Source organism: Actinomycetota bacterium (assembly GCA_030776625.1).
Taxonomy (GTDB): domain Bacteria; phylum Actinomycetota; class CADDZG01; order CADDZG01; family WHSQ01; genus MB1-2.
This window is the reverse complement of the sequence record JALYHL010000002.1, coordinates 1-54311: the sequence shown is the minus strand read 5'-3', so window position 1 is coordinate 54311 and position 54311 is coordinate 1. Positions and strand designations below refer to the sequence as shown.

65 protein-coding genes and 1 pseudogene (1 of these 66 running past the window's edge) are annotated in these 54311 nt (G+C 66.5%); 39 read left to right on the top strand and 27 right to left on the bottom strand.

The window, feature by feature from the left end:
- The 6 genes in view from M3N53_04395 to M3N53_04370 are tightly spaced (at most 34 nt apart) and all read right to left on the bottom strand, a layout consistent with a single transcriptional unit that may run on beyond the window.
- On the bottom strand, window positions 1–614 hold the start of the coding sequence (locus M3N53_04395; GenBank protein MDP9067579.1) for a thymidine phosphorylase. 658 nt of this gene lie to the left of the window's left edge; 614 of the gene's 1272 nt are visible here — the first part of the coding sequence; the start codon lies at window positions 612–614; its stop codon lies beyond the left edge, outside the window.
- A complete protein-coding gene (locus M3N53_04390) occupies window positions 614–1021 on the bottom strand; it encodes a cytidine deaminase (GenBank protein ID MDP9067578.1) in 408 nt (135 codons plus the stop codon). The genes M3N53_04395 and M3N53_04390 overlap by 1 nt, the downstream gene beginning before the upstream one ends.
- Window positions 1022–1055: 34 nt before the next feature.
- The gene (locus M3N53_04385; GenBank protein ID MDP9067577.1) at window positions 1056–2000 is read right to left on the bottom strand and encodes an ABC transporter permease; all 945 of its coding nucleotides are present in this window, start codon (window positions 1998–2000) and stop codon (window positions 1056–1058) included.
- Window positions 1987–3180: an ABC transporter permease gene (locus M3N53_04380; protein ID MDP9067576.1), complete on the bottom strand. Its 1194-nt coding sequence runs from the start codon at window positions 3178–3180 to the stop codon at window positions 1987–1989. Before M3N53_04380 ends, M3N53_04385 begins: the two co-directional genes overlap by 14 nt.
- Window positions 3180–4736 carry an ABC transporter ATP-binding protein gene (locus M3N53_04375; protein MDP9067575.1) on the bottom strand — a complete coding sequence of 519 codons (1557 nt, stop codon included), beginning with the start codon at window positions 4734–4736 and terminating at the stop codon, window positions 3180–3182. Before M3N53_04375 ends, M3N53_04380 begins: the two co-directional genes overlap by 1 nt.
- 8 nt (window positions 4737–4744) lie before the next feature.
- Window positions 4745–5824 (bottom strand): BMP family ABC transporter substrate-binding protein, encoded by a 1080-nt coding sequence (locus M3N53_04370; GenBank protein MDP9067574.1) that lies wholly within the window; start codon window positions 5822–5824, stop codon window positions 4745–4747.
- Between the two features lie 124 nt (window positions 5825–5948).
- Between M3N53_04370 and M3N53_04365 the strand changes: the two genes are divergently transcribed.
- The 3 genes from M3N53_04365 to M3N53_04355 are packed head-to-tail and all read left to right on the top strand — an operon-like array spanning window position 5949 to window position 7388.
- A complete protein-coding gene (locus tag M3N53_04365; protein MDP9067573.1) occupies window positions 5949–6509 on the top strand; it encodes a cob(I)yrinic acid a,c-diamide adenosyltransferase in 561 nt (186 codons plus the stop codon).
- Window positions 6506–7030 carry an NUDIX domain-containing protein gene (locus M3N53_04360; GenBank protein ID MDP9067572.1) on the top strand — a complete coding sequence of 175 codons (525 nt, stop codon included), beginning with the start codon at window positions 6506–6508 and terminating at the stop codon, window positions 7028–7030. Before M3N53_04365 ends, M3N53_04360 begins: the two co-directional genes overlap by 4 nt.
- On the top strand, window positions 7017–7388 hold the full coding sequence (locus M3N53_04355; GenBank protein ID MDP9067571.1) for a hypothetical protein: 372 nt from the start codon (window positions 7017–7019) through the stop codon (window positions 7386–7388). Before M3N53_04360 ends, M3N53_04355 begins: the two co-directional genes overlap by 14 nt.
- A gap of 155 nt (window positions 7389–7543) precedes the next feature.
- Here the strand turns inward: M3N53_04355 and M3N53_04350 are convergent, their stop codons facing one another.
- Together M3N53_04350 and M3N53_04345 are read right to left on the bottom strand one after the other, a co-directional pair.
- A complete protein-coding gene (locus M3N53_04350) occupies window positions 7544–8020 on the bottom strand; it encodes an FABP family protein (protein MDP9067570.1) in 477 nt (158 codons plus the stop codon).
- 77 nt (window positions 8021–8097) lie between these two features.
- Window positions 8098–9210, bottom strand: a complete 1113-nt coding sequence (locus tag M3N53_04345) for an HNH endonuclease (protein MDP9067569.1) — start codon at window positions 9208–9210, stop codon at window positions 8098–8100.
- Window positions 9211–9410: 200 nt separating this feature from the next.
- Here M3N53_04345 and M3N53_04340 point away from each other — a divergent pair, with 200 nt between their 5' ends.
- On the top strand, window positions 9411–9872 hold the full coding sequence (locus M3N53_04340; protein MDP9067568.1) for an META domain-containing protein: 462 nt from the start codon (window positions 9411–9413) through the stop codon (window positions 9870–9872).
- Window positions 9779–10246 carry an META domain-containing protein gene (locus M3N53_04335; protein MDP9067567.1) on the top strand — a complete coding sequence of 156 codons (468 nt, stop codon included), beginning with the start codon at window positions 9779–9781 and terminating at the stop codon, window positions 10244–10246. The genes M3N53_04340 and M3N53_04335 overlap by 94 nt, the downstream gene beginning before the upstream one ends.
- Window positions 10247–10289: 43 nt before the next feature.
- On the opposite strand, the gene M3N53_04330 is transcribed toward M3N53_04335, so the two are convergent.
- Window positions 10290–10826 (bottom strand): TlpA family protein disulfide reductase, encoded by a 537-nt coding sequence (locus M3N53_04330; GenBank protein ID MDP9067566.1) that lies wholly within the window; start codon window positions 10824–10826, stop codon window positions 10290–10292.
- A 68-nt stretch (window positions 10827–10894) separates the two neighbouring features.
- Between M3N53_04330 and M3N53_04325 the strand changes: the two genes are divergently transcribed.
- Together M3N53_04325 and M3N53_04320 are read left to right on the top strand one after the other, a co-directional pair.
- Window positions 10895–12040 carry an acyl-CoA dehydrogenase family protein gene (locus tag M3N53_04325; GenBank protein ID MDP9067565.1) on the top strand — a complete coding sequence of 382 codons (1146 nt, stop codon included), beginning with the start codon at window positions 10895–10897 and terminating at the stop codon, window positions 12038–12040.
- Window positions 12037–13176 (top strand): acyl-CoA dehydrogenase family protein, encoded by a 1140-nt coding sequence (locus tag M3N53_04320; GenBank protein MDP9067564.1) that lies wholly within the window; start codon window positions 12037–12039, stop codon window positions 13174–13176. Before M3N53_04325 ends, M3N53_04320 begins: the two co-directional genes overlap by 4 nt.
- A gap of 8 nt (window positions 13177–13184) precedes the next feature.
- On the opposite strand, the gene M3N53_04315 is transcribed toward M3N53_04320, so the two are convergent.
- Window positions 13185–13826: a metal-dependent transcriptional regulator gene (locus tag M3N53_04315; GenBank protein MDP9067563.1), complete on the bottom strand. Its 642-nt coding sequence runs from the start codon at window positions 13824–13826 to the stop codon at window positions 13185–13187.
- Window positions 13827–13954: 128 nt separating this feature from the next.
- Here M3N53_04315 and M3N53_04310 point away from each other — a divergent pair, with 128 nt between their 5' ends.
- Genes M3N53_04310 through M3N53_04300 form a run of 3 tightly spaced genes read left to right on the top strand, consistent with a single transcriptional unit; the run spans window position 13955 to window position 16369 of the window.
- A complete protein-coding gene (locus M3N53_04310; GenBank protein MDP9067562.1) occupies window positions 13955–14974 on the top strand; it encodes a peptidoglycan DD-metalloendopeptidase family protein in 1020 nt (339 codons plus the stop codon).
- A gap of 13 nt (window positions 14975–14987) precedes the next feature.
- Window positions 14988–15800 carry a 3-keto-5-aminohexanoate cleavage protein gene (locus M3N53_04305; protein MDP9067561.1) on the top strand — a complete coding sequence of 271 codons (813 nt, stop codon included), beginning with the start codon at window positions 14988–14990 and terminating at the stop codon, window positions 15798–15800.
- A gap of 23 nt (window positions 15801–15823) precedes the next feature.
- Window positions 15824–16369 carry a hypothetical protein gene (locus tag M3N53_04300; GenBank protein ID MDP9067560.1) on the top strand — a complete coding sequence of 182 codons (546 nt, stop codon included), beginning with the start codon at window positions 15824–15826 and terminating at the stop codon, window positions 16367–16369.
- Between the two features lie 27 nt (window positions 16370–16396).
- On the opposite strand, the gene M3N53_04295 is transcribed toward M3N53_04300, so the two are convergent.
- The gene (locus tag M3N53_04295) at window positions 16397–17245 is read right to left on the bottom strand and encodes a hypothetical protein (protein MDP9067559.1); all 849 of its coding nucleotides are present in this window, start codon (window positions 17243–17245) and stop codon (window positions 16397–16399) included.
- 200 nt (window positions 17246–17445) lie between these two features.
- Here M3N53_04295 and M3N53_04290 point away from each other — a divergent pair, with 200 nt between their 5' ends.
- The 4 genes from M3N53_04290 (at window position 17446) to M3N53_04275 (ending at window position 20690) form a co-directional block, all read left to right on the top strand.
- Complete coding sequence (locus M3N53_04290) at window positions 17446–17841, top strand: helix-turn-helix domain-containing protein (GenBank protein MDP9067558.1); 396 nt, start codon at window positions 17446–17448, stop codon at window positions 17839–17841.
- A 144-nt stretch (window positions 17842–17985) separates the two neighbouring features.
- Window positions 17986–18291, top strand: coding sequence for a hypothetical protein (locus tag M3N53_04285; GenBank protein ID MDP9067557.1), 306 nt, complete (start codon window positions 17986–17988; stop codon window positions 18289–18291).
- A 141-nt stretch (window positions 18292–18432) separates the two neighbouring features.
- Window positions 18433–19452 carry a GNAT family N-acetyltransferase gene (locus M3N53_04280; GenBank protein ID MDP9067556.1) on the top strand — a complete coding sequence of 340 codons (1020 nt, stop codon included), beginning with the start codon at window positions 18433–18435 and terminating at the stop codon, window positions 19450–19452.
- A complete protein-coding gene (locus M3N53_04275; GenBank protein ID MDP9067555.1) occupies window positions 19452–20690 on the top strand; it encodes a glycosyltransferase in 1239 nt (412 codons plus the stop codon). The genes M3N53_04280 and M3N53_04275 overlap by 1 nt, the downstream gene beginning before the upstream one ends.
- Before the next feature lie 285 nt (window positions 20691–20975).
- Here the strand turns inward: M3N53_04275 and M3N53_04270 are convergent, their stop codons facing one another.
- Window positions 20976–21890, bottom strand: coding sequence for a proline dehydrogenase family protein (locus tag M3N53_04270; protein MDP9067554.1), 915 nt, complete (start codon window positions 21888–21890; stop codon window positions 20976–20978).
- Window positions 21891–21931: 41 nt separating this feature from the next.
- On the opposite strand from M3N53_04270, the gene proC reads away from it, so the two are divergent.
- The 4 genes from proC to M3N53_04250 are packed head-to-tail and all read left to right on the top strand — an operon-like array spanning window position 21932 to window position 25499.
- Window positions 21932–22759 (top strand): pyrroline-5-carboxylate reductase, encoded by an 828-nt coding sequence (proC, locus tag M3N53_04265; GenBank protein MDP9067553.1) that lies wholly within the window; start codon window positions 21932–21934, stop codon window positions 22757–22759.
- Entirely contained in the window at window positions 22756–23877 is a 1122-nt protein-coding gene (locus M3N53_04260) for an acetoin utilization protein AcuC (GenBank protein ID MDP9067552.1), read from the top strand. The genes proC and M3N53_04260 overlap by 4 nt, the downstream gene beginning before the upstream one ends.
- Before the next feature lie 23 nt (window positions 23878–23900).
- Window positions 23901–24290, top strand: coding sequence for a hypothetical protein (locus tag M3N53_04255; GenBank protein ID MDP9067551.1), 390 nt, complete (start codon window positions 23901–23903; stop codon window positions 24288–24290).
- A 21-nt stretch (window positions 24291–24311) separates the two neighbouring features.
- On the top strand, window positions 24312–25499 hold the full coding sequence (locus M3N53_04250; GenBank protein MDP9067550.1) for a MarP family serine protease: 1188 nt from the start codon (window positions 24312–24314) through the stop codon (window positions 25497–25499).
- Here the strand turns inward: M3N53_04250 and M3N53_04245 are convergent.
- Window positions 25496–26257, bottom strand: coding sequence for an SDR family oxidoreductase (locus M3N53_04245; GenBank protein MDP9067549.1), 762 nt, complete (start codon window positions 26255–26257; stop codon window positions 25496–25498). The two genes, M3N53_04250 and M3N53_04245, sit on opposite strands and share 4 nt — an antisense overlap.
- Window positions 26258–26298: 41 nt before the next feature.
- Here M3N53_04245 and M3N53_04240 point away from each other — a divergent pair, with 41 nt between their 5' ends.
- The 5 genes from M3N53_04240 to M3N53_04220 all read left to right on the top strand — a co-directional run bounded on the left by M3N53_04240 (window position 26299) and on the right by M3N53_04220 (window position 29500).
- Window positions 26299–27090: a phosphatase gene (locus M3N53_04240; GenBank protein MDP9067548.1), complete on the top strand. Its 792-nt coding sequence runs from the start codon at window positions 26299–26301 to the stop codon at window positions 27088–27090.
- Window positions 27087–28028 carry an aminopeptidase gene (locus M3N53_04235; protein MDP9067547.1) on the top strand — a complete coding sequence of 314 codons (942 nt, stop codon included), beginning with the start codon at window positions 27087–27089 and terminating at the stop codon, window positions 28026–28028. Before M3N53_04240 ends, M3N53_04235 begins: the two co-directional genes overlap by 4 nt.
- Window positions 28029–28123: 95 nt before the next feature.
- Window positions 28124–28342: a helix-turn-helix domain-containing protein gene (locus tag M3N53_04230; protein ID MDP9067546.1), complete on the top strand. Its 219-nt coding sequence runs from the start codon at window positions 28124–28126 to the stop codon at window positions 28340–28342.
- A 136-nt stretch (window positions 28343–28478) separates the two neighbouring features.
- Complete coding sequence (locus M3N53_04225; protein MDP9067545.1) at window positions 28479–29375, top strand: hypothetical protein; 897 nt, start codon at window positions 28479–28481, stop codon at window positions 29373–29375.
- Window positions 29376–29398: 23 nt separating this feature from the next.
- Entirely contained in the window at window positions 29399–29500 is a 102-nt protein-coding gene (locus M3N53_04220; protein MDP9067544.1) for an AURKAIP1/COX24 domain-containing protein, read from the top strand.
- Window positions 29501–29513: 13 nt separating this feature from the next.
- Here the strand turns inward: M3N53_04220 and M3N53_04215 are convergent, their stop codons facing one another.
- A complete protein-coding gene (locus M3N53_04215; GenBank protein ID MDP9067543.1) occupies window positions 29514–29795 on the bottom strand; it encodes a WhiB family transcriptional regulator in 282 nt (93 codons plus the stop codon).
- Window positions 29796–29917: 122 nt separating this feature from the next.
- On the opposite strand from M3N53_04215, the gene M3N53_04210 reads away from it, so the two are divergent.
- Genes M3N53_04210 through M3N53_04200 form a run of 3 tightly spaced genes read left to right on the top strand, consistent with a single transcriptional unit; the run spans window position 29918 to window position 32897 of the window.
- Entirely contained in the window at window positions 29918–30745 is an 828-nt protein-coding gene (locus tag M3N53_04210; protein ID MDP9067542.1) for an SAM-dependent chlorinase/fluorinase, read from the top strand.
- Between the two features lie 29 nt (window positions 30746–30774).
- Window positions 30775–31818, top strand: a complete 1044-nt coding sequence (locus M3N53_04205; GenBank protein MDP9067541.1) for an NAD-dependent epimerase/dehydratase family protein — start codon at window positions 30775–30777, stop codon at window positions 31816–31818.
- 11 nt (window positions 31819–31829) lie between these two features.
- The gene (locus tag M3N53_04200) at window positions 31830–32897 is read left to right on the top strand and encodes an acyltransferase family protein (GenBank protein ID MDP9067540.1); all 1068 of its coding nucleotides are present in this window, start codon (window positions 31830–31832) and stop codon (window positions 32895–32897) included.
- Between the two features lie 230 nt (window positions 32898–33127).
- On the opposite strand, the gene M3N53_04195 is transcribed toward M3N53_04200, so the two are convergent.
- The 5 genes and pseudogenes from M3N53_04195 to M3N53_04175 all read right to left on the bottom strand — a co-directional run bounded on the left by M3N53_04195 (window position 33128) and on the right by M3N53_04175 (window position 36997).
- Window positions 33128–33271: a hypothetical protein gene (locus M3N53_04195; GenBank protein MDP9067539.1), complete on the bottom strand. Its 144-nt coding sequence runs from the start codon at window positions 33269–33271 to the stop codon at window positions 33128–33130.
- Window positions 33268–34011 carry a phosphoadenylyl-sulfate reductase gene (locus tag M3N53_04190; GenBank protein MDP9067538.1) on the bottom strand — a complete coding sequence of 248 codons (744 nt, stop codon included), beginning with the start codon at window positions 34009–34011 and terminating at the stop codon, window positions 33268–33270. Before M3N53_04190 ends, M3N53_04195 begins: the two co-directional genes overlap by 4 nt.
- Before the next feature lie 101 nt (window positions 34012–34112).
- Window positions 34113–35729: pseudogene (locus M3N53_04185) on the bottom strand (nitrite/sulfite reductase).
- A 47-nt stretch (window positions 35730–35776) separates the two neighbouring features.
- Entirely contained in the window at window positions 35777–36139 is a 363-nt protein-coding gene (locus tag M3N53_04180) for a response regulator transcription factor (GenBank protein ID MDP9067537.1), read from the bottom strand.
- Between the two features lie 27 nt (window positions 36140–36166).
- The gene (locus M3N53_04175; protein ID MDP9067536.1) at window positions 36167–36997 is read right to left on the bottom strand and encodes a sugar phosphate isomerase/epimerase; all 831 of its coding nucleotides are present in this window, start codon (window positions 36995–36997) and stop codon (window positions 36167–36169) included.
- A gap of 288 nt (window positions 36998–37285) precedes the next feature.
- On the opposite strand from M3N53_04175, the gene M3N53_04170 reads away from it, so the two are divergent.
- A complete protein-coding gene (locus M3N53_04170) occupies window positions 37286–38767 on the top strand; it encodes a long-chain fatty acid--CoA ligase (GenBank protein MDP9067535.1) in 1482 nt (493 codons plus the stop codon).
- Here M3N53_04170 and M3N53_04165 read toward each other — a convergent pair.
- Entirely contained in the window at window positions 38697–39425 is a 729-nt protein-coding gene (locus tag M3N53_04165; protein MDP9067534.1) for a Crp/Fnr family transcriptional regulator, read from the bottom strand. The genes M3N53_04170 and M3N53_04165 overlap by 71 nt on opposite strands.
- A 134-nt stretch (window positions 39426–39559) precedes the next feature.
- Between M3N53_04165 and M3N53_04160 the strand changes: the two genes are divergently transcribed.
- Both M3N53_04160 and M3N53_04155 read left to right on the top strand, forming a co-directional pair.
- Window positions 39560–40114 (top strand): TlpA family protein disulfide reductase, encoded by a 555-nt coding sequence (locus M3N53_04160; GenBank protein ID MDP9067533.1) that lies wholly within the window; start codon window positions 39560–39562, stop codon window positions 40112–40114.
- Window positions 40115–40861 (top strand): cytochrome c biogenesis protein CcdA, encoded by a 747-nt coding sequence (locus M3N53_04155; GenBank protein MDP9067532.1) that lies wholly within the window; start codon window positions 40115–40117, stop codon window positions 40859–40861.
- A 53-nt stretch (window positions 40862–40914) separates the two neighbouring features.
- Here M3N53_04155 and M3N53_04150 read toward each other — a convergent pair whose 3' ends face one another.
- Both M3N53_04150 and M3N53_04145 read right to left on the bottom strand, forming a co-directional pair.
- Entirely contained in the window at window positions 40915–41379 is a 465-nt protein-coding gene (locus tag M3N53_04150; GenBank protein ID MDP9067531.1) for a hypothetical protein, read from the bottom strand.
- A complete protein-coding gene (locus M3N53_04145; GenBank protein MDP9067530.1) occupies window positions 41379–42581 on the bottom strand; it encodes a hypothetical protein in 1203 nt (400 codons plus the stop codon). Before M3N53_04145 ends, M3N53_04150 begins: the two co-directional genes overlap by 1 nt.
- 319 nt (window positions 42582–42900) lie before the next feature.
- On the opposite strand from M3N53_04145, the gene M3N53_04140 reads away from it, so the two are divergent.
- The 10 genes from M3N53_04140 to M3N53_04095 all read left to right on the top strand — a co-directional run bounded on the left by M3N53_04140 (window position 42901) and on the right by M3N53_04095 (window position 50853).
- Window positions 42901–43059, top strand: a complete 159-nt coding sequence (locus M3N53_04140; GenBank protein ID MDP9067529.1) for a hypothetical protein — start codon at window positions 42901–42903, stop codon at window positions 43057–43059.
- 53 nt (window positions 43060–43112) lie between these two features.
- Window positions 43113–43418, top strand: a complete 306-nt coding sequence (locus M3N53_04135) for a hypothetical protein (protein ID MDP9067528.1) — start codon at window positions 43113–43115, stop codon at window positions 43416–43418.
- Window positions 43419–43579: 161 nt separating this feature from the next.
- Window positions 43580–44266 carry a redox-sensing transcriptional repressor Rex gene (locus M3N53_04130; GenBank protein MDP9067527.1) on the top strand — a complete coding sequence of 229 codons (687 nt, stop codon included), beginning with the start codon at window positions 43580–43582 and terminating at the stop codon, window positions 44264–44266.
- 18 nt (window positions 44267–44284) lie between these two features.
- A complete protein-coding gene (locus M3N53_04125) occupies window positions 44285–45565 on the top strand; it encodes a glutamyl-tRNA reductase (protein MDP9067526.1) in 1281 nt (426 codons plus the stop codon).
- Window positions 45566–45620: 55 nt separating this feature from the next.
- Window positions 45621–46514: a hydroxymethylbilane synthase gene (gene hemC / locus M3N53_04120; GenBank protein MDP9067525.1), complete on the top strand. Its 894-nt coding sequence runs from the start codon at window positions 45621–45623 to the stop codon at window positions 46512–46514.
- Window positions 46515–46518: 4 nt separating this feature from the next.
- Window positions 46519–48039: a uroporphyrinogen-III C-methyltransferase gene (gene cobA, locus M3N53_04115; protein ID MDP9067524.1), complete on the top strand. Its 1521-nt coding sequence runs from the start codon at window positions 46519–46521 to the stop codon at window positions 48037–48039.
- Window positions 48036–48341 carry a hypothetical protein gene (locus tag M3N53_04110; GenBank protein MDP9067523.1) on the top strand — a complete coding sequence of 102 codons (306 nt, stop codon included), beginning with the start codon at window positions 48036–48038 and terminating at the stop codon, window positions 48339–48341. The genes cobA and M3N53_04110 overlap by 4 nt, the downstream gene beginning before the upstream one ends.
- A 1-nt stretch (window position 48342) precedes the next feature.
- Window positions 48343–49320, top strand: a complete 978-nt coding sequence (hemB, locus tag M3N53_04105) for a porphobilinogen synthase (GenBank protein ID MDP9067522.1) — start codon at window positions 48343–48345, stop codon at window positions 49318–49320.
- Between the two features lie 53 nt (window positions 49321–49373).
- Window positions 49374–50612: a glutamate-1-semialdehyde 2,1-aminomutase gene (hemL, locus tag M3N53_04100; protein MDP9067521.1), complete on the top strand. Its 1239-nt coding sequence runs from the start codon at window positions 49374–49376 to the stop codon at window positions 50610–50612.
- A gap of 37 nt (window positions 50613–50649) precedes the next feature.
- Complete coding sequence (locus tag M3N53_04095) at window positions 50650–50853, top strand: hypothetical protein (protein ID MDP9067520.1); 204 nt, start codon at window positions 50650–50652, stop codon at window positions 50851–50853.
- Here the strand turns inward: M3N53_04095 and M3N53_04090 are convergent, their stop codons facing one another.
- From M3N53_04090 to M3N53_04070, 5 genes are all read right to left on the bottom strand, one after another.
- Window positions 50854–51042 carry a hypothetical protein gene (locus M3N53_04090; GenBank protein ID MDP9067519.1) on the bottom strand — a complete coding sequence of 63 codons (189 nt, stop codon included), beginning with the start codon at window positions 51040–51042 and terminating at the stop codon, window positions 50854–50856. It abuts the gene before it with no gap.
- A gap of 16 nt (window positions 51043–51058) precedes the next feature.
- Window positions 51059–51727, bottom strand: coding sequence for a hypothetical protein (locus tag M3N53_04085; GenBank protein ID MDP9067518.1), 669 nt, complete (start codon window positions 51725–51727; stop codon window positions 51059–51061).
- Window positions 51728–51737: 10 nt separating this feature from the next.
- Entirely contained in the window at window positions 51738–52817 is a 1080-nt protein-coding gene (locus M3N53_04080; GenBank protein MDP9067517.1) for a c-type cytochrome, read from the bottom strand.
- A gap of 20 nt (window positions 52818–52837) precedes the next feature.
- Complete coding sequence (locus M3N53_04075; protein ID MDP9067516.1) at window positions 52838–53665, bottom strand: Rieske 2Fe-2S domain-containing protein; 828 nt, start codon at window positions 53663–53665, stop codon at window positions 52838–52840.
- Between the two features lie 16 nt (window positions 53666–53681).
- Window positions 53682–54311 (bottom strand): menaquinol-cytochrome c reductase cytochrome b subunit (locus M3N53_04070; protein MDP9067515.1); only part of this gene is annotated, 630 nt, incomplete at its 5' end.

Below are 54311 nucleotides of genomic sequence, written 5' to 3'. Positions count from 1 at the left end.
CCCGAGCCGACCTTGACGTCCAACACCAGCGCGTCGGTTCCCTCGGCGATCTTCTTCGACATGATCGACGACGCGATCAGCGGGATCGACTCGACGGTGCCTGTTACGTCCCGCAGCGCATACAGCTTCTTGTCGGCGGGCGCCAGCGAGCCGCCGGCGGCGCAGATGACGCAGCCGACGTCGCGAAGGATCCGCAGCATCTCGTCCCGTTCCAGATCCGCCCGCCACCCGGGGATCGCCTCCAGCTTGTCGAGCGTGCCGCCGGTGTGACCGAGTCCACGGCCCGACAGCATCGGGTCGGCGATCGCACAAGCTGCAGCCAGGGGGGCCAGGATCAGCGACACCTTGTCGCCGACACCTCCGGTCGAGTGCTTGTCGGCGGTGGGGCGGCCGACAGACGAGAGGTCGAGCCTCTCACCCGACGTCAGCATCGCGTCGGTCCAAACTTTCAACTCGGCTGGATCCATTCCGCGCCACACGATCGCCATCAACAGTGCCGAAGCCTGCTCCGGTGCGACCGCGTCCTGCGTGTAAGCGTCGATGAACCAGCGGATCTGCTCCTCCGATAGGACACCGCCATCTCGCTTCGTACGGATGACGTCGATCACGTCCATCAACGAGTCTCGTCGCGGGATTCGAGGTCATCGACCGAGAACGAGTCCGGTAGCAACTCCGATAGCGGCCGCGGCCCGGATGCACCGTCCACCATCAGGTCGCTGCCGCCGGCCTCCAGCAGGAGCTGCCTGCAGCGGCCACAGGGGGCGAGGATGGTGCCGTCCGCATGCATCGCGCTCACCGCGACGAGGCGCCCACCGCCGGAGTTGTGCAGCTGCGAGACGACCCCGCATTCGGCGCACAGCGATATCCCATACGAGGCGTTCTCCACGTTGCAGCCGGTTATGAGGCGGCCGTCGTCGACGAGCGCGGCCGCACCGACGCGGAACTTCGAGTAGGGGGCGTACGAGCGTTCGGTCGCGGCATGTGCAGCTTTCCGCAGTTCGTCCCAGTCGATCGTGCTCATGTTCCTCCGTTCTTGCGACAAGCCTGCGCGCCGCTTAGAGCCTTCCTCCGCCCCCCTCGTAGGCGCGCCCGGCGGCCGCGGGAGGCTGGACTCGTCCGACGAATCCTGCGATCGCGATCATCGTCACTACGTAAGGGATCATCCGGATGAACTGCTCCGGCATGAGCGAGATGACCGGCGCATCGCTCAACCGGAGCGGGACGGCCTGTGCGAAACCGAACAAAAGCGCGCCGAACATCAGCGACACCGGTCTCCAGTTCCCCAGGATCAGCGCCGCGATCGCGATGAACCCGAGTCCTTGCGTCTGGCCCTCGTGGTACAGCTGGTTGACCTCGATCGCGAGGAACGCGCCCGACAACCCGCCGAGCACGCCCGAGAGGCCCACGCCCGCGTACCGGAGCGGCGCCACGCGGACGCCGACGCTGCGGGTTGCGTCCGGGTTCTCACCTGCAGAACGAAGCCGCAAGCCGAAGCGCGTGCGGTTCAAGACGAATAGGACGGGGATCGTGAGCAGGAACGCCAGCGGGACGATCGGTGACATCTCCTGGAAGGCGCGCCCGAGCCCGAGCGGCAGGGAGGACAGGAGCGGAACGTCGAACTTCTCGAAGTCAGGGATGCTCGGCTCCGACTGCGTCGCTTGCCCGAAGAAGGTCTGCGCGAAGAAGCGGCCCATCCCGACCGCCACGACGTTGATCACCACGCCGGAGACGATCTGGTCGACGCGGAAAGTGACCGTCGCCAGAGCGTGCACGAGAGACAGTGCCAGTCCACTCGCTGCCCCGATCAGGAGTCCGGCAACGGGCCCCCACTCCAGCGTTCCCCACGCGCCCATGACGGCGCCGATGATCATGATCCCCTCGAGCCCGATGTTCACGATGCCGGAGCGCTCGCTGAACAGTCCGCCCAGGCCGGCGAGATAGATGATCGTGAAGTAGCGGAAGCCGATCGCGATCGCGACTCCGAGGTCAAGAAGCGGCATGCTCGCCTGCCTTTGCCGCGGTCTCGAGCGACTTCTCCTCCGCGCGCACCGCGCGCTGCCGCCTCCGCGCTATGCCCCTCCGCACCAGCTCGTACGCCACAACCACCGACAGGATCAAGATGCCCTCGAGGATGATGAGAGTCTCGGTGGGGAGCTCGAAGCTGACCGCGATGCCGTCCTGACCGCGCGCGAGAAGTCCCAGAAGCGTTCCCGCCAGCGCGATGCCGACGGGATGGTTGCGGCCGAGAAACGCGACGGTGATCCCGGCGAAGCCGAGACCGATCTCGTAGTTGTGCGCGAGGTAGCCGCGGTCACCGAGGAGGCCGTTCAGCCCGACGAGCCCCGCGAGCGCGCCCGAGATCACGAACGCCTTCACCTGCAATGCCTGGATCGAGATTCCACCGGCCTCGGCCGACCCACCCGAGGAACCGATGGCGCGGATCTCGTAGCCGAGGCGCGTCCTGAACAACAGGAACCAGACGATGACGCAGGCAAGGAGCGCCACCGGGAACAGCCAGGTGAGGTGGACCGACCCCGGGATCTGGTCCTCCAGCCCGAGCGCAGCCGAGAGTCGCGGCACCAGAGCCTTCGGCGTGAAGATGTCCGTTCTCAGGTCCACCAGGCCCTCATCCGCGCTGCGCAGTGGGTTGAGCAGCGCCCACGCGACGAGGCTGACGGCGATCCCGTTCATCATGATCGTGGTCACCACTTCGTGTGCGCCGGTCTTCACCTTCAGGACGCCCGGAATCGCCGCCCATACGACGCCGGCGAGCATCGCTGCAACGATGACGACGGGTAGCAGGATCACGCCCGGCAGTGCGTCCAGTGAAACCGCGGCCGCGGCTGCCGCCATCATCGCCACGATGTACTGGCCTTCTACGCCGATGTTGAACAGGCCCGCTTTGAACGCGACCGCCACCGCGAGGCCCGAGAAGATCAGCGGCGTCGCGTTGGCGAACACACGGGCTACGTCCGATACCTCAGAGGTGCCGTAGACCCAGATGATCCGGTACACCTCCAGCGGGTCCACGCCGTAGGCCCTGATGATCGCGGCGCCCACGAGGCCGGCGAAGAGGAACGCGCCGGCGAGGGCCAGCAGTTGTCCGGCCAGGAACTCGATCCACGGAGACCGCACGCGTGGCGGGGCAGCGACCGCGGATGAAGCGCTCGACGCAGCCATCAGCCCGCCCTCTCCTCACGGCGGCCGTCGCGGCGCCCGCCGGTCATGCCGAGCCCGATCTCGTCCGGCGGCGCGTCGGGTGGGTACTCGCCGGTGATCCGGCCCTCGTAAAGCGTCATGATCCGATCAGACAGCTCGTAGATCTCGTCGAGCTCCGCCGAGATCAGCAACACGGCGCGCCCGGCCGCTTTCTGCTCGAGGATCTGTGCCCAGACGAACTCGATGGCGCCGACGTCCAGGCCGCGGGTCGGCTGGTGCGCGACCAATAGCACTGGATCGTCCTCGAGCTCGCGCGCCAGGATCAGCTTCTGCTGGTTTCCTCCGGACAACGTGGCCGCCTCGACGCTGATGCTGCGCGCACGCACGTCGAACTCCTTGATCAGGCGCGTGGCGAGCGACTTGATCTTCTTGATCGCCAGAACGCCGAGTTTCCCTGCGTACTCCTTCTTGTCTTGGCGCCCGAGCACCGAGTTCTCCCACAGGCTCATGTCGAGCACGAGGCCGCGCCCGTGGCGGTCCTCCGGCACGTACGCGACGCCGTGACGCCTTACCTCCGCAACCGAGCGACCGGTGACGTCGACACCGCCGACGATCACGCGACCGGCATCGGCATGTCGCAGCCCCAGCACCGCTTCGGCCAGCTCGCGCTGCCCGTTGCCCTCGACTCCGGCGACGCCGACGATCTCTCCCGCGCGGACCTCCAGGTCGATCCCGTTGACCTGCCCCGCCACCTCTAAACCTTCCAACGTCAACAGGGGCTCGCCGAGCGCGACGTCGGGCTTCTTCAACCGGAACAGCACGGGGCGCCCGACCATCATCTCGGCGAGCTTCTCCTTGGACGTGCTGGCCGGTGACGTCTCGCCCACGACCCTGCCCCTGCGCAGCACCGTGATCCGGTCGGCGATCTCGAGCACCTCATCCAGCTTGTGACTGATGAAGATGATCGACTTCCCGTCGGCCTTCAGGCTCCTCAGGTTGTCGAACAGGTCTTCTGCTTCGCTGGGGGTGAGCACCGCCGTGGGCTCGTCGAGGATCAAGACGTCGATGCCGCGATACAGCGCCTTCAAGATCTCGACGCGTTGCTGCTGACCGACCGAGAGATCCTCTACCCGTGCCCGGGGATCTACGGCGAAGCCATACGAGGTGGCGAGCTCCCGCACGCGTTTCTCGGCGCTCGCGTAGTCGACGACGGCCGCCCCCTCGCCCCCCAGCACCACGTTCTCGGTGACGGTGAAACGCTCTACGAGCACGAAGTGCTGGTGCACCATGCCGATCCCGAGGGCGATGGCGTGTCTCGGTGACGAGATCTTGACCTCGCTGCCCCGGACCTCGATCCGGCCCTCGTCCGGCGGATAGAGGCCGTAGAGCACGCGCATCAGCGTCGACTTGCCCGCGCCGTTCTCGCCCACCAGCGCGTGGACCTCGCCGGCGCGGAGCGACAGATCGACGTTCTCGTTAGCGACGATCCCCGGGAACCGCTTGGTGACGCCGACCAGAGAGATGAGCGGAGGGCCCTCAGGGCCCTCCGATGATGCGTCCGATGCGGTGGTGGTCACTGCGCCGGCTACGGCTTCTCCGGAACGCTGATCTCGCCGTCGATTATCTGTTGCTTGAACTCGTCCAGCTTGGCCTGGATCTCGGCCGACAGGAGCTGGTCGTTGTCGTTGAACTCGTTCACCGCGTAGTCGACGCCCTCATCTTCGAGCCCGAACACCTGCGTCCCAGACTTGAAGCTCCCCTCCACGACCTGCGTGATGGCGTCGTACACCGCGGTGTCGACCCGCTTCAGCATCGAGGTCAAGATCAGCTCCTGCTCGGCGGGGCTCGCGGTTAGGGACTGGTCCGAGTCGACGCCGATGGCGAGCTTGTCTGCCTCGACCGCGGCCTTGAACAGCCCGAGGCCCGACTGGCCGGAGGCGTGATAGATGACGTCGGCGCCTGCGTCGTACATCTTCTGCGACAGGGCCTCGCCTTTCGTGGGATCGACGAACGCCTGGACCGAGTCGCCGATGTATTCCGACAGGACCTTGATGTTCGGGTCGACGGCCTCTGCTCCGGCGATGTAACCGGCCTCGAACTTCTCGATCAGGCCTGTGCCTTCCTGGCCGCCGAGGAAGCCGATCGTGCCGGTCTCGGACTTCATCGCTGCCGCCGCGCCTACGAGGAAGGAGCCTTCGTGTTCCTTGAATGTCAGGTTGGCGACGTTGTCCGCCTCGGCCGCGAACCCATCGATCACCCCGAAGAACTGATCCGGGTAGTCGCCCGCGATCTTGTCGATCCCGGGCGAGAAGGAGAAACCGATCCCGAGGATCAAGTCATACCCGCTGTCGGCCAGGTTCACGACGTTGTTGTCGCGGTTCGACCCGGTCTGGTTCGTCTCGATCAGCTTCGTGTTCTCCTCCGCGATCAGACCCTCGTCGATCGCCTGCTGCAGACCGCGGTTGGCGGCGTCGTTGAAGGACTTGTCTCCGAGCCCACCGACATCTAGCGCGAGGCCGACCTTGATGTCGCTCTGAGCCTCGGCGGCCGCACCGGCGTCTCCCCCAGCATCGGTCGGCGTGGTGGCCTTTTCTCCTCCGCACGCCGCCGCCAGCAGCATCAGCGCGAACGCTCCCGCGATCCAGCTCGATCTCTTCAAACTCAACGGACCTCCCCTCGTCCGAGCGTCATCTCGGGTCTTTCTTGCGAGCATATCGACGGGCCTTCGTGCGCGGAATCCAGTTCAAGAGATCGCGGCTTCGATGGGCCGCGGGGATAGGGTCGCCTTCGTGCCGAGGATCTACACGAAGAAGGGCGACGACGGAACGACGGGGCTGCTGTACGGGGGCCGCGTCGCCAAGGACGACCTGCGAACGCAGGTCTACGGGACGCTGGACGAGACCGTGTCCGCGCTCGGCGTCGCCCGGGCCGGTGGGTTGGTTCCGAGGGTCGAGGAGATCGTGATCCGGCTTCAGCGCGAGATGTTCATCGCGGGGGCCGAGCTGGCGACCTCTGAGGAGAACCGCTCGAAGCTGCAGCCCGGGATCTCCAAGGTGGATGGCTCTATGACGGCGCAGGCCGAGGCGGACATAGACGCCCTGCTGGAGGAACATCCGCTGCGCCCCGAGTTCGTGCTCCCCGGTGAGACGCTGGGAGCGGCCGGGATCGACCTAGCGCGGTCCACGGTGCGACGAGCGGAGCGGCAAGCCGTGGCTCTCGATCGTCAGGGCGCGCTCGGCGACCCCGAGGTGCTGCGCTACCTGAACCGGGTGTCGGACCTGCTCTTCGCGTTGGCCCGCTACGAGGAAGCCGAGCGAGGGAAGGCCGCGCCTCCGTCGCGGCGCACGTGAAGCCGTTCCACTTCTGTCCGGCATGCGCAACGCGGTTGCAGGACGCGGAGCAAGGTTCGAAGAGCTGTCTCTCGTGTGGACGGTCCTGGTATCGGAACTCCGCCCCCGCGGTGGGGGCGGCGATCGTCGAGGGGGGCAAGGCGCTAGTAACGCGGCGGGCGATCGAGCCGGAGAAGGGCCGATACGACATCCCTGGAGGCTTCCTCGCCGGCGGCGAGCATCCGATCGACGGCCTGAAGCGAGAGCTGCGAGAGGAGCTGGGGCTCGAGATAGAGGTGAGTGTCGACGACTGCGTCTCGATGGTGCCGCACACGTACGGGCCCGAGGGCGAGTTCGTGCTGGCGATCGGCTTCCTCGCGGCTCGGGTGGCGGGCGAGCCGCGGGCGGCAGACGATGTCGCCGACTTCGCCTGGGTGGATCCAGAAGAGCTGGAGGCTCTTGATTTCGCGTGGGAGCACGATCGACAGGTGGTCCGGAACGCCCTGAGGCGAGCAAAGGAGGAACGACATGGAGGATCGTGATGTTGCGAGGCTGCTTGCATGGGGTCGGATCGCCATAGGCGGGGCGCTGTTCCTGGCGCCGAAGAAGGCCGCGACCTTGTGGAGCGGCGAAGAGCAGCCCGCGTTTCCGAACAACATGATCGTGCGCGGGCTGGGCGCGCGTGATGTGATCCTTGGCGCCGGTACGGCCGTCGCGCTCGAGAGCGGCGGCTCCGCGAGCAGCTGGCTCCAGGCCTGCGCCGCGGCGGACGCGAGTGATGCCGTCGGTACCCTCAGCGCCTTCCGCGATCTCCCGAAGGGCCGGGCGCTCTTGTACCTAGCGACGGAGATCGGCGCAGCCGTACTGGGCTTGAGCCTGGCAGAGTCACTGGAGAGCTAGCCGCACGCCGGGCCATACGGCCGCGACGAGACCCGGACGGGGACAGCGTGCGCGGAGGTGCGGTACAGACGTGTTCACCGCCTAGTACTGGCGGCTACACCGGCGTTGGAGGACGGGTCGTGTAGCGGGCGGGACGGCGCTAACCAGGTACGCGACTAGGCGTCGGTCTTCTGCAGCGTGGCCACGAGGTGGTCCTGCAGCGGGTGGCCGCCGTAAGCCATACCGATCGTGTAGCGCAGAACCTCGTCTTCCACCTCGAACGCGCGCGAGATGGCGTCGACCGTCTTCGCGGTCGAGGTCTTGGTGATCCTCGTGCTGACCACCTCTAGCCGCTGCCCCGTGATCGTGCCCTCGCCGATCTCTGCCACTCCGAATGCGTGCGCGACGACGATCTCGACCTTGCCGTCGCCCACGAGCCGGACGAAGCCGTTCTCGGAGTGCATCGGGCGTCCAGTTTCCGGCTGCCACGTCCGCTGGGAGTACACGAGGAACGCCCGGCCGGTGTGGGTAAAGAGCGCCTCTTCTTCGTAGGTGAACTCCGGCACGGTGGGATAGAACCCGCGCCCCTGCCCCCGCCACGTCCCGAGCAAGAACGCCAACGGCTGCAGCTGCTCCAAAACAGGCGCGTTCACGGCTTCAACCTAGTGCGTGCTGCTACGGACTGTCACGGAGAAACCCCTTCGTCAGCTTTGGGCTCGTCGAGAACACCTCAGGGCTCCGGTGGTTTGAGCTTGCCGGCGCGGCGATCCCGTTCCGTCTTTGCCTGGTGGCAGCGCCAGCAGCGCGGTTTCACATTCTTCGTAGACGTGGGACCCCCCGCGACGCGCGGCTCCACGTGGTCGAACTCGGTGCGGAAGCGATTGCCGCAGTCGACGCACCCGACGCCGTCGAACCCCGGCGGCTCCCCCAGCTCGAGCGCAATGCCGACCTCGACCGGGATCGAGCGCGACCAGCGCCGGAACCGACGGAGGTCCTTTCCGTCGTAGAACACCCCGCTCAGGAATGCATCGTGAGCGATCTCCTTTGCCACCTGCGGCGAGACCGGACCGATGCCCGGGATCTTGCACACCTCGCGTTCTCGCACGTCGCTCCAACCCCGCTCGGCGACCTCGTGGCTGACGACGACCACTAGCTCCGGGCGCCGAGCACGACCTGTGCCGGAGCCGGAGAGGAGCGCGGCGTAGGCATCGGCCAGATGCGCCTCGAACGGCCCGTCCTCGCCCTTCTGCTTCGCCTTGCGCGCGAGACGCGCCGCCTCGGCTTCGGCCCGCGCCACGATGGGCGTCCCGACATGCGGCTCCAGCGCGAGGTGGACGTGCACCATCCCGAGCTCGTCGCTATAGCTGCGAGCGCTGCGTGCGTCCCGCTGGCGCTCCGCGAGACCACGGTGTTGCTCGGCTTCGAGCTTCACTTTCCGGGCTTTCTCTCTGAGCACGTGGAAGGCCTCGTCTTGCGCGACCGCCACCAGCTCCTTGGCGGCTCCCGGAGCGGACTCTTCGGCCTTCGCGATCTCGCTGGCCTGATCCAGAGAGATGTGGCCGTGCTGCAACGCAGCGGCCAGCTCCGGCGCGCCCTCCAGAACCTTCGCAGTGGCAACGGTGTCTTTCGCCCGCGTGACGGAGGTCCCGGTAACGCGCGCCAGCTCCGTGGCGCCCGCGACCTTGCGCGAGAGCGCGGCAACGCCGAACGCCGCCAGCTTCTCGGCGTGCGCGTACGCCTCCAGCAGCCTCTTCGCATCCGATGCACCCACGAGCTCCGGCTGCAGGTTCGCGTTCGCCTTCTCGAGCAGCTCGATCGCCTCGTCGACGTGACTGAATCCCATGCATGTAATTATCCCGTGTGGATACGACAGTTTTCAGCCGAGACCGGCCGTTCTAGAGGACTCACCTGAGATTTTTCTTGGGGGACGTCGATGATCGAAGTTCGGACCGGCAGGAAGCTTCCAGCTCAACCGCGGCCTGCGCGTAGTGAGGATCGACCGCGCCGGCGCGGAACCAGGACGGCTTCTAGAACGTCTGATCGATGATGACGAACCTTGGTATCGGGCTCTTGCTGGCCACTTGCCTCTTCGCCACGTGCACCGGTGATCCATCCCCGGCCCCGCCGGAAGCCGCGGCTCCCGCCACACCGCCGAAGGCCGCGGCCCCCGCCACTAGCGACAACGACCCAGCCCCCTACGAGCGGATCTGGGCGCTCGACTCGGGGCGTGGCCCCGCGGGGGACATCCCGATCCTGGACGAGTGGGACATCACGTTGGAGATCGACGGCCCCCGTGTGAGCGGCCGCTCCGCCTGCAACTCGTACGGCGGCAAGGTGACGATCTCCCGCTCGAGCTTCGACGTCGGCGGTCTGGCCGGGACGGAGATCGATGTGCGGGCGACGTCGCGGTCGTGGAGGAGAGATACCTCGACGCGCTGCAGGCGGCAGACACGATCACTAGAGACGGCGACGGGCTCTCGCTCACCGGCAACGACACCGAGTTGATCTTCGTTGCCGTGGGTCCTCCTCCGACCGCGCAGCTCGTGGGAACGAAGTGGCACCTGGAAACGCTGCTACAGCCCCGTGGTCTCGAGCACCCCGCGAGCTCCGCCGCTCCGGCCGCGCTGACGCTGTCCCGCGACGGCACCTTCACCGGGTCTACCGGTTGTCGCCGGCTGCAAGGCGAGTGGATCGAGAACCTCAACGAGATCTTGTTCACGTCGATGGAGGTGCTGGGGAACTGCCCACGAGACCTAAGGGCGCAGGACAGCCACGTGGTCGGAGTCCTCGGCGACGGCTTCACAGCAGAGGTCGACGACCGACAGCTCACCATCATCAATGGCCGAGGTGGCGGCGGACTCGTCTACCGAGCGCCCTAGCGCTACGCGCGGGTTCTATCCATCGCCGCTGAAGTAGCGAAGGCTAGAGCGCGGTCTCGATCGCTTCTTTGAGCGCTTCGTACGTAACCGGGCCATCGAAGCGGTCGGCTATGCCGCCGTCCTGATCGATAACGATCGTTACCGGCTGGTACGGGACCTCGTACGCGTCCCACACCTCGGGCGCGTGAGCCATCGCGTACGGCACATCGAGGTCCTCCACGTAGCGCTTACCAGCCTCCACTGAGTCGTTGTTCGAGACGCCCGCGAAGACAACGTCTCCTTCGTATTCCTCAGCCAACTGGTTGAGGTGCGGCTGCTCCGCTTGGCACTGCAGTCACCACGACTCCCAGAAGTTCAGCACGACGGGAGTCCCGCGCTGGTCTCCGAGCGAAAAGGTTCCACCCTCGAAGGTCGTGACGGTGAAGTCCGGGGCCGCCTCGGTCGCAGCACCCGCCGGGGACCGGGACGAGGCTGTTTCCTGGTTCGATGGAGGTCCTGCCGCGGGAGACGACTGTTGCGCGGAACCACACGCAGAGGTGAGCAGGCTCACGAGGGCGAACGTGACGATGAAGCGGCGCATATGCCGATGATGCCAGCGCCACGATTTTAAGAAAGGTCGTTCGCCGCGACCTGCTCTATGTTTCGCGGATGCCGCGATGGCCGTTCTCCGACGAACACGACCAGCTTCGCAAGAGCATCCGCGACTTCGTCGAGGCGGAGCTGGCTCCCCACGCCGACGAGTGGGAGGAACAAGGAGACTTCCCCGACTGGGTCTTCAGCCGGATGGGCGAGCTGGGCTTCCTCGGGGTGGCGTATCCAGAGGAGTACGGCGGCGGTGGCGGCGACTACCTGTGCAACATCGTCCTCGCCGAGGAGATGTGCCGTTGCAACTCCGGCGGGGTGGCGATGGCGGTCGCGGTGCAGACGGACATGGCGGTACCGCCGGTCTTCAAGTTCGGAACCGAGGAACAGAAGCAGCGGTATCTCATCCCGGCGCTCAGGGGCGAGAAGATCTTCTGCCTCGGCATCACCGAGCCAGATGCCGGTTCCGATGTCGCCGGGATCAAGACGACCGCGCGCAAGGTGGACGGCGGCTGGGTCGTGAACGGCTCCAAGATCTTCATCACGAACGGCCGGCGCGCACACGCGATGACGCTCGTGGCGAAGACGGATCGCGACGCGGGGCACCAGGGGATGTCGCTGTTCCTGGTCGATACCGAGACACCGGGCTTCCACGTCGCCCGGACGCTGGACAAGCTCGGGATGAGGACGAGCGATACGGCCGAGATCACATTCACCGACATGTTCCTGCCGGACGAAGCGCTGCTCGGCAACGAGGGTGAGGGCTTTTACAACATCTCGTGGGAGCTCCAAGGCGAGCGTTTGGTCGGTGCGGCCGGGTCCATCGAGGGTGCGCGGCGCTCGTTCGAGGCGGCGCTCGCGTACGCGACGCAGAGAGAGACCTTCGGCAAGCCGATCGGCAAGCACCAGGCCATCCGGCACGCGCTTGCCGAGATGGCCACCGAGATCGAGGCCGCTCAGCAGCTCGTTTACGCCGCCGCCTGGAAGGTGAACCAGGGTGAGTACCCCGTCCGCGAGATCTCCATGGCGAAGCTGCTCACCGGCGAGGTGGCTTGGCGCACCGCCGACAAAGCTCTGCAGATCTTCGGCGGCTACGGCTACACGATGGACTTTCCGATCCAGCGCGCCTGGCGCGACTCGCGGCTGATCAGGATCGGCGGCGGAGCCGACGAGGTGATGCGGGAGGTCATCGGAAGGATCGAAGGCCTGTGACAGATCTCTTCGCGCCCCACCACGAAGAGCTTCGACATCACGTCCGGAGCTTCGTCGAGCGCGAGCTGGCGCCACACGCGCAGGAGTGGGAGAGACAAGAGGCGTTCCCGCGCGAGGTGTTCCGGCGCGCCGGTGAGGTCGGCCTCTTCGGCTGCAAGTATCCACCCGAACTGGGGGGCTCCGGCCCCGACTTCATAGCCGACGCAGTCGTGACGGAAGAGATTGCCCGCTGCGGGTCAGGCGGCGTCGCCGCGTGCCTGGGCGCGCACAAGGACCTCGCCTCCCTGTACGTCGCGAAGTTCGGCAACGAGGAGCAGCGCGCGCGGTGGCTTCCGCCGGCGCTGGCGGGCGAGGCGATCGGCGCGCTCGCGGTGACGGAGCCCGACGCCGGCTCCGACGTCGCCGCCATCAAGACCACGGCGCGTCGCAACGGCGACGGGTGGATCCTCAACGGGACCAAGATCTTCATCACCAACGGCGCCTGGGCGGACTTTCTCGTCGTCGCGGCCAAGACAGATCCCGACGCGGGTCACAAGGGCCTAACCCTCTTCGTGGTCGACGCCGCCAGCGCGGGTTTCAGTGCCGGGAAGATCCGCATGCTCGGGTGGCGCTCCGGCCAGACCGGCGAGCTCGCCTTCTCCGACTTGGAGATCCCCGACTCGCACCGGCTCGGAGAGGAGGGCTCGGGCTTCCTCGCGATCATGCAGAACTTCGCGTGGGAGCGGCTAGTGATGGCGCTGGCGCAGGTTGCGGCTGCACAGCGGACGTACGAGCTGGCGAAGACGTACTCGCTGGAGCGCAGCGCCTTCAACCGCCCGATCGGCAAGTTCCAGGTGTGGCGCCACCGCTTCGCGGAGATGGCGACGCGGATCGAGGCCGGCCGCGCGATGACCTATAACTCGCTGCGTCTGTACGCGGCGGGGGAGAACCCGATCCGGGAGGTGGCGATGGCGAAGCTCTACACGAGCGAGCTCGCATTCCACGTTGCGGACGAATGCGTCCAGATCCACGGCGGCTACGGCTACATCACCGAGTTCCCGGCAGAGCGGGCGCTGCGCGACTCGCGGCTCGGCCCCATCGGTGGCGGAACGTCTGAGATCATGAGAGAGATCATCGGCCGCACCTACGGCCTGTAAGCGCTGGGTTAAGCGTCCTCCGCGCTCACTCGCACCAGCCCCGCGACCTCCCGGCTGACCGACGTGATCCCCTCGTCCGTCTCGACCGTCAGCGGGCCGTGCAGCGGAGAGATGTCCTTGATCCCGATCTCCGCCCCGGGGCGGATCCCGATGGAGTCCAGGTAAGGAAGCACCTCTTCCTTCACCTCCGAGATCTGAGCCACGGTCCCGCGGGCGCCGGCTCCCAGATCCGTCAGGCGCTGCAAGGAACGGAGGTCCACCGGACAGATCGGGTGACCGTGAGGGCAGTAGTCGGGGTAATCGAGCGACTGCGCCATCGCTTCCTCGACCCGGGCCGAGATCGCGTGTTCGATCTTGTGCGCCTCCGCGTGAACCTCGTGCCACGCCATGCCGAGCTTCTGCACCAGCAGGCACTCGACCAACCGGTGCCGCCGGAGCATCGTGTGCGCGAGCCTGCGACCGTCCGGCGTGAGCAGGATGTCGCCGCCCTTCTCGCGGGTGAGGTACCCCTCTCCGGCGAGTCGCTTCAGCATCTCGGACGCCGAGGGGAGAGAGACCTCCAGGGTGCGCGCCAAGACGGTCGCCGTGATCCGATCCCCGTCTTCCTCGAGCCGCTTGATCTCCTCGAGGTAGTCCTCGACGCCTCTCACGCGGGAAACGCTACCTTCCGCGCCTCCGCTGGGGAACTTTGCCGCCCGAGACCGCCGGCGGCACACGTTCGACCGAGCAGGACTTCCGCCCGGGGCTGAAACAGGTCCCTGTGCTAGCGTGGCCGCCAGTGTCTCTCGGACGCCGAACGCAGGTGCTCCGCACCGCGCTCGCCTCACTCATGCTGGCGATGGCCCTCGTCCCTCTGGCCATGCCCACCGCTCGAGGTGGCGAGTCTCTGTCGGAGCTGGAAGCCCGGATGGAAGCCCTCCAGGCTGAGTTGAACGCGGCTCAAACACGGATCGAAGACCTTCGCACGGAACAGGAGCTGAGCCGTCAGCGGATGGAGGAAGCCGAGCCCCGGCTCGAGCTGTTGCGACGCAAGCAGGAGAAGCTCAGCGCGACGGTCGTGGAGCGCGCCCGGAAGCTCTACATGCAGGGGAACTCCGAGATGCTGGAGGCCTTGTTCGGCTCGCAGGACCTCACCGACCTCATGGATAAGACCGAGGTGCTGTCTCAGGTGTCCCTCGGCGAGAGCGGAGCCTTCGTCGACCTCGCCCGCGCCGAGTACGAGCTGGCTCAGCTCGAGGAGCAGTGGAAGGTCGACAACGAGAGATTGAAGCTCGCGACCGCACGCCTGGCGGAAGAGAACGAGCGGCTGCAGGCGCGCTTCGAAGAGGTCTCCGACGAGTACGAGCAGCTACAGCGACAGCTGACCGGCTCGCCGACGCTCGTCGTCTCGACGGGCGCGCCGGTCGGCAGCGGCGGGATGGCCTGCCCGGTCGCGGGCGCGGTGTCCTTCATCGACAGCTGGGGGTACCCGAGGTCGGGACACACCCACCAGGGCACCGACATGATGGCGGCGTACGGGACCCCCGTGGTCGCTATCACCGACGGCACCATCACGCTGTCGGACTACGGCGGCTCCGCCGGCTACTGGATCATCCTCAGCGGCGACGACGGCCATCAGTACTGGTACATGCACAACCAGCAGAACCTTGTCAGTGGCGGACACGTTTCCGCGGGGCAGCAGATCGCCACCGTTGGCGACACCGGCAACGCGGCGGGAACGCCGCACGTCCACTTCGAGTATCACCCCGGCGGCGGCGCGGCGATCAATCCGTACCCGCTCGTCGCGTCCGTCTGTTAACCAGCTTCGCTGGATGCTGCCCCTCATCATCACGGTGGCCGCGGTGGGCGCGGAGCTCAGCTTGGAGCAGCAGCCGAACCTTCCCGTAACTCCAGACGATCTAGCGCGCGACGCGGCGGAGTGTGCGGAGGCCGGCGCGTCCATCTACCACTTACACGTACGGGACGCGTCGGGCCGGCCCACGATGGAGGTTGCGGCGTTCGAACGCGCCAAGGAAGCGATCACCGCGAGCGCGGACGTGATCGTCCAGTTCACTACGGGTGGCGCAGTTGGTGACCCAGAAGAAGCTCGGGTCGCGCCACTGCGCTTGAGGCCCGAGATGGCAACGCTGACGACCGGGAGCGTGAACTTCGGCGACGAGGTGTTCCTCAACCCCGCGCCCCTGGTGGAGCGGCTGTATCGGGAGATGCGGTCGGTCGGTACGTTGCCGGAATACGAGATCTTCGAAGCCGGGATGATCGCGAACGCGGCGCGGCTCTACGGCGAGTACGGCGACGGTCACCACCAGCACTACGACCTGGTGCTGGGCGTTCCGGGAGCGATGCCCGCGAGCCCGGGCGCGATCCCGTTCCTGGTCGCGCAGTTGCCGGAAGGGGCTACGTGGTCGGCCACCGGCATCGGCAAGAGTCATCTTTCCGTCGCGCGACAGGCGCTGGCAGAAGGAGGCCATGTGCGGACCGGGTTCGAAGACGTCCGTTATGTGGAGCCCGGTCGCCTCGCGGTGTCGAACGCGGAGCTGATCGCTCGCGTCGCCAAGATGGCTGCCGAAGCAGGGCGCGAGGTGGCGACGCCGGGCCAAGCCCGTGCGATCCTCGAGATCAACTAGGACTAAGGCGGTACGCTCCTCGTATGAGCGAGGTGAAACGCCGGTTGGTCGACCGCATCATCGAGCCGTCCTATCTCGAGGGGATGACCGAGCGCTCGGTCGACGAGCTGCGGGCGATGCGCGATGAGTGCGCCGACGGCGAGAACGAGGTGTCGTTCGAACGTCGTCTCTGTCAGGCGCGGATCGACATCCTCTCGGCGGAGCTGGACCAGCGGGCCGGCACCGCTGGCGACGGCGACCTCATCTCGCGGCTCCCGCAGATCCTCGCAGAGGAACCGCGTGGAGGAGGGGCCGCTCCTCTCCCGACCCGCGCTCCCGATCTGTCGATCCCGCGCAACACCGACATCCCGCGCCGACGGGTGGAGGAGATAGTCGGGGAGCAGACTCTCGCCCGGTTGGCGCAGGTGCCTACCGACGAGATCCGCAAGATCATCGAGTCTCTGGCCGAGCACGAGCGCAACCTGTCGGAGAAGAGGCGCAGGGTGCACGAGGTCGTCGATGCGCTGCAGAGAGAGATGGTCCGCCGCTATACCAGCGGGGAAGCCGATCCCGACGGGCTGCTCCGCTAGCTCGCGCTGGTACCCGTTAGCGGCTAGCTAGTCATGCGCGTGGCCGCGGCCGCGCCCCTTTCCATGTCCCTTGCCGCGGGTGTTCGAGTTTTTCGCCGGCATCGGCTTCGGAGCGGGCTTCGCGGGACGGGCGTGCTTCGCGGGGCGCGGGTGACTTGACGCCGACGACGTCGCCGCGCGCGAGCGGGCGGCACCATGTGATCGGCCGGCGGATGCGGGGCGGCCATGGCGGTGACGCTCTGCGTTCCCATCGCGGGCGTTGTTGCGAGCGTGCGCGGCGCCCCGTCCGCGCCCGCGGTGCCCTCGACTCCGACGAGCGTGCTTGGCCTTGTTCTTGGCGGCGTGGTCCTTTCCTTTCCCCATCGCCTTACCGGCCGCTTTCCCCTTCGCTTTGCCGCGAGCTTTCCCCTTCGCTTTGCCGTGAGCTTTCCCTTTCGATCCGTCGCCCGCGGCCGCGTCATCACCGAACGAGAACAGAGCCGTCCCCGGTCGAGGGAAAGTGAAGGTCGGCGCGTCGCGCGGTGCAGCATCGGCAGCGTCCGCATCCGCGCCCGCCGCGGCGTCGGTGTCGGCCACGGCCTCGGGGGGTGACGTAAACGTCAATGGAGGTGCGGGGTCGAACGTTGTTACGCCGGTCACCGTGTCGGGCTCTCCGGCCGCTGTCGACGCCGCAGCCGGGAGCACGATCTCGCGAGGTGGTGAATCGCGCGGTGCCTCCGCAACGACGCCGCGCCCGGACCCGAGGTTCTCGTTGGTCGCCTTCTGTGCCATCAGGGAGAACAGCAGCAGCGACCCGGCGGTTAGAGCGGCCAGCGCGACGCCGACGAATGGCGCCAGGCTGCCCCGTTCGGGACGCATACCCACGGTCTTCTCCATCTCCTGAGGGTTCTCCACTGCCGGTGGTTACCCTTCCCGTTACGCGGTTATTTAGTCACGCTTTGTAGTCGAAACTAGCCCATATTGACTAGGTATCGGCCGAGAGCGACCGAGACTGTAAGGCGGGTTCTGCTTGCAACTGTTATGCAGAGGTGGTATACGTGCAAGCGGGAGAGGGAACCGGAAAGAGGAGCAGTCGGATGTCCAGTCGGATGAAGCTCGATGAGTTGGGGTCCTTCATCCGGGAGCAACGGCGTGGCGCGCGCCTGTCGCTGAGGAAGCTGTCGGATCTCGCAGGGATCTCGAACCCGTACCTGTCACAGATCGAGCGGGGGCTGAGGAAGCCATCTGCGGAGATCCTCCAGGCGATCGCACGAGCGCTTCGGATCTCGGCCGAGACGCTTTACGTACAGGCCGGGATCCTCGACGAGGACCGTGACCACGACCTGGTCGCAGAGATCTTGAAGGACGGGCTGCTGACGGAACGGCAGAAGAAGGCGCTGATAGACCACTACCGCAGCTACATCGAATCGAACGTGGATCCGGTGGCGAACGCGGCGACCGTCCAGGACGTCATCGACCAAGGAAAGAAATGAAGCTTGACGGGAATCCGGAGCGACCCTCTTCATCCCCCACCCCCACCCGGCCCGCGTCTGCGGTTGCGCAGGCGAGGACCGGTGCTGCTCCGGCGTTCCCGTCATCTCTCTTATCCGGCACCCAGGCGAGAGGAGGTGAATGAATTGCCCAAGACCCAAGAACTCATCTACGCGGTCGTCGGCGCAGGTGACTTCACCGTTGAGAAGGTCAGAGATCTCCGCTCGCTTGCGGACCGCAACGAGACCGAGAAGGTCTACAAGGACTTCGTGAAGCGCGGGCGCACCATCTCCAGGCGCATCCAGACCTCCGCTCCGACCAAGCAGGCGGTGGCTCAGACGAAGACCGCCCGGTCGCAGGTGAAGGCGGCGGCTACGAGCGTCCGTAAAGCGGTGAAGGCAGATGCCAAAGCCACGGCGGCCGCGGCGTCGAAGACTATCAAGGCTTCCTGACCCCATATTCGCCAGCACCCGATCAGAGCCCGTTGATCCTCGATGACGAGGACGACGGGCTCGTTTCGCATCGGGCGAGAGCGGACACACCTCAGGAATCAGCTTCTGCTTCCTGCGGTTAGGACTACCGTGACCCCCACTATGACGAGCTTGCAGATGAGCCTCGAGTGCACGGAGGCCTGTTTCGAGCTGCCCGAGTGGCAAGAGCTGCTGCGAGCCGATCCCGATCGACACATCTTCGGCACGCCGCGCTGGAACAAGCTGTGGTGGGAGGAGTTCGGCTCTGGCAAAGAGCTGTTCATCCTGACCATGAAGCGTGGAGATGACGTGGCAGCCGTGGTACCGCTCTACCGGAAGGTGGCGGAGGGCCGCAGGATCCTTCGATTCGTCGGAGGGATCGACCTGACCGACTACCTGGGGCCGATCTGCTCGCTTCCCGACCGCGACGACGTTGCAGAGACGCTCGTGGAGTGGCTGGTCGGGACCGACGTGGAATGGGACGAGTTCGATGCCCACAACATGCCCGTCCCCTTCGGGTTCGCCGAGTTCCTCGTAGAGCGCGCGGACCGAGCGGGCCTGACGTTCAAGCTCGATCAAGAGGAAACCGCCGCGGTGCTCCCCCTCCCGGCGGACTGGGAGTCCTACCTGGCGTCCCTCGATGCGAAGCAACGCCATGAGCTAAAGCGTAAGCGGCGGCGGCTGGGGCGGGACCATCCTGATGCTCGGTTCCGCACCGCGACGTCAGAGACGTTGGAGGGAGATTTCCGCACTTTCGTGGAGATGCACCGAGGGACCGAGGGCCACAAGGGCCACTTCATGAGACCCGAGATAGCGACCTTCTTCGATCGCGTGGCCCGGGCGTTCATGGAGGCGGGGTGGCTGAGGCTCGATCTCCTGGAGATAGGTGATCGCGCGATCGCCTCCACTTTTTCGTTTGAGGCCGCAGGCACGTTCTACCTGTACAACTCCGCGTATGAACCCGACGCAGCGCGGTTGTCACCTGGCCTCGTGCTCGTCTCGGAGCTGGTGAAGCAGTCGATAGAGAAAGGCTTGAAGACGTTCGATTTCCTGCGGGGGCCGGAGCGGTACAAGTACCAGCTGGGCGCGCAGGCGGTGCCTCTCAACAACGTACGGCTGTTCAGGGCCGGGAGTGCTCCCTGATGCACGCGGCGGTCATCTCCTACCACTCTTCGCCTTTAGCGGAGCCGGGATCGGGCGACGCGGGTGGGATGACGGTCTACATCCGCCGACTGGCGGAGGCGCTGGCGTCCCGGGGCGTGACCACCGACGTCTTCACCCGGTCCCACCGCGGCACCTCGGCTCCCGTGATCCTGTCGCCGGGGGTTCGGGTGGTGCCGGTCGTCGCCGGCCCCCCCGGACCGGTCCCTAAGGAGCGGCTCCGGCACCACGTCGAGGACTTCGTCGCTGGGGTACGCGCGTTCTCGCTGAGTCAGCGCCTCTCGTACGACCTGATCCACTCCCACTACTGGCAATCTGGCCTCGCTGCTACCGGGCTCGCGCGGGCTTGGTCCGTGCCGTTGGTTCACTCCCCGCACACGCTCGGGCGAGTGAAGAACCGGTTCCTCGCCCCCGGCGACCGGCCGGAGCCGGAGGTGAGGCTGGTGGGGGAGGACCAAGTGATCGACGCGTCCGATGTTCTGGTTGCGTCCACCGACGACGAGCTGGAGCAGCTCGCCTGTCTCTATAGCGCCTCGCACGACCGGCTGAAGGTCGTGCATCCCGGAGTCGACCACAACGCGTTCCGCCCACTCGAGCGACCGGTCGCCCGAGGGCTGCTGGGGTGGGGCGACGGGAAGGTCATGTTGGTCGTGGGCCGCATCCAGCGGCTCAAGGGGATCGATCTGGCCATCCGCGCGCTCGAGGAACTTGTGTCCGCACTGGACGAATCCGTGCGCCTCGTGATCGTGGGCGGTGCCAGTGGACCCGACGGGGGGGCCGAGGTCGAGCGCCTTCGTTCTGTGGCCGCCGACCTCGGTGTGATCGGCAACATCGACTTCGTCGGGCCGCAGCCGCACGACCGGCTGCCGCTGTTCTACGCGGCATCAGACATCGTCACGGTGTGTTCGCATTCCGAGTCGTTCGGCCTCGCCGCGCTCGAGGCACACGCATGTGGCACGCCCGTCGTGGGGACCGCGGTCGGTGGTTTATCTCACGTGGTGCGCGACGGCCGCTCAGGTTTCCTCGTGCTTAGCCGGGATCCTTCGGCGTTCGCGGCGCGGCTCAAAACGATCTTGTCCGACCCGCACCTGCACGCTGCGTTCTCGCGCGAGGCTGGGGACTCCGCCGCCGTGTTCTCGTGGGAGCGCGCGGCCGCGAGCTTTGTCGAGCTTTATGAATGTCTGGTGCGCGAGGACTTCCGCGAGATCTGCACCTGCTGATCTAACTCGCGCAAAAAAGTTCGTCGTCGCGAAGAAAATTTTTGGGTGCTCTGACCTGCGCATTCGTTGCCCTTCCTGGGCATTCGCGCGGTTGACGCTTCGGGAGTGCGTCGCTATGTTCCTGCACGTCTCGAGGAGTTGAATGACTCACCTTCGGGTGTGGCTCATGCGGCACCTCGGGACGCTAGGCCTCAGAAGCCAACGTGCTTGTCGCATCTCGTGTGTGGGGAAGTGCACGAGGTTCGATTCGGACTCCGGTTTCTGGGGCCTACTTTTTTTGTCGCGCTAATTGCGGACGACAGCGCGGAGGAAGAACCTCAGGTTCGCGGGGCGCTCCGCGATGCGACGCATCAAGTACGCGTACCACGCACATCCGAATGGCACGTAGACGCTGACCCGGTATCCCTCTCTCGCGAGTTGCTCTTGAAGGTCGCGCCTGATCCCGTAGAGCATCTGGATCTCGAAGCTCTTCTTGCCCCCGCCCACCCTGGCCGCGGCCCTCTGGGCGTGCTCGATCAACGAGGAGTCGTGTGACGCGATGCCGGGGTGTGCCCCCTTCTCGAAGAGCCAGTCGGTCAAGTAGCGGTACTGAGCATCTATCTCGGACCTCTTCTGGAAGGCCACGTCCGGACCTTCGGCGTAGGCGCCCTTCACCAGCCGCACCTTGGGGGGAGCCTCCTTCGCCAGCTCCTCCAGGTCGACCGGCGTGCGCCTCAGGTACGCCTGTACCGCGAGGCGCAGATCGGGGAACTCGCGGCGCAGCGTGCTGAACACGTCGAGCGTCTCGCTCACGTACTCCGACTGCTCCATGTCGATCTCGAGGCTCGTCCCGACCGCCTGGCCCTCGGTTGCGAGCCCGCGCACGTAGGCGATGCAGGAGGGCTTGTCGAAGGCGAGGCCCAGCTGGGTGAGCTTCACCGACACGGTCGTGTCGACGCCCGCTTCCTCGATCCGTTTCACCGACTCGAGGTAGTCCTCGAACGCTTGCTTCGCGCCGACTGCGTCGGTCACGCCCTCGCCCAACAGGTCGAGGATCCCCCCGATGTCCTTGACGTTCAATTGCCGGATCGCGGCGATCGCGTCTTCGGCTGTCTCGCCCGCGATGAACCGCTGCACCACGGATCTGGTGAGGCTTCCCTCGGTGACGAAGCGCTCCACGCGTTCTTTGTCGGAAGCCCACAGCCAGGTCTCTCTGAACATCGTGCGCCCTATCATGCAGGAAAAGCTCCAGGAGGTATCGCATGGCCAAGCTGGCGGTTCTCGGCGGCGGGAAGATGGGGCAAGCGCTTGTAGGCGGCCTCCTCGGATCCGGTTGGCGAAAGGCGGAGGATGTCGTCGTTACCGCGCGCCGGCGGGAGCGTCTCGAAGAGTTGTCTTCTGCCTACGGCGTGCAGACGTCTACCGACAACACGGCGGCCGTCGCGGGGGCGCAGGTGATCGTGATCGCGGTCAAGCCCCAAGACATAGAGCCGCTCCTGTCGGAGATCTCGTCACACGTGACGCCGGACCAGACCGTTCTCTCGTTCGTGGCTGCGATCTCGACGTCGTTCATCGAGTCGCGTCTGGAGTACGACGTGCCGGTGGTGCGAGCGATGCCGAACACCCCGTCCGTGGTGCACGAGGGCATGGCCGGGATCGCGGCGGGGCGCTTCTCGAGCGAGGAGAACCTCAACCTCGCTAGAGAGGTCTTGAGCCAGGTCGGACGCGTGGTGACGGTCGACGAGGAGTACCTCGACGCCGTGACGGCCATCTCTGGGTCAGGGCCGGCGTACTTCGCTCTGTTGGCTGAGGCGATGATCGAGGCCGGGATCCTGCTCGGACTGTCGCGGGAGACCTCGACGGATCTCGTGGTGCAAACGATGCTCGGCTCGGCGAAGATGCTGCGAGACGAGCACATGCATCCGGTGGAGCTGCGCGAGATGGTGACGTCGCCGGGCGGGACGACCACCCGCGCGATCCGCGTTTTAGAGCAGTCTGGTGTGCGTGCGGCTTTCCTCAACGCGATCCAGGCCGCGATGGAGCGGAGCCAGGAGCTCGCCCGCGGCGACTCCCGCGACTTCGGCTCGTGACCGATTCCGTCGCACTCGTCACCGTAGAAGACATCGCCAAGACCTACGACTTCGGCGCGTCGCACCCGTTGCGCCCCGAGCGGGTTCTCCTGACGTACGACCACATCCGAGACCTAGGCCTCGTCAGGGGCGTCACCGAGGTCACGTCGCGTTCGGCCACCGATGCGGAGGTCGAGGCGGTCCACGATGAGGAGTTCATCGCGATGGTCAAGGCGATCGACGCCGGCACGGTGGAACCCTCGAGAGGCCTCGAGTTCGGTCTCGGGACGCCGGACAACCCGATCTTCGCGGGGATGCACCGCGCGGCGGCGGCCGTCTGTGGCGCATCCATCACGGCGGCGGAGCTTGTAGCTAGCGGGCGTTTCCTGCACGCGTTCAACCCCGCTGGAGGACTCCATCATGCGAGGCGGCGCGAGGCGTCGGGCTTCTGCATCTACAACGACCCCGCGGCGGCGATAGCGAAGGTGCTCGAGCTGCAGCCTGAGTGGCGGGTCATGTACCTGGATGTCGATGTGCATCACGGCGACGGCGTCCAGTGGATCTTCTACGACGACCCGAGGGTCGTTACGGTCTCGCTGCATCAATCCGGCCGGTACCTGTATCCGGGGACGGGGTTCGAGGACGAGATCGGACACGGGGCCGCGGCCGGGACATCGGTGAACCTCCCCCTGTTGCCGTACACGGGCGAGGACGACTATCTATGGGCGCTGGAGCGGGTGCTGCGAGAGACCGCGGCCGCGGCCAGGCCGGACCTGATCCTCACGCAGTTAGGCGCGGACACCCACTACGGCGACCCGCTCGCCAACCTCGCCCTCACGCTGAAGGCTTATCCGACGATGGCGAAGATCATCCACGCGGTCGCGCACGACTTCTGTGGCGACCGGTGGGTCGCCACCGGCGGCGGCGGCTATCAGGCGGAAACCGTGGTGCCGAAGGTGTGGACGATCCACTTCGCGGAGATGGTCGGGCACCCCGAGGTGATCCCGGCGGGGTGGCTCGACGACGCGGACGCTGCCGAGGTGTCGCGGCCGTACCGGTCCGAGGTCGAGCGGTCGGTCGAAGCTGTTCTCGAGACGTGTCTCCCGCGCCTAGCGGCCTTAGCGGGCGCGGACGCTTAACCTTCCTCGCCAAGGAGGAGGGAATGAGCGAGCTTCATCGGTACATCGGCTTCAGCATCCCCGCGGCGTTCGCGGTCCTCGTGCTGTGGACGATCTACACCTTGATCCGCAACCGGCCGCCGCACGACTGGTTCTGGAACCTCCTCGGCGCGTTGCAGGTGATCATCGCGATCCAGGTCGTCGTGGGGGCGGTGCTGTTCGTGGCCGGGCTCAGACCCCCACCGCAGGACCTCCGCTGGTTGCACTACATGTACGGGGGGTTGTTCCCCGCGCTGATCCTGATCGCGGCGCACCGCATCGCGCAGAAGGAGCGGTTCGTCGAGATCCCATGGGTTGTGTTCGGTTTCGCCTCCTTCGTCAACTTCGGGCTCACCAGCCGAGCCCTCATGACCGGGCTGGGCGTAGGTGTCTGACCCGACGCCCGGGAGCGGCCGGTGAACCTCGTCGACGTGGCCGTTCTCGTGCTGGCGGCGCTGTCGGCCTTCAGAGGCTGGCGGCTGGGGTTGTTGGGCCAGGTGTTCGAGCTCGGCGGCGGCTTCCTCGGGCTCCTGGCCGGGGCCGCGTTCGCTCCCGACGTCGCCCGTGCGGTGACGCAAGGCAGCGGCCTTCAGCGGATGCTCATCTCCCTTGTGATCGTCTTCATCGCGATGTCGATCGGCCAGACGATCGGCCACCTGCTCGGCCGGAGCGGCGGCGCCGCGGCCGCCCGAGCTCGCCTCGGCGGTGTCAACCAGTCGCTCGGTGCAGCGTTCGGCGTCGTCGTCACCATCGTCTCGTTCTGGCTGATCGGGTCGCTGCTGGTGCACGGGCCGTCGCGGGCGATCGCCAGCCCGTTCCGCGACTCGCAGCTGCTGCAGCTGACGAACGCGGCGCTGCCGCCACCTCCGGACGTTCTGGCGGAGTTCCAGGAGTACCTGAACACGGCGGGCTTCCCACAGGTGTTCGCGGGTCTGCCGCCGGATCTCGGCACCCCGCCGAAGCTGCCTTCGGAGCGGGAGGCAAGGCGGGCGGTGCAGCGGGCGAAGGACTCGGTCGTCCAGATCTCACTGTCCGCATGCGGCGGGACCCAGCTCGGAACGGGGTGGATAGCGGCGCCTTCTACGGTCGTTACTAACGCCCACGTCGTAGCGGGGGGCGACTCGCCCGTCGTGCGCGAGCTCGCCGGCGGCGAGCAGGTCGGCTCTGTCGTGGTCTTCGATCCGGATACGGATGTGGCGGTGATCCACGTCGACGGCCTCGGCGCTCCGCCCCTCCAGCTCGAAACCGCGGAGCTCGAGCGCGGGACGTCCGGTGCAACGCTCGGATATCCAGGCAACGCCGGGGGCCGCCTCGTCACGCACGCCGCTGCGATCGCGGCCTCATTCGACGACGCGAACGGCCGCGACATCTACGGGCGCTCCGACGTGAGCCGCGATGTGTACGCCATCCGGTCACCCGTGCGCCAGGGCGACTCCGGGGGCCCGTTCGTCACACTCGAGGGAGACGTTGGCGGCGTCGTCTTCGCCGCCTCCACCACCGACGGCGATACCGGCTATGCGCTTACGGGGGCCGAGGTTGCCGACGAGGTGCGGAAGGGCAGCCGGCGCAGCGAGCCGGTGGACACGGGAGGTTGCGCCCGCTAGGCGGTCTGGCCTCCATCGACGACCAACGTCGTGCCGGTGACGAAGGAAGACGCGTCCGAGGCGAGATAGATCGCCGCTCCGACTATCTCCTCAGCCGTCCCGATTCTCCCCATCGGGATCATGGACTCCGCGAACTTCAGCGTCGCCTCGTCCTTCGTCATCCACTCGTTGAGAGGTGTATCGATCCAACCGGGCGCGATCGAGTTGACCCGCACATTCGAGGCCGCGAGCTCCTTCGCCACCGCCTGCGTGAACAGGCGCACCCCACCCTTGGCGGCGGAGTAAGGCGATAGCCCCTGTGCTCCCTGTACCCCCGCGACGGACGCGATCTGGATGATCGATCCCCCGGTGTCCACCATCGCTTGTGCTGCGAGCTGGGTCGCGTGGAACACCGAGTCAAGGTTCAACGTCCGGAGCTTGTCCCACCCCGACGGGCGCAGGCTTACCAACGGTGACATGAAGTTGGAGCCACCGGCGTTGTTGACGAGGATGTCGAGCTTTCCGAAGCGATCGACCGTCGTGTTCACGAGGTTCTCGAGGGCATCGCGCTGCGTCACGTCCGTGGGAACCACGATCGCACTGTGGCCCATGGCGTCGATCTCCTTGGCCAGGGTCTCGAGATCGGCTTCGCTTCGCGCCGCGACGGCAACGTCGGCTCCGGCCGCTGCGAATCCAAGCGCGATGGCGCGTCCGATCCCGCGTGAGGCGCCGGTGACGATCGCGCTCTTGTTCTCCAGAGAGAAGATCTCGGTGCTCATGAACGGAACCTCCTTCAGGTTGAGGGTCATACGATGCGGCGATGGCGTCTGCGGGAAGCATCTCAGAAAGCGAGGTGCGCGAAGCCCTGGTGGCGGCGGGCATAACGGGGCCTCACCGGTCCCATTCGCGTTCGAGCACTCTCGCCAAGATCGCGCCGCTGATCGAGGGCGATCCGGACAAGACGTTCGGGCTGTCAGGGATGGACAAGTACACCGAGTCGCAGGTCCTTCGTTTCATGGCAGATCTCACCGGCTGCAACAGCGACATCGACTGTCTCGATGACGACTCCATCGACCCGGACCTCACCGTTGGCGGCATCGTGGCGGCGGCGGAGCGGCTGCGCGACCATGCCCGTGCGGGCGGAACACTGCTGGCGGCTACGGGACATCCCACCGGGATGCTCGAGCACAACCTCCGCGTTGTAGACGCCTTCGTCTCCGTGGGAGGAAAGATGCTTCGCCCTCGCGAGGAAGAACAGATCCCTCACAAGACGAAGCGGCATCGTCATTTCGAGGTGCGTTACACCGGAAGCGTCGGCTGTCTCGCCGATTGGGGTCAGCTCAAGCACACGCACCTGTCGGACGCGATGGAGGCACTTCTCGAACGGCAGCCGTGGCCGGAGATGGTCTTCGCAGATCATGGTTTCGCGGGGGCCGCCATAGAGCGTGGCATCCCTACCGTGGCCGTCATGGACATCAACGACCACGCGCTCGCGGTGGCCGCGGGGGAAGGACGTGACGTCACGATCATCCCGCTCGACGACAACCGGCCGCCGCGGCTCTACGAGCCGTCGTGGAGGCTGTTCGAGCAGATCATCTTGGGCGCCGCATGAGCGGTGCGATCGACTCGGTTCTCGTCGATTGCCTGGGGCTGAAGTCCGCCGAGTCGTTGCTGGTGCTGACCGACCCGAAGCGTCGACCGATAGCCGAGTCGCTGGTCGCCCGAGCGCGCGACCTCGGGGCCGAGACCGTCTTGATGGAGATGAGCGAGCGCGAGACGAACGGCAGTGAGCCTCCGCCGGCGGCAGCCGCCGCGATGCTCGCATGCGACGTGTGCATCGTGCCGACGACGAAGTCCGCCTCGCATACGGCCGCGCGCAAGGAGGCGAACGCGCGCGGGGTCCGCGTGGCGACTATGCCCCAGATCACCGAGGACATGCTCCACCGGACGATGGCGGCGGACTACAAGGAGGTGCAACGACGCTCCGCGGTTCTAGCAGAAGCCTTGAGTGACGGCAGCGAGGTCCGCATCACGAGCGCGGAGGGAACCGACGTCACCATGAGCATCGAGGGCCGCGACGGGATCGCAGACGACGGGAACCTCACCGCACCGGGTTCGTTCGGCAACCTTCCCGCGGGTGAAGGTTTCATAGCGCCCGTCGAGGGACGCACGCAAGGGACGATCGCCTTCGACGGTTCGGTGTGGCCGATCGGGCTCCTGGAAGAGCCGTTCTTCGTTCGGATCGAAGGCGGTTACGCCGTGGACTTCTCCGGCCCCCGCGCCGAGGAGTGGCTGAACACGATGCAGCCACACGGGCCCGAGGCTCTGGCGGTGGCGGAGCTGGGCATCGGGACGAACGATGCCGCTCGCCTGACCGGGAATGTCCTCGAAGACGAGAAGATCATGGGGACGATCCACGTCGCCTTCGGCGACAACCACACCTTCGGCGGCACCGTCCGCGTCTCGTCACACCAAGACGGCATCGTGATGCGCCCCACGTTGACCATCGACGGCAAGCCCTACGTAGAAAACGGCCGCCTCCTCGTCTGACCTCGCTCCCGGCGTGCGCGACTGCCGAGCGCTCGCGGAGTGGACCCGAATATGGCCTCTGAGCTGGGAAAGTCTGCGGCGTATACTGCTGCGACATGGCCACTTCGTCGGGTTCCTCTAGTGGTGACGGCGCCTTCATGGGGCGCTTCCTCACGGTCGGTGAGGTGGCTCGGCACCTCAGGGTGTCGAACATGACGGTGTATCGCCTCGTAAAGCAGGGTCAGCTCGCAGCAGTTCGCGTTGGAAGGGGTTACCGCATCCGGGAGGACGACGTCCGCAAGTACCTGGAGCAGCGGTACATGGACGCAGGCTAAGCACAAGCTCCTGCGGCAACGGTAGGCCGGTCTTCGGCGTATCTGGGAGACGGCGTGGTGGCAGGCTCTCTGGCAGGCCACCACGTTTTCTTGTTGCGCGGATCGAGGCGGCACCACTGAGTGAAGGGTGTCGTCGGTGGAGTCGGACTTCGAGAACGTGTACCAGCGTCTCCTGGAGAGCCGCGGGCTGGTCTTCCTGCTCGGCGGGCTCGACACCGGGAAGACGACGTTCGCCCTCGAGCTGTTGCGGCGCGCGCGAGCGGAGGGGATATCCGCAGCGTTCGTCGACGCCGATATCGAACAGTCGACCGTTGGGCCGCCGACCACCGTCGGGTTGAGGTACACGACCGGACTCGAAGAGCTGTCGCGCGAGAGCCTGCGAACGGCGGATGCACTGGGTTTCGTCGGCTCTCTTCACCCCCGCGAGCATCTGTTGCCGTTGGTCACCTCCACCGCGAAGCTTGTGAGGCGGGCTCGCGAGGCAGGTTGCAGCTTGATCGTTCTGGACACCACGGGTTTCGTCGCCGGGATCTACGGCCAGACGCTCAAGTTCTTCAAGATGGACGCGGTGCGTCCGGATCACGTCGTCGGATTCCAGCGCGGGGGCGAGCTGGAGTCGCTGATCGCGATGGCGCAGCGCTTCACCTCAGCGGATGTGATCGAGGTCGAAGCCGCCGATCAGTTCTCCAGCCGCTCGCCCGAGGAGAGGGTGGCGTTCCGCGAGGAGCAGTTCGCCGCGTACTTCGCCACGGGTTCCTCGCGCTGGAGGGTGAAGCCGACCGTGTTCATGCCGACCCTCCCCCCCGAGTTCGACCTGAGCCGGTTGGACGGGCTCGTGGTCGGGATGGAGGATGGCGAAGGTTCATGCCCCGGAATCGGCGTGCTCGAGTACGAGCCTTCGGAGGGGATCCTCCGGATGGTGTCTCCGATCACGGAAGGGGTGCGAGGACTGAGGCTCGGGTCTTCGAGGATAGATACTGAGGGCCGTTCCAAGGGGCCGGTGACCCTCCGGCAACTGTTCGGCACGGAATAGAGAAGCCGGAGGAGAAGAAAGCTATGCCGTCACTGGTCAAGAAACGCCGGAAGAAGATGCGGAAGAAGAAGCACCGCAAGATGCTGAAGAAGACGCGCTGGCAGCGCCGGCAACAGGGCAAGTAGGGCTGGAGGAGGATCAGCCTAGGTAGGACGACGCGACGTCGTGGTGCGTGGACCCTCCGACCAGCGTCTTGCGTTGCTTGGCGGCGACCACTCGGCGTTCCTGCGACGTCAACCCACCCCAGATTCCGAACCGCTCGCCCTCCGCGATGGCGAAGTCCAGACACGGTTGGCGGACGCTGCAGTTCGAGCAGACTGCCTTCGCCACTTCACTTTCTTGTTCGGCGGGAGGAAAGAACATCTCGACGGCGACCTCGCGGCAGGCGGCCGCGTCTTGCCACTCCTGATTCGAGGCCACCTACGCTCCGTTCTTTTCCGGGGAAGAAGAGGACCTGCGGAGTGTAGGAACCGGCTGCCGTCACGTCAATGGGGATCGCGTTGTTCGGGCGCTCGATTGCCGTGTGCGCCTAGGATGCCGGCGTGAAGAAACAAGACTTCGTGACGTTCCTCTCGGACTACGGACTTGAGGACGAGTTCGTAGGTGTGTGTCACGCGGTGATGCTCCGCATCGCCCCGCACGTCAGGGTCATCGACGTCCACCACAACATCCTGCGTCAGGACATCCGGCACGGCGCCGTCGTCCTGCGTCAGTCGATCCCTTATCTGCCCGAATCGGTTCATCTCGCCGTGGTGGATCCGAGTGTTGGATCGAATCGCCGTGCGATCGCGCTCGAGACCGGCCGCGGCGAGACGTTCGTGGGTCCCGACAACGGGCTGCTGATCCCCGCCGCCGAGGAGTCGGGGGGGATCAGGCGGGCTGTCGAGCTGGCGGATAGGCGGTTCTTGCTGAACCCCGTCTCGAGGACCTTTCAGGGGCGCGACGTCTTCGCTCCAGCGGCGGCACATATCGCGGCGGGGGTGGACCCCGCCGATATAGGCCCGGAGATCCGGGTGGACGACCTGGTGCAACTCGAGATCCCGGAGGCCTGGGTTCACGACGACCATCTGCACGCGGAGGTTCTCCAGGTCGACAGGTTCGGCAACCTCCAGTTCAACCTGGGGCGCGGCCATCTGGAGAAGGTAAGCATCAACACGGGTGGCCGCTGCGAGGTCCGGGTCGAGGGACACCGGCTGCAGATCCCCTTCGGTGACACCTTCGCGGACGTGCAAGCGGGAGAGTTCGTCCTGATCGAGGACTCGTATCACTACGTGTCGCTGGCGATCAACAAGGGCGACGCCGCGGGGCGCCTTCGGGCGCGCCCCGGCTCCACCGCTATCGTCGGTCCGTCCCCCGTCGCGACGAAATGACGCCTTTGCCGGCGCGTTAACCTGCGGACATGGCCGGACGAAGGGTTCTCATCACTGGTGTTTCGCGGTTCCTCGGGCTGCGGCTGGCCAAGCGGCTCGAAGAGGACGACGACGTAGAGCTGGTCGTCGGGGTGGATCTCGAAGAGCCGCCCCTACCGATAAAGAAGCTGGACTTCGTCCGCGTCGACATCCGCAACCCGCTGATCGCTCGCGTGCTCGAGACGACGAAGGTCGACACGCTCGTCCACACGAACATCTTCTCGAGTCCGGGTCGCCTCGGTGGGCGCTCGCAGATGAAAGAGAACAACGTCATCGGGACCATGCAGCTGCTCGCCGCCGCACAGAGGGCCGAGCGGCTTGGTCGGGTGGTGATGAAGTCGTCCACCGCGGTGTACGGGTCGGGAGCCGGCGAGCCGTCGCTTCTTCGAGAGGACCACGCCTCTCGTCAGGTCGATCTGTCGGGTTACGGCAAGGATTGCGCCGAGGGGGAGCAGTACGCCCGCGACTTCGGACGGCGGCGCCCGGACGTCGACCTCGTGATCCTGCGGACGCAGAACGTCGTAGGGCCGACGGTCAGCACGAGCATGACGGACTATCTCTCGCTACCCGTGATGCCGACCGCCCTCGGCTTCGACCCGCGTCTCCAGTTCCTGCACGAGCAAGACGCGGTGGAAGCGCTGTATTCGGCGTTGAAGAGCGACGCGATCGGTATCTACAACATCGCGGGTGATGGCGTCGTCTACCTGTCTCAGGCCATCCGGATGCTGGGGAAGGTGGAGCTACCCATCCTTCTTCCGGCGGCGACGACGGCGGCCACGCTGTTGCGGCGTTTCGGCGTGATCGACTTCCCGACCGACCAGCTGAAGCTGATGTTGTTCGGGCGCATAGTCGATACACAACGAGCGAGGGAACGCCTCGGCTTCTCCCCGCGCTATTCGACTGCCGACACGTTGAAGGACTTCCGGGACCACCGCGGGAAGGATGTTCTGCCCGAGCCGAACCTTCGGCCGACCTGGGAGAGGGAGCTCTTCGAGTACCTGAGGCAACGCAGTCAGCAGAGGCAGACGGTCTAGGTGAGGTTGTGATGACAGACGCAGAGATCATCCGGCTCGATAGCAGGACCCGCGCGGGCCGTAGCGGCCCGAGCCGCGCCGGTGCGCGGGTGAGATGTCGTGCGACGACGTCGAGCGGCCGTCCGTGCCGGAACTATGCGACCGCGGGCGGCGGCTACTGCGCGATCCACGAGCGGTCGGTGGGGACGGTCGCAGCGACCGTCGATCCACCCGCGAAGGTTCGCGCCTCGGATCCGGCACCCGGCGAGCGGCAGGCAGAGCGGCGGATCGAGGACTTCGTCCGACGTCGCCTGACGGGGGATTACCCGATCGACGACTTCGGTTACGACCCGGAGCTCTACCGCGAGGTGCTGCTTCCGCTCATACGGCCGCTGTACGAGCGCTATTTCCGGGTCCGCACGCTCGGGGTGGAGCGGATACCGAACTCCGGCCCGGCACTCATGGTCGGGAACCACTCCGGGACCGTCGCCCTGGATGCTGTGATCGCGCAGTACGCGGTCGCTACCGAGCACCCAACCCGCCGCGTCATCCGGAACATCGGCGCCGATCTCGTCTACCAGCTGCCCGTCGTGGGGCCGCTCGCCCGCAAGGGCGGCGCCGCGGTGGCGACCGAGGAGGACGCGCAGGAGCTGCTGCGGCGCGGCGAGCTCGTGGGGGTGTACCCGGAGGGCTACAAGGGAGTAGGCAAGGGTTGGCGCGAGCGCTACAAGCTGCAGCGGTTCGGCCGCGGCGGCTTCATGGAGACGGCGTTGAGGACGCGCGTCCCGATCATCCCGGTCGCGATCGTGGGGGCGGAGGAGGCGTTCCCGATGATCGGAAACGCTCGGTGGCTGGCGCGGGCCCTCGGCGCTCCCTACTTCCCGATCACCCCGACGTTTCCCTGGTTAGGGCCGCTGGGCCTGCTGCCTCTTCCGTCTAAGTGGATCATCGAGTTCGGCTCGCCGATCCCGATGGACGACTACCCGGAAGACGCCGCGGAGGACGCGATGCTGGTGTTCGACCTAGCCGATCGCGTGCGGGACACGATCCAACAGATGCTCTACAAGCTCCTGCAACAGCGAAAGGGCGCCTTCTTTTAAGCACCGCCTGACACGTCCCGCGTCGCGGGACTATTTCCGGCGGTCTTCTTTTAAGCACCGCCCGAGACCTGCCGCTTCGCGGCTAGTTTCCGCGGTCTTTTAGGTCAGGTCAGCCTCCGGCTTGCCAGATCCTCAGCACTCCGAGGAACCCCGCGAGCGTGATCGCGATCAACAGGAGCGCCAGCGCGTAGAGCGTGTTCTTCCTCACGGAAACAAAGGATAGGAGAGCGTCAGCTCTCGCCGAGACCTTCGAACCTCAGCGTGAAGCGACGGTCGCACGTCGCGCAGTGGTAACCGCCCGCCTCCGCGCCGCTGGGCTCCAGGTCGGTCTCGCCGCAGTAGGGGCAGTAGAAGGGCGCCGCCCGCGTGCTCATTGCTCGGCTTCGGACTGCTGCGGCCCGTGGATCTTTCCGAAGGAGTGGATGCCGCACTCCGTCTTGGCGAGACCCTCCCAGCGCCCCGCACGTTCGTCCTCGCCCGGTTGGACCGCCCGCGTGCAGGGCCAACAACCGATCGAGCGGTAGCCCTGCTCGAACAGTGGGTGCGTCGGGATCCCGTGCTCGGAGATGTACGCGTCGACGTCCGACTTGTTCCAGCGCGCGAGTGGATGGATCTTCATGATCTCGTTGCCAGACGGCAATAGCTGCGCCTCGATGATCGGGGTTTCCGACCGCAGCGGTGACTGGTCGCGCCGCAAGCCCGAGATCCAGCCGTCGTACTCCTCCAACGCCGCCTGCAACGGCTTCACCTTGTTGATCCCACAGCAGGTGTCCGGGCTGCGGCGATAGAGCTCGGGACCGTAGATCTCTGCTTGGTTCGCAGCGTTCCCATGACCACCGCGAAGCGTCACGATCTTGAGGTCCCACATCTCCGCGATCCGGTCGCGGAACCGCAACGTCTCCTCGAAGTGGAACCCGGTGTCGAGGAACAGGACCGGAAGGTCCGGCTTGATCTCGCGCAGGTGATGAAGGATCACGAGCCCGGAGGCCTGGAACGAGGTCGCGACCGCGAGCCGGTCCAGTGATTCCACCGCCCAGGTCAGAACCGCCCGCGGCGTCGCCTCCTGTAACGCGGACGGGTCGACCGAGGGATCGACGAACAGGTGCTCGTTCACGATGCTCGCGGCTCCGCGACGATGGAAGGAGCCGGAGGAAGCCCTTCGAACACGGGCTTCTTGGCGAACTCCTGAAGCTCCGCAGGCGACAGACGGTTGATGAAGGCGGCGAAGGACTCGTCTCCGTTGCGGTTCTTGCGGTAGCGACGGATCAGATGTTCGGTGTAGGGACCGATCTCGGAGGCGAGCACCTTCACGCCGCGAGCCTTCGTTCCGAAGGAGCGATCGGCGCCCAGGTGGCCGCCGAGATGGACGAGGAATGCCTCGACCTTCCGGCGCTCCTCGACCTGGTTCCCGTCGTGGTCCGTGGTCCAGATGCGCTCCGTCTGGAGGCATCCCATCAGCCCGATATCCGCCGTCTGGTAGCGCGCGCACGAGTTGGGGCAGCCGTTGAGGTTGATGCGGATGTCGTCGGAGAAACCGGGAAGTCGGTCCTCCAGGTAGCGATAGAGCTCGTTCGCCCTTCCCTTCGTCTCGACGATCGCGAGCTTGCAGAACTCGATACCGGTACATGCCATCGTGCCGCGCCGCCATGCGCTCGCTAGGACCGGAAGCTCCAGGATCTGCAGGTCCTCGATCAGATCCGCAACCCGTTCCTCCGGGACGTCGAGGATCACCATCTTCTGCTGTGTCGTGGTGCGGACGCGCCCCTGCCCGTACCGCCTGGCCAGGCGAGCGACGGCGCGCAGCTGGTGTCCGGCGATGCGCCCTGCCTTTGGCGTGAAGCCGACGTATCTGTTGCCGTCGCGCTGCTCGCCGATCCCTACGTGCTCGCGGTGGACCTCGTTGCTCGGCGGTGGCTCCGGTAGGTCCGCAAGAGCGAAGCCGATCTCCTTCTCGAGCACCTCGCGGAACCGCTCGGGCCCCCAGTCGCGCACCAAGAACTTCATCCGGGCGTGGTTGCGCGCGCGGCGGTACCCCCAATCCCTGAACACCGACGTGATCCCGAGCACGACCCGGACGACCTCATCGGGCGCGACGAACGCTCCGAGGCGAACGGCGAACATCGGATTCGTGCTCAGTCCGCCGCCGACCCACAGGTCGAACCCGGGCCTGCCTTCGGGACCGACCGCGCCGACGAGCCCGATGTCGTTGATCTCGTGCTGCGCGCACTGGTGAGCACAACCCGTGATGGAGATCTTGAACTTTCGGGGGAGGTTCGAGAAGCGAGGGTCTCCCACCAACGCCGCGTTCGCCTCCTGGACGAGGCCGGAGGCATCGACGATCTCGCTCGCGTCGGTCCGTGCCAGAGGGCAACCGAGGATGTTGCGCGGCGTGTCGCCGCAGGCCTCCGTCGTGGACAGACCAACGGCCTCGAGCTCGCTCCAGATCGCGGGGACGTCTTCGATGCGGATCCAGTGCAGCTGGATGTTCTGGCGATCCGTGACGTCGGCGACGTCGCGGCCGTAGCGCTCGGAGATCCGCCCGATCACGTCGGTCTGCTCCGACGTCAGCGCTCCGCCCGGGATGCGGACGCGCAGCATGAAGTAGCCGTCGCCCTCGGGCCGCTGCGTGTAGAGGCCGTACCAGCGGAAGCGGTTCCGGAGATCGGAGGGCCAGATCGAAGAGAACCCCTTCTTCGCGTAGAGGTTCTCGATCCGGGCGCGCACGTTCAGCCCGTCGTCTTCCTTCTTCGCGGTCTCCGCGGCGTTCTGGGGCTCTAGGTACCCCAGCGCCCACTGCGCCTCTGAGCGCCGCGGCGTTGTCTTCTCCGGCATCCAGAGAAGATACCCTATGTAAGGTGTAAAGGGTACAAAGTTTCGGGCTAGAGGTCCCGGCAGAGCTCCGCGATGTGGCGCTCGAGCTCGTTCAGCCCCTCCACCTTCCCGATGCACATGGCGACGCCCGCTTCCTTCGCTTGCGCCTCCAGCTGGGCGTCGAGATAGGCGGTGTAGAGGATGATCGCCTGGGAGGGGCGGCCCTCCCGGATCGATCGCGCTGCCGTCAGCCCGTCAACTCCCGGCATCTTGTAGTCCATCACGATGACATCGGGGTCTGCGGCCGGTGCGACCTCGACCGCTTCCTGCCCGGAGGCCGCTTGCCCGACCACGTCGAACCCATCGAGCTCGAGCATGTCGACGAGCATGTTCCGGACGTGATCGGTGTCGTCGACGACGAGGACCTTCATCCCCATCTCATGTCGCCCTTCCGTCCCTCATCTACGCGGCATCCCCTTGGTAACCCTCGACCTGCCCGACAGACGCTGCTCGACGTACTCACGACTTCGCTTCAACATCGCGACTAGCTCCCGGGGGCGCTCGAGATACCTGCTCACGGACAGCTCTAGCGATACGGCTCCCGCATAGCCGGTGCGGCTCAACTCCTCTAGGAACCTGTCCAAGGGAAGTATGCCTGTCTCAAGCTCCAGATGCCCGTCCCGGCCGTCGCCGGCATTGTTCGAGAGATGGATGTGAACGAGCTTCGGGGCCAGGATCGCGTAGACGTCGAGGATGTCTTGGCGGGCTACCGTCACGTGACTCGTATCCATCGCCACGAGGTGGCATGCCTCGTAGAGGGCCTTTGCTTCCAGCCACCGATACGCCCGCATGCGGCGGCCCGCGACCCACCTCGGATACATCGTCTCCACCGCGATGGTCACGCCGGTCTCGGCCGAGAACGCCTGTGCGTCCTGAGTGAGCCAATGGGCGTAGTCGCGCTCCCACAGGTAGGGCGGGTGAACGACCATCGACTCGGCGCCCACGGCGCGGCAGAACTCGGCGCCCCTCTTGATCTTCTGGATCGGGTCGGCTCCCCACACCGTCTTGGTGATCACGAGGAAGGGGCCGTGAACCGACGCGATCTTGAGGCCGCGCTCGGTCGCCACCCGAAGGGGGATGTCCGGCTCTTGGGTTCGTGGGTCTCGAGTGATCATCAGCTCGATCTCGGTGAACCCCGCCTCGCCGAGCGCGTCCATGGCGCGCTCGAGCTCGAACGCCCAGAAGGGGCCGGTCGAGCACTGCACGGTGGGACGTGGTTGCGGCGGCATCGCGGGGGCAATGGTCGCACGGCGCGAGCGGCCGTCCGACAGGCCACGCGTAAAGCGCCCCCGTTTCCGGGGGCGCAGAGGAGCCACGAGAACGAGAACCAGATGGGGGGGCTGGGAGGCTCCTTCCGCGGCCGGTGGCCGCGGATCCGAAGTCTCGGTCTCGCCGGCTCCACAGATAGCTTCGGCCGCAACCTGGAAATCCTTGAGAGAACAGGAGCGGGAAACGGCGCGAGCAGGTGCTTGCAATAGTTTGCACAGACGCCTCCTGGGAGGGACAATGGAACCCCGATGAACCTGGCAGATCTTCTCTCCGACACCGCTCGCGAGCAGCCTGGAAAGGCGGCCCTGGTGGGCGCGAGCGCGGGCTTCAAGGTCACCTTCGCCGAGCTCGACCGGGAGGCGGACCGGGTGGCCGGAGCGGTGTCTGCACTGGGGATCGGCCCGGGCGAGCGCGTCGCCATCGGGATGCACAACACGCCTTTCTTCGCGTACGCCTACTTCGGGATCCTCCGCGCGGGTGCGGTCGTCGTGCCGCTGAACATCATGCTGACCGAGTCAGAGACCGCCGCGATCCTGCGCGACTCCGGCGCGAGAGCGGTCATCTCGGGGGGTCCTTTCCTGGCGGTCGCCGAGCGCGCGGCCGCGGATGCAGAGGCGGTCGAGCAGGTTTTCGCGATCGAGGCGTGGGGCCAGCTGGGGTCAAATGCAGCCCCCCGCGTCGATATCTCCGGTGACGACCTGGCGGTGCTCGCCTACACCTCGGGGACGACCGGCGAGCCGAAGGGCGTCATGCTCTCGCACGACAACCTCCTCGCGAACCTGCGTCAACAGATGGCGATCGCCGAGGCGCAGGTCTCCGAGGACGACGTTTTGTTGCTCGCCCTCCCGCTGTTTCACATCTTTGGCTTGAACGTCACGCTGGGGCTGTTGGTTATGAACGGCGCAACCGGCGTGCTGATGGACCGTTTCGAGCCGGTGCCGGCGCTGCGATCGATCGTCGAGCGCAAGGTGACGGTGCTGTTCGGAGCACCGACGATGTACGCCGCGTGGGTGAGCGTGCCCGGCGCGGATCAGTACGACCTCTCGAGCGTTCGACTCGCGATCTCGGGGGCCGCTCCTTTGGCGACAGACGTGTTGCGAAGCTTCTACGACCTCTTCGGCGTCCGCATCTACGAGGGATACGGGCTCACGGAGACCGCGCCCACGTTGTGGTCCAACCGCATGACCGAGAAGCCGCGGCCGGGCTCGGTAGGAAAGCCGCTGCCCGAGGTCGAGTTCCGGTTGATCGACGACCATGGAAACGACGTGGAGCTCGGCGATCCCGGCGAGGTGGTCGTCAAGGGCCCGAACGTCTTCAAGGGGTACTGGAACCGCCCCGACGAAACGGAGCGAGCCTTCTTCGAGGGGTGGTTCCGCACAGGTGATGTCGGGGTTCTCGACGAAGACGGCTACCTCTATCTCGTCGACCGCAAGCGCGACCTGATCATCGTCTCAGGCTTCAACGTTTTCCCGTCGGAGGTCGAGAACGCTCTAGTGCAGAACCCCAAGGTCGCAGACGCTGCCGTGGTGGGAGTCCCTCACGGATATACGGGTGAGGCGGTGAAGGCTTTCGTCGTTCTGGAGCCGGGGGCCGAGGCGACCGAGGCGGAGTTGGTCGCCGACGTGCAGCGGCGCCTCGCTCGGTTCAAGTGCCCCAGCTCTATCGAGATCGTGCCGGACCTCCCGCACCTGTTGACGGGAAAGGTTCTCCGGCGCGCGCTCCGCACCTGATCCTCTCGAGCGCATCCGGCCGGAAGATCCGCAGCGTCTTGCCGTTGTGCTCCAGGACGCCCCGCCGCTTCCAATCGCTGAGCGTCTTCGACGCGCTCTCCCTGCACATCCCGGCTAGCTGACCCACGTCGGTCTGTGTCAGAGGAAGGTCCACCTCGATCGTGCCCGAGCACATCCGCCCCAGCAGCTCTGCAAGATCGAGCAGCCGTCCGGCCAGACGCGACGGGACATCAGTGGTTGTGCGTTCACCTGCCGTCGCCGCGATCCACCGGATGCGGACGGCGGCCAGACGCGCGAGCTCCCGCGCCGCGGCGGGATTCGTCGTGATGACATCGATGAAGAGATCCGCGTCGACCCCGATCACGTCGGACTTCGTCGCAGCAGTGACGTCGAACGGCTGACGGTCCAGATCGGCAGCCGCCGTCTCGCCCACCACGTCCCTTGCGACGGCGAGCGCCACGATCGTCTCGCGCCCTTCGTGGTCGCAGCTGCACAGCTTGAGGATCCCGTCGGCGACGAAGTGGACGCGGCGGTCGTCGTCGCCGGCGAGATAGAGGGTGTCGCCGCGACCCAGGGTCCGGGGGACGGCACGGTCCAACAACCGCACCTGTTCCCGTGGTGACAGCGCCTGGATCAATGGGCTGCAGTGGATGGACATCGCGCACCTCCGATAGCTCGGAACTTCTCCCGACGGTGAGGGCGCGGACCTCGGCGGCGAACCTAGCGGCAGCACCAGCACGCGTCCAGCAGAGCGCGAATCTTTTGTTCCACCGCGGTGCGAAGATTGTTCACGTGCAAGAGACGGCCACTTCCCCAGGTGCACCTCGCCGCCGCTGGCTGCGCGCGGCCCTGCTCGTGCTGCCCGCGGCCGCGTTTGTTGGTCTGCTGACAGTCGCAGTGGCAGGGAAGTCCGCCCCGCCCGCTCCCGGAGATCAGGCCCCCGCTTTCGAGGCGGCGCTTCTGAACGGCAAGGGGACCCTCGCGCTCGAGGAGCTGCGGGGGCGCCCGGTCGTGCTGAACTTCTGGGCCTCCTGGTGCATCCCGTGCAAGGACGAGGCACCCATGTTGCGCGAGGCCGAGGCGCGCTACGGCGATGACGTCGCGTTCGTGGGAGTGGACATCCGCGACGCTCGGTCGGACGCGACCGCCTTCGTCGAGGAACATGGACTGGACTACCCGCACGTGCGCGACGAGGATCTCGGCATCTACGACGCCTATGGGCTCACGGGACAGCCGGAGACGTTCTTCATCGACGAGGAGGGAAAGATCCTCGAGCACGTCCCCGGCCCTCTCTTCCGAGAGACCCTGTTCCAGCTCCTGGACTCACTCACCGCCCGCGCGGCCTGAATGGCGGATCCCTCGGTTCCGATCGCTTTCGGCGCAGGAGTCGTCTCGTTCCTGTCGCCGTGCGTTTTGCCACTGGTCCCCGGCTACATCTCTTACATGTCGGGTCTCACCGCAGGCAGCGAGGAGCTGCCGGATCGCGTCAAGACACGACGAGCCGCGATCGCATCGCTGGTTTTCGTCATGGGTTTCACGGCGGTCTTCGTGCCGCTCGGTGCGACCGCGAGCCTGCTCGGTCAGTTGCTGCGTTCGTATCAGGACGAGCTCAGGATCGCGAGCGGCATCTTCATAATCCTGCTCGGTCTCGTGTTCATGAACGTGATCAAGCTGCCTTTCCTCCAACGCGAGGCGAGGTTCCACCCAAAGCCCGGTTCGGGTTTGGGAGGCGCCGCCGTTCTGGGCGGGGCGTTCGCCTTCGGCTGGAGCCCCTGCATCGGCCCGATCCTCGGCTCCGTCCTCACGCTCGCGGCGGGGCGCGGCGCGACCGGGTCTGCGGCCGAGGGAGCCCTACTGCTGGCGGTCTACTCGCTGGGGCTCGGGGTCCCGTTCGTGCTGGCGGGCCTCGGCGTGACCAGGCTGACCGGGGTCGTGTCGTGGCTGCGGAAGCACACCCGCACGGTCTCGCTCGCGAGCGGAGTCCTGCTGATGATCGTCGGGCTTCTGTTCGTCACCGACCAGCTGTTCCAGATATCGATCTGGATGCAGAAGGCGTTCTCGGCCGCGGGGTTGGACTTCCTGGCCCGGATCTAGCCGTTCGCCGGTAGCCGAACCAGGACGGTCCGAAAGCTCCTAGGTCACGGCGTTCAGGACTTCGACGCGCCGGACAACGTGATCGTGGCGGTGCCCGACGAGGCGACGCCGGGACATGGCGGAGACGCTCCCGGGCCCTGCCACACCCACACCGACGTCGGCTTTCCGGGCTCGACCTCGATCGGCTTCTCGGTCTTGCCGCAGATGTCGACTGTCAGGTCGTCGTGCCTGAGGTAGCTGCCGTCTTCGTTCGTGTCCTGGATCACCGACGCGTACACCGGCATGCCGGTGTCGTCTTCGATCGCGACGCTGACGAAGCGCTCCTTCGGAAGGAGGTCGAAGAACAGGCACGAGCTTCCCTGGAAGCAGAGCCCGAACCCAGCGGTACCGAGCGCGGGCTCGCTGTAGGTGAGTTCCAACTTGCGCGGCTTCGGTTTGCGGCCGCGCCCGGCCGCGGGGCTCGCGAGAGCCCCAACGACCAGCACGAGAGCGAGCCCGAGCGAGATCCGCTTCATCATCAGCGGCCCAGCTTCACTGCGAAGACGTCGAGGCCGCGCTTCATGTCGTTCGTGAAAAGCCGCCCCTGGTGCCACAGCGCCGAGTACGTGTTGGAGTCAGCAGCTTGGAAGTAGGCAACCTCCTTGGGCGCAGTCGCCTCGTCCAGGTTGTGGACGCTGACGCCGCCGGTGAACCAAGTGATGGCGAGGTTGTGCGTGCCGGGCTGCCAGTCCAGGCCGTGGCTCAGGCACCACGAGGACGTCCAACCGGGGTAGGTGCCGACTCCGGTGGCGTCGCCGCCCCGAGGCGGAGTGATGCTGCTCTGCAGCTTCGGGCTCGCGGGATCAGAGATGTCGTAGATCCACGCCCGTCCGGTCGGCGAAGGCGTGCCCTTGCAGGTGTGCAGCGCGAAGGCCTCGTCATCGATCGCCAGCAGCTTGCCGTCGTAGCTCGGCACCGCGAAGTGGTTGAACTGGATCTGGGGGTTGCGGATCGTCGAGATGACCTTCGGCTCGAGCGGGTTGGAGACGTCCCAGATGCCGAAGCCGCCGTAGCCGGCGCAGAACCCGAGCTTGGCCTTCTTGCTGAGGTGGAACGAGAAGTCGTGACATCCGGTCGAGCTGCCCGTCGGGACGTACGTCGCCTTGACCTCGGGCTTCTTCGGGTTCGAGATGTCGACGATGTGCGTCTTCATGCCGCCGTTGGACGGCAGGCCGCCCGGGTTGACGTAGATGTAGTTGGTGCCGGGATACGGCTTGACCGTGTGTGACTGGGTCCCCGACGGGAGATTGATGGAGCCGATCTGGCGCGGCTTAGCGGGGTTTCGTACGTCGATCAGCACGAAGCCGGCGGCGGACTCGCCTTCCTCTGGAACGTTGCAGGTAGCGGTGTGGTGGCCCATCACGACGAGACCCGGCCTAACGACCTCCACGTCGTTGTCGTTGCCCGGGCAGCTGAAGAACCCGACCTCGCGCGGCGTCCGCCCCGACACGTCGAAGATGTGCATGCCGCCCTTCTCGGGGTCTTCGTTGCGCTTGGTGGTCCCGTTCAGCTCACCGGCGTAGATGTAGTCACCGGCGGCGGCGAGCTCGGTGCCGCCCGTGAACTCGACCTTGTCCAGCAGCTTGAGGTTCTTGGCCTCACTCTCAGCCGCTCGAGCCGGGACGAGCCCAGCGATGAGAAGCCCGATGCTGAGGCCGATCGCCCAGCGCGACCTGTTCATGAGATAAACCCCCTGATGCGTTAGTCCACTTTTGTCCGGCTTATCGATTCGCCGCCGACCCCGCCACTCCTTCGAGACCCCAGGCAGATCCCGATCCCACCCGTTCGTTGGCTGGTTGGGTACTGGCTTACTTGGCTCACCTAGAGAGAGGCAGAGAAACCGTCTAGTGCTCCCTTTTCGTAAATACGCAAGGCGCAAGGAAACGAGGAGCCACACGATCAGGGGGCTTAGCGGGAAGACCCACCGCTGCTCCGATGTGGTGCCGCTACCCGATGGGACCGTTCTAGCCTCTGGCCAGATTGTCGTTAGAGTCGGGAGCATGACCCTGTGGCCGAAAATTCAGGAATGGGTTCAGGTGACCATCTGGCGAGCGTTGCGCGACGCACCCACCACCCCTAGGAAAGACATTTCCGAGGAAGACATCGGCAGGATGGAAGCCCAACGCCCCAAGCGGGAGCGCGAGGCCAAAGAGGCTTAAGCGTCAGGGGCAGCGGTCCGCTGGTTGTCTGTCCCAGTACCATGGTTAGGAGCATGCCTGTTCTCTTGGTGGCCCTATACACCGGGATGGTTGCGGTCGCAGTTTGGGCTTGGGTGGTTATCCCGGGGGAACAGAGATTCTCGTTCCGCGTCGGAAACCCGCCGTCACTCGACGGAACCCTGGGCAAGCGCACCGCTCTCTTGATGTGGCTAGCTCAAGGAGCTGTGGTGCTGGCGGGTTCGTTGATGGCAGCGGCCGACGATGAAGCCAACCTTGGGCTGCTGGCGGTCGCAGGGGTGGGGTTGCTCCTCTTCTTGTTGCTGATGGAGATCGTCTCCGTGCGGCGTCTACAGCGCTAAAGCGCTGCCTTTTAGGTGAGCCAAGTAAGGCGGTACCGCTGGTTGGCCCCCGTGCACGAATTCACAGAGTCGGTTCTATGGGCGCGGAACGAGGTAAAACCGCAGGTCAGAGGCGGTGCTGTGTTTGTGATTGCGCTCACAAGCTTTAGGATGGGCCCCTCATGCGGAACCGACCGATCCCCGAGGCGACCGTCGCCCGGCTCCCCGTTTACCTCCGGGCCTTGCTCGAGGTCGCCGAGGGCCGCGGGGAGCTCACGGTTTCGTCCGAGGAGCTCGCGAACCTCGCCGGCGTGAACGCGGCCAAGGTCCGCAAGGACCTCTCCTACTTGGGCTCCTACGGCACCCGCGGCGTGGGCTACGACGTCGAGTACCTGCTGTACCAGATCACCCGCGAGCTGGGCCTGACGCAGGACTGGCCCGCGGCGATCATCGGCATCGGCAACCTCGGGCGCGCCCTCGCCTCCTACAAGGGTTTCTCGGAGCGCGGTTTCCGGATCTCGGCTCTGTTCGACGTGGACGACGAAGTGCTGGGAGAAGAGGTCGGGGGCCTGGCGGTGCGCCACCTCGACGAGCTGAAGGAGGCCGTGGTCGAGGAGGGCATCTCGATCGGCATCATCGCGACCCCGCCGATGGCCGCGCAGGAGGTCGCCGAGAGGCTGGTGGACGCCGGCGTCAAGTCGATCTTGAACTTCGCGCCGTCGGTCGTGAACGTTCCGCCGGACATCTCCGTAAGGAAGGTGGACCTCTCGATCGAGCTCCAGATCCTGTCCTTCTATCAGCAGCGAACCCAGGCGATCGCTACGGCTCGCGAAGCGAACCGCCGCCTCGGTGTCCACCCCAAGGCTTAGGGCGATAGCTTGAGCGGCATGTCGATGGTCGTGGTGGGTCTGAATCACAGGACCGCTCCCGTCGCGCTGCTCGAGCGGCTAACGATCAGCGCCGAGGACATGCCGAAGGCGCTTCACCAGCTCGGCACGTACCAGCATGTCCTCGAGGGTGTGGTGCTCTCGACGTGCAACCGCACCGAGGTGTACGCGCTCGTATCGAAGTTCCACGGCGGGGCCCAAGACATCCGGAACTTCTTCGCCGAGTTCTGTCATGTGGCGCCGGAGGATGTGAGCGACCATCTGTACACGTACCACGACGACGGCGCGGTCCGGCACCTGTTCCGCGTTGCGGCGGGCATCGATTCGATGGTGCTCGGCGAGTCCGAGATCCTCGGGCAGGTGCGGCGCGCGTATCAGGTGGCCGAGGCAGAGGGCACGGTCCACCGCATCCTGGGTGCGGCCTTCCGCCAGGCTTTCCGGGTCGGCAAGAGGGCGAGGAGCGAAACCGCGATCGGGCGGAACCCCGTGTCGATCTCGTCGGCTGCCGTCGAGCTCGCCAAACGCGCGTTCTCCGATGGGACGCTCGCGGGCAAACGGGTCGCGATCGTGGGGGCCGGAAAGATGGGGCGTCTCGCGGGCGACGCGCTGGCCTCCTCGGGCGCGACACAGGTGACGGTGGTCAACCGGACCGAAGAGCGGGCTCAGGCGCTGGCCGAGAGTCTGAACGTGGATTCCATGCCCTTCGAGCGGCTGCAGGAGGCGATCGCGGCCGCGGACATCCTCATCTGCTCGACCACGGCGCCTCGGCCCGTGATCGACAAGTCCTGCGTCGAGGGCGCGCTGCGAGACCGCGACGGTGAGCTCTTCATCGTCGACATCGCGGTTCCGCGCGACGTCGATCCCGCGGTCGCCGAGCTTGATCGCGTGGTCCTGCGTGACATCGACGATCTGCGCGGTGTCGTGGAGGCCGGGATAGGCAGCCGCGTGGGCGAGATATCCAAGGTCGAGGAGATCCTGTCGGAGGAACTGCAGAGGTTCGTGACGTGGGAGCGCGAAGGCGAGATCGCACCGACGATCGCGGCCCTGGTCTCCAAAGCAGACGAGGTCCGGCGCGCGCAGCTCGATGCTGTGGGCAAGAGGCTTGGGGATCTATCGCGCGAAGAGGCCGCCGCCGTGGATCACCTCACGCGCAGGATCATCTCGAAGCTTCTTCACGTCCCGATCACGAGGGCGAAGGAGGCCTCGAGCTCGAAGCAGGGGTACCTCTACCTGAACGCCCTGCGCGATCTGTTCGAGCTCGACGATGACTCCGCTCCCTAACAGACTGACGATCGCGAGCCGAGGCTCGCGCCTTGCTCTTGCGCAGACAGAGATCGTGTCGCGACTTCTCAGAGATGCCCATCCGGACCTCGAGGTCGAGGTGAAGGTGGTGAAGACCACGGGGGACGCCGACTCACGACCGTTCGCGGAGATCGGAGGCAAAGGCCTCTTCACGACCGAGGTCGAGGCCGAGGTCATGACGGGAGGTGCAGATGTCGCGGTGCACTCCGCCAAAGACCTAACCGCCGACGTCGCTGAGGGCTGCGTCATCGTGTGCGTGCCGACGCGGGGTTCGGTCCACGACGTGGTCGTCGGCGGCCATGGGAGCTCGGGTGAGGAGCGTCTGGCCGCTTTGCCGCGGGGTGCGACCGTCGGGACGTCGAGCCTGCGGCGCCGAGCCCTGTTGTTGGACTGGCGCCCCGACCTCGAGGTCGTCGAGTTCAGAGGCAACGTCGACACGCGTCTCAAAAAGGTGAGCGATGGCGTGGTGGATGCAGCGATCCTCGCCGCCGCAGGGCTCGAGCGGCTCGGGTTGGATGCCGGCGCGGCTCCGTTGGCAACTTCGCGCTGGCTCCCGGCGCCGGCGCAGGGCACCATCGCGATCGAGGCGCAGGAAGATCGAAACGATCTGAAGGAGTTGTTCGCACCTCTTGAAGACTCGGTCGCGCGTGCGGAGTTCGACTGCGAGCGCGCCTTCTCCCGAGCGATGGAAGGCGGTTGCTCGGTCCCGCTGGGGTGTCTCGCGCGCGCATCGGAGGGTCGGGTGGTGGCAGACGGGTTCCTCGGGTTGCCGGATGGTAGCCACAGCATGCGCGACCGGATCTCGGGAGGGGCCCACGAGGCGGCAGCCCTGGGCGCGGAACTCGCCGAAGCCATCATCTCGTGTGGTGGGCGCGAGATCCTCGAGGAGCTAGAGGAGTTCGCGTCCCCCATGGTGCCCGAACCCTGAACGCATGAACGTCAACGTCTTTCTCGTCGGCGCCGGACCCGGCGATCCCGGGATGATCACCCGGCGCGGGCTGGAGCTGATCCGAACGTGTGACGTCTTGTTGTACGACCGTCTCGTCGCAGCCGTCCTGGTCGCGGAGGCGCCTGAGGGGGCCGACGTCATCTTCGTCGGCAAGAATCCAGGCGAGACCTCGATGCCGCAGGCCGCGATCGACCGGTTGGTCGTAACGAAGGCGCGCGAGAACAAGCGCGTGGTGCGGCTGAAGGGCGGCGACCCGTTCGTGTTCGGTCGCGGTGGTGATGAAGCTCAGGCGCTCGCCGCCGCGGGCATCGCCTTCGAGATAGTTCCCGGAGTGAGCGCCGCCACCGCCGTGCCGGCGTACGCGGGGATCCCGGTAACCCACGGAGGCGTCTCGTCGTCGTTCGCGGTGCTGACGGGGCATGAGACCTCCCCCCGGCCCGGCTCGGCAGAGCGGTTCGCGGCGGTCGCGGCGGGGGCCGAGACGCTCGTGCTGTTGATGGGGGCCGCGTCTTTGGAAGAGACCTCGCGTCGCCTGATCGAGGCCGGCCGCGCTCGCGACGAGCCGGTCGCGATGATCGAGCGCGGCAGCACGCCCCGACAGCGCACGATCGTCGCGACCGTCGCGACGATGGCGGAGGCAGCGCGGCGTGAGCGGGTGCAGGCTCCCGTCACCACCGTGATCGGACGCGTCGTGGCCATGCGCGACGGCATCGCCTGGTTCGAGCAACGTCCGCTGTTCGGTCGTCGCATCGTAGTGACGCGAGCTCTCGCTCAAGCAGGGCCGCTGGTCGCGGCCCTCGAGGAACTAGGGGGCGACGTGATCGCGCTGCCGACGATCGAGATCACCGAGCCCGAGTCCTTCGACGATCTCGACGCTGCTATCGACCGCCTCAGCGCGGGTTCTTACACGTGGGTGCTCTTCGCCAGCGTCAACGCGGTCGATCGCTTCATGGAGCGTCTCCAGCGCGACCGCGACGTCCGTGCCTTTGCTCGCACGCGGGTGGCTGCAGTGGGGCCGAGGACCGCGGAGGCCCTTCTTCGGCACGGGATCCGCGCGGACCTGGTGCCGCACACGTTCGAGGCGACGGCAGCGGCCGCTGCCATGGGACCCGGTGCCGGCCGCGTCCTGTTGCCTCGGCCGGCGGACGCCCCGACGGACGTCGTCGAAGCGCTGCGGGAACAGGCGTGGGAGGTGGACGAGGCGACCGCCTACCGCACCGTGACCGCGGCTCCGGCTCCCGAGCACGTGGACCTTGTCCGCCGTGGCGAGTTCGACGGCATCGTGTTCGCCAGCGCCTCCGCCGTTCACAACCTCGTCCGCATCCTCGGGTCGCGTCCGCCGTCCCTCGAGTCGGGTGAGGCCTGGGTCGCCTGCATCGGCCCGTCGACGGCGGCTGCGGCGGAAGACGTGGGACTCCGGGTGGATGTCGTGCCCGAGCAGCACACCACGCAGTCTCTGGTCCACGCCATCGTGCAGCTCGGCCCCCGTAAACTGCGATCATGAAGCGAACCCTGGCGATCGCGATCTACTTGGTGGGCATCCCGGTGTGTGTCGCTCCGGCGATCGCGGCGATGGCCCAGTTCGGGTTCGCGTGGTCTCTCGACGGGCTGTCGCTCATTCTGACGAACATCATCGGCGGGGTCGTGATGTGGTGGATCGTTGCAGGCATCGGGATCCGGCTTGGCGTCTTCCCCGTCGAGTTCTTCGGGTGGGTATCGAACCGGCTGGGTCTTGGCTACGAAGCTCCTGTTCCGGGAGCGCGACGCCTGCCCGAGCGCAAGATTCCGCCTGAGGGTGCGCGCTGACGTGGCAGAGTTTCCGGATCTGAGGCTTCGTCGGCTCCGCCGCACCCCGGGGCTGCGCAGGGCGTTCGCCGAGACGACGGTCGCGCCGTCAGACCTGATCGCCCCCCTCTTCGTCAAGGAGGGCCTCACCCACCCCGTGCCGATCTCATCGCTGCCCGGGCACTACCAGCACAGCCTCGAGTCGCTGGTGAAAGAGGCGCGTGAGCTGGAGGGGCTGGGGGTCGCCGGGTTTCTCCTGTTTGGAGTACCTGCGCGCAAAGATTCCGAGGGGACCGAGGCGTGGAGCTCCAGCGGCATCAGCCAGCAGGCGATCGCGGCGCTGAAGGGCGAGCTCGGGGATGAGTCCGTGGTCATCGCGGACCTGTGTCTCTGTGAATACACCGACCACGGACACTGCGGGATCCTGGCGGGCGAGACGGTCGACAACGACCCGACGCTGGCGGCCTATCAGCGCATCGCGGTCTCGCAGGCGCAGGCGGGGGCAGATCTAATCGCCCCCTCGGGGATGATGGATGGACAGGTCGCCGCGATCAGGGAGGCGCTCGATAACGCGGCGCTGCCCGACGTAGCCGTCCTCGCGTACGCGGCCAAGTACGCGTCCACGTTCTACGGGCCCTTCCGCGAAGCGGCCGAAGGCGCTCCGAGGTTCGGCGACCGCCGGGCCTATCAACAGGACCCCGCAAACGTGGACGAGGCCCTCCGCGAGGTGGCGCTTGACATCGCCGAAGGAGCCGACGCCGTCATGGTCAAGCCCGCCGTTGGCTACCTCGACGTGCTGCGGGCGGTGAAGCAGGAGTTTGCCTATCCGACCGCGGCCTACAACGTGAGCGGTGAGTACGCCATGCTCGTGGCCGCGGCGCAGCGGGGCTGGATCGACGAGCGCCAAGCAACGCTCGAGACCCTGACCTCGATCAGACGCGCTGGAGCGGACCTCATCGTCACGTACCACGCGCGGAAAGCCGCTGAGTGGCTGAGGTAGGTCCCCGCTCCACCAGCCGCTCCGACAAGCTGTTCGACGAAGCACTCAAGCTGATGCCAGGTGGGGTGAACTCGCCCGTGCGCTCGTTCGCCTCGGTTGAATCACACCCGTTCTTTGTCGAGAGCGCTTCGGGCGCGACGATCACGGACGCCGACGGCAACAGCTACATCGACCTCGTGCAGTCGTGGGGAGCGTTGCTGTTCGGCCACGCCCACCCCGCGATCGTTGCGGCGGTAAGCGAGGCCGCGGCGAGCGGGACCTCCTTCGGCACCCCTGCGGAGCTCGAGGTGGAGCTGGCGCGGCTCATGCTGCGCTTCGTCCCCAACGTCGAGCGCATCCGCTTCGTCTCGTCGGGCACGGAGGCCGCGATGGCCGCGGTTCGGCTTGCGCGCGGCGCGACCGGACGAGACAAGATCTTGAAGTTCGCGGGCTGCTACCACGGGCACTCCGACTCGTTGCTGGTCGACGCCGGGTCGGGCGTCGCAACGCTGGGCATTCCGGGAACGCCTGGCATCACGCGCGCGACCGCCGCGGACACCATCGTCGTCCCGTACAACAACCTCGACGCGGTGGACGCCGCGTTCGAACGTCATTCGGAAGAGGTAGCGGCGATCCTGGTCGAGCCGGTCGCGGCGAACATGGGCCTGGTGCTCCCCCACGAGGGGTATCTCCAGGGTTTGCGGAAACGCTGCGACGCTGCCGGCGCGTTGCTCGTGTTCGACGAGGTCATCACGGGCTTCCGTCTGGGTCCGGGCGGCGCACAGCAGAGGTACGGCGTCGCGGCCGACCTCGTCCTGCTGGGGAAGATCATCGGGGGCGGTCTCCCCGTCGGCGCGGTCGCGGGCCGCGCCGAGCTGATGGACCAGCTCGCTCCCGCCGGACCGGTCTACCAAGCCGGCACCCTTTCGGGGAACCCCGTCGCGATGGCGGCGGGTATCGCCGCTATGACACTGATCGGCGCCGACCCCGGCGTCTACGACCGCATCCAGGAAACCGCGCGGTCGCTGGTGCGCGGGCTCGTGGATGCAGCCGATGTTGCCGAGGTGCCGATGGTTGGGGCGGCCATCGGGGGGCTCGCCGGCTTCTTCTTCTCTAACGCCGAGGTCGAAGACTACGAGGCGGCGAAGCGGTCCTTCGCGGATGCCTATGCGCGGTTCTTCCGCGGGATGCTCGCCCACGGCGTCTACCTGCCTCCGTCACGGTTCGAGGCGCTGTTCCTTTCTGCCGCGCACACCGAGGAACACATCGATCACGTGGTGGGGGTGGCGGCGCATGTCCTCACCTCCCGGTAGACCGCGATGGCGGCCGTTCGAGCCGTGGCGCAAGGTGATGCTGCTGGGGGCACTGATCTTGCTCGCCAACGCGCTGGCGGAGACCTTGATCGACGGGGGGCTTCCGACCTGGGCGCGATTGATCCTGACCTTCGTGGGCTACGGGTTCCTCGCCGCAGGCTTCGGCATGCGCATGCGCGCGCTGAAGGCGGAGAAGGAAGCTAAGAACGCCGAGGCGTCAGAAGGAGAAGCCGGAGGCTAGCTAGTCGTCGCGGCCGAGGATCAGCCACAGGATGAGCATCGTAAGGAGCAGCATCCCCGCCATCGCGACCCACGCGACGCCGCCGTTGCTGGTGGGCGTCTCGCCGCCGGCGTTGATCCCACCCCTGCAGGACGACATCGTCAGCGCTGCGAGCAGGAGCAGGCTCCAAACCTTCTTGATCTGAGTCATCGCTTCGCTCCTGTTCCTAGGCCGGTACGGGCTCGCGTCGCCGAGCGCGTTTCTCGGAACGGCTCAGGCCCACGAGGTGCAAGACGAAGAGGACGAGGGTCCCGAGCGTGATCATCCGCGCCTGTCCGAGCGGGTTCCCCGGGTCGTACTGCATCACGACGAGCACTTCGTAGGTCTGGTCTGCGTCGGCTCCAACCACCTCGAGTGTCGTCGCGCCGTACTCGATGCCGTCCTGTTCGAGAAGGAGCGTCGCCTCGTCGTCGACGACGTTCGCCGATTCAATGATCTGCGGAAGTCCTTCGACCCCCTCCTCGGCCGAGGCCGTGGTTACGTAGTCCTGCGCCGCGCTCGCGAGCTCGGCGATCCGCGCGACCTCGACATCGTCCTCCGTGTCCGGTGGATGCCACGGGCTTTCCGGATAAGACGTAGCCTGGTTGAACTCCACCTGCGATGGGTCGGTTCCGATGCCGACGGGATCCCATTCGGGCAGTTGGCCCACGGGGCCGAGCGGGTTGATCGACCACACGATGCCCATGATCAGCGTGAACGCGAGGGTGATCGACGCGGTCACGAAGTAGGCGAGCCGGGCCCCCATCACGAGCATCAACAGAAGGAACGCGCTCCCGCAGAAGATGATGATGGACGACACGAACGCCGCCATGCCCGAGATGAAGGGGATGTCCACTAAGCCACCATCACAACGTGCGCTCGTAGGCCATCACGGCCTGGATCTGCGCATCGGTCAACGGATACGGCGGCACCGGGATGCCCTGCGCGGGAGACTCGGCGAACTGCGGCATGAAGGCGAAGCGGCGGCCGTTGCGGATCGTGAACTCGTGTTCCCGCTCCGTTAGGTGTTTCACGTCGCCCTTCCACAACGCGAGGCCCTGGTACCAGACCGGCGCCTCGACCATCTCACCCTCGACCTCGATCTCCACCGTCCGAGTGCCTTCCTTGCCCTCCCCTTCCGGCCCGTGACACACCGCGCAGCGCGCCTCGAAGATCTCCTGCCCGCACGAGATCTGGTTCGTCGCGGTCGGCTTCTGGCACCCCTCAGAGAGCTCGGCCGGAGGCTGCTGGTTGCCAGGCAGGCTCCGCAGCCACGCGACCACGTCGTCGACCATCATCTGGGTCATCGATCCGCCGTACTCGACGCCCCACGCAGGCATGTCGGTTCCAGGGCGGCCGCGCTCGATCGTGAAGCGCACGACCTCCTCGTCCCAGCGGGTGAAGACGTTGTTCAACGGAGGCGCCTGGTACGCCACGACCTGGTTGGTGATCGGGTCCTTGAAGGGCGGGTTCCCGATACCACCGGCAGCGACGTTCTCGTCGGGGGGCTCGTGCAGTTTGCCGGGGCTTCCGTGGCAGTTGGCGCAACCCTGTCCGAGCGCCAGAGCTTTCTCCTCGGCTTTGAACTCGGCGGCGGGGATGTCTTCCTCGAGCTCCGGGGGCCGCGCGAAGATCAGCTGACCGCGCTCCAGCGAGCCCTCAGCGAAGCGGTGCTCGAACGCCTCTTGGCGCTCCCTCTCGGGCAGCCAGTAGACGGGGATGAACACGGCGGTCGCGAGCGTCGCGACCAGTCCGCCGACCATGACGCGCTGCAGGCGCGGTCCCTCGAGCTCTTCGTCGGGGGGGGCCGGGCGCATGGCCATGGGGATGCCGAGCAGCGTCGACGGCTTGCGCGTCCGGCGCTGGCGCGACAGGAAGATGCCCCACAGGATCGCCGCTGGGACGAGCACGACCAACGCGATCGCTACAACCGAGCCGGTATCCACCCTTGTTTAGTTCTCCTCTTCTATGTGGGGACGCAGAGCGGGCCCTTGGGCTCCGCGAACTGGTCCCAGGTGCTGACGCCCCGCGGCGGCCCCTCCTGCGTGTCGCCGGTGTCCACCACGACCATGCCGCCTTCGATGCTGATAGGGAACCTATCCAGCCCGCGCGGAGCGGGCCCGCCGTAGTACTCGCCGGTGAGGCGGTACTTGGATCCGTGACAGGGGCACTCGAACAGCATCGAGGTCCCGCAGTGCGGGACCGAGCACCCGAGGTGGACGCACTTCCTGTAGAGAGCCTGCATCTTCGCCTCCGCGGCTCCCACCGCGAGGTACACGGGGACGTCGCCAGGATCGCCTTCGTAGTAGGTCAGCCAAAAGCGGCCTTCCGGCACGAACAGCGGCGTGAAGTTGCCCTCGGGGCCGATCTGTCGCAGGAGGTCGGCGTGCGAACCGACGGTGATCCTCGTGCCGAAGCCGCCCGTGAGCTTGGGCCACAGGAACGAAAGGGTCGCCATCCCGAAGAACCCGAGGAACGCGCTGAACGATGCCGCCCAGGCGCGGTTCAGGAACTGCCGGCGCGAGACCGCCATCTGCTCCGGCGTCAGCGGCTTCAGCTTCTCCTTCGGGACCTTCTCGACCGTGACGTCTCCACCACCGGCGCCTGCACCCACGGCCGCAGACGCTGGCACGACTGTCGCGCCCTGGGAATCGTGGGTGCCCACCGGGTGCTCGCGGCTCTCGGCGCCGGTCGCCGCCTTCCGCTGCCGTCGCACAGTCACGTTCACCATGAACAGCGCCCACGCGACGACGCTGAGGGCGACGAGGATGAGAGCGATCGTTCCTGGGTTCACTGGGCTCCTCTGATCGCTATAGCTCGAAGAAGATCGGGCCGGTCTCCCACGGGTACACGAAGTTGAAGCCGGGCCCCCGGAAGAACATGCCGATGGTGGTCAGGATCGCGAAGCTGATCACGAAGAACGTGAAGATGACGATGGCAAGCTTTCGGTCGTCCGGCCTCGTCGATGGATTGCGGTCGATGAACGGCGTCGCGAAGAGCCCGATGATGATGACCGTTGGGATCGTGACCCCGGCGGGCTGCGGGTGGAAGTACCGGAGCAGCTCCTGGAGCCCGAGGAAGTACCACGGCGCCTTCGACGGGTTCGGCGTCTGGCTGAAGTTCGCCAGCTCACGCAGCGGTGCGTCAACGGCGACCGAGAACAGCGTGATCATCGCCATCACGACCAGCAGTGAGACGAACTCCGCCGCCATCAGGTGAGGCCACACGTTGACGCGGTCCATCGGCTGGCGCTCGACCTTCTGGATCGCCTCGGGCTTCACGACCGCTAACAGACGCTGCACCCGCTCGGGCACCGCGGCCGCATTGCCGTTCCCGACCGCCTTCTTGGCGGGAGCCCCGGTTCCGGCGCGGGCGGCTGGTCGCGCGGCGGCGGGTTTCGCCGCAGCAGGAGCAGCGGCCCCTCCTGCCGCAGGCTGTGC

Bases quoted from the DNA above. Each gene is read 5' to 3' on its own strand.
- M3N53_04325 (MDP9067565.1), top strand. From the start codon at position 10,895: ATGCCGCGATGGCCGTTCTCCGACGAACACGACCAGCTTCGCAAGAGC.
- M3N53_04180 (MDP9067537.1), bottom strand. From the start codon at position 36,139: ATGAAGGTCCTCGTCGTCGACGACACCGATCACGTCCGGAACATGCTC.
- M3N53_04245 (MDP9067549.1), bottom strand. From the start codon at position 26,257: ATGAGCACCGAGATCTTCTCTCTGGAGAACAAGAGCGCGATCGTCACC.
- hemL (MDP9067521.1), top strand. From the start codon at position 49,374: ATGCCAGGTGGGGTGAACTCGCCCGTGCGCTCGTTCGCCTCGGTTGAA.
- M3N53_04270 (MDP9067554.1), bottom strand. From the start codon at position 21,890: ATGTTCAGAGAGACCTGGCTGTGGGCTTCCGACAAAGAACGCGTGGAG.
- M3N53_04145 (MDP9067530.1), bottom strand. From the start codon at position 42,581: ATGAACAGGTCGCGCTGGGCGATCGGCCTCAGCATCGGGCTTCTCATC.
- M3N53_04200 (MDP9067540.1), top strand. From the start codon at position 31,830: ATGACAGACGCAGAGATCATCCGGCTCGATAGCAGGACCCGCGCGGGC.
- M3N53_04290 (MDP9067558.1), top strand. From the start codon at position 17,446: ATGTCCAGTCGGATGAAGCTCGATGAGTTGGGGTCCTTCATCCGGGAG.
- M3N53_04255 (MDP9067551.1), top strand. From the start codon at position 23,901: ATGAGCGAGCTTCATCGGTACATCGGCTTCAGCATCCCCGCGGCGTTC.
- proC (MDP9067553.1), top strand. From the start codon at position 21,932: ATGGCCAAGCTGGCGGTTCTCGGCGGCGGGAAGATGGGGCAAGCGCTT.
- cobA (MDP9067524.1), top strand. From the start codon at position 46,519: ATGAACGTCAACGTCTTTCTCGTCGGCGCCGGACCCGGCGATCCCGGG.
- M3N53_04345 (MDP9067569.1), bottom strand. From the start codon at position 9,210: ATGGGATTCAGTCACGTCGACGAGGCGATCGAGCTGCTCGAGAAGGCG.
- M3N53_04300 (MDP9067560.1), top strand. From the start codon at position 15,824: ATGAGCGAGGTGAAACGCCGGTTGGTCGACCGCATCATCGAGCCGTCC.
- M3N53_04280 (MDP9067556.1), top strand. From the start codon at position 18,433: ATGACGAGCTTGCAGATGAGCCTCGAGTGCACGGAGGCCTGTTTCGAG.
- M3N53_04130 (MDP9067527.1), top strand. From the start codon at position 43,580: ATGCGGAACCGACCGATCCCCGAGGCGACCGTCGCCCGGCTCCCCGTT.
- M3N53_04165 (MDP9067534.1), bottom strand. From the start codon at position 39,425: ATGTCCATCCACTGCAGCCCATTGATCCAGGCGCTGTCACCACGGGAA.
- M3N53_04205 (MDP9067541.1), top strand. From the start codon at position 30,775: ATGGCCGGACGAAGGGTTCTCATCACTGGTGTTTCGCGGTTCCTCGGG.
- M3N53_04355 (MDP9067571.1), top strand. From the start codon at position 7,017: ATGGAGGATCGTGATGTTGCGAGGCTGCTTGCATGGGGTCGGATCGCC.
- M3N53_04240 (MDP9067548.1), top strand. From the start codon at position 26,299: ATGGCGTCTGCGGGAAGCATCTCAGAAAGCGAGGTGCGCGAAGCCCTG.
- M3N53_04110 (MDP9067523.1), top strand. From the start codon at position 48,036: ATGAAGCGAACCCTGGCGATCGCGATCTACTTGGTGGGCATCCCGGTG.
- M3N53_04140 (MDP9067529.1), top strand. From the start codon at position 42,901: ATGACCCTGTGGCCGAAAATTCAGGAATGGGTTCAGGTGACCATCTGG.
- M3N53_04295 (MDP9067559.1), bottom strand. From the start codon at position 17,245: ATGGAGAAGACCGTGGGTATGCGTCCCGAACGGGGCAGCCTGGCGCCA.
- M3N53_04380 (MDP9067576.1), bottom strand. From the start codon at position 3,180: ATGGCTGCGTCGAGCGCTTCATCCGCGGTCGCTGCCCCGCCACGCGTG.
- M3N53_04125 (MDP9067526.1), top strand. From the start codon at position 44,285: ATGTCGATGGTCGTGGTGGGTCTGAATCACAGGACCGCTCCCGTCGCG.
- M3N53_04175 (MDP9067536.1), bottom strand. From the start codon at position 36,997: ATGCCGCCGCAACCACGTCCCACCGTGCAGTGCTCGACCGGCCCCTTC.
- M3N53_04170 (MDP9067535.1), top strand. From the start codon at position 37,286: ATGAACCTGGCAGATCTTCTCTCCGACACCGCTCGCGAGCAGCCTGGA.
- M3N53_04305 (MDP9067561.1), top strand. From the start codon at position 14,988: ATGCTGCCCCTCATCATCACGGTGGCCGCGGTGGGCGCGGAGCTCAGC.
- M3N53_04340 (MDP9067568.1), top strand. From the start codon at position 9,411: ATGATGACGAACCTTGGTATCGGGCTCTTGCTGGCCACTTGCCTCTTC.
- M3N53_04135 (MDP9067528.1), top strand. From the start codon at position 43,113: ATGCCTGTTCTCTTGGTGGCCCTATACACCGGGATGGTTGCGGTCGCA.
- M3N53_04150 (MDP9067531.1), bottom strand. From the start codon at position 41,379: ATGATGAAGCGGATCTCGCTCGGGCTCGCTCTCGTGCTGGTCGTTGGG.
- M3N53_04195 (MDP9067539.1), bottom strand. From the start codon at position 33,271: ATGAGCACGCGGGCGGCGCCCTTCTACTGCCCCTACTGCGGCGAGACC.
- M3N53_04385 (MDP9067577.1), bottom strand. From the start codon at position 2,000: ATGCCGCTTCTTGACCTCGGAGTCGCGATCGCGATCGGCTTCCGCTAC.
- M3N53_04090 (MDP9067519.1), bottom strand. From the start codon at position 51,042: ATGACTCAGATCAAGAAGGTTTGGAGCCTGCTCCTGCTCGCAGCGCTG.
- M3N53_04155 (MDP9067532.1), top strand. From the start codon at position 40,115: ATGGCGGATCCCTCGGTTCCGATCGCTTTCGGCGCAGGAGTCGTCTCG.
- M3N53_04390 (MDP9067578.1), bottom strand. From the start codon at position 1,021: ATGAGCACGATCGACTGGGACGAACTGCGGAAAGCTGCACATGCCGCG.
- M3N53_04220 (MDP9067544.1), top strand. From the start codon at position 29,399: ATGCCGTCACTGGTCAAGAAACGCCGGAAGAAGATGCGGAAGAAGAAG.
- M3N53_04095 (MDP9067520.1), top strand. From the start codon at position 50,650: ATGCTGCTGGGGGCACTGATCTTGCTCGCCAACGCGCTGGCGGAGACC.
- M3N53_04230 (MDP9067546.1), top strand. From the start codon at position 28,124: ATGGCCACTTCGTCGGGTTCCTCTAGTGGTGACGGCGCCTTCATGGGG.
- M3N53_04235 (MDP9067547.1), top strand. From the start codon at position 27,087: ATGAGCGGTGCGATCGACTCGGTTCTCGTCGATTGCCTGGGGCTGAAG.
- M3N53_04275 (MDP9067555.1), top strand. From the start codon at position 19,452: ATGCACGCGGCGGTCATCTCCTACCACTCTTCGCCTTTAGCGGAGCCG.